We start from the raw sequence: 52612 nt of genomic DNA on the forward strand, positions 1-52612 counted from the left end.
ACGGTGGCGGCCAACGGTCGTCCATCATCACGTATCTTGCTGATCAAGGATTTCGACCAGCGCGGCTTTACCTGGTTTACCAATTACGACAGCCGTAAGGGGCAGGAACTGGCGCAGAATCCGCATGCCGCTTTGCTATTCCACTGGATTCCATTGGAGCGCGAAGTACGGATTGAAGGCCGGGTAGAGCGTGTCAGTAGTGCCGAGAGTGAGCAGTATTTCCAGAGCCGGCCGGTCAAGAGCCGTTTAAGCGCGCTGGCTTCGGCGCAGAGCCAGCCGGTGGCGGACCGCGCCGTATTGGAAGCGCAATATGCAAAAGTCGAAGCGCAGTATGGCGAGCATCCGCCACGCCCTGAACATTGGGGCGGTTATCGCCTGAAGCCGGATTACATCGAGTTTTGGCAAGGTCGTGCTTCGCGCCTGCATGACCGCATCGTTTATTCGTTGGATAAAGACGGGAAGTGGCAACGGCATCGTTTGCAACCGTAAATCAGTCTGCCATCGTCAATAAAAAAGCCGCTGTCCTGAGGAAGCGGCTTTTTGTTTGTGACAGATGCGGATTTTATTTCGCGTCTTTAATATCCTTGCAGCCGGCTTGCGGCGGGATGATGCCCCATTCCACTACCACCATCGGGCCACCGGCTTTCTTGGTCCATGGAATTTCCAGCGTGCCGTGTTCGGTGCTTTGGGCCATCAGTGCAATCACATCGATACCGATTTCATCAGGATTGACCTCACTGCGATTGATCGCCACCAGCATCCCGCATTTCTCGGCTTTCTCTTGATTGACCCATGGCGCCTTGTGGAAGTCACCATCGATGAATACCTGGACCTGAGGCCCGATATGGGTTGCGATATTGCCACCCAGCCAGGTATCCGACGCGACCAGCGTCAGCGGTGTCTGCATATGGGCTTGCCATTGTGCATGTACCTGGCGGGATACTTCGGCACCCGGGAAGGTGGCACGGCTGGCACGGCCGGATTTGTCAGCCAGCGGCCCGCGTGCCAGGCCATATCCTGCTGCGCCCAGCACCTGGAAAATGATGACGACAATAATGGTCTTGCGCAGCAGTGCCGCATCATTGCCGGCGCGGAAAAACCAGAAAGAGAAGAAGCCGAACAGGACGAAGAAGGTGGTGGCCCAGTGCGCCGCCAGCGGAATCTTGAAGGCGCCGGCGATCAGCAAGGTCAGCCCCAGCGGAGCCAGGCCGATGAAGAGCAGGAAAAAGCGATCCGAAGCCGCCAGTTCGCTTGCAATCTTTGCCGGGCGGGCTGATTTGGGCGTCAGTTTGTATTGGCGACCTGCCCAGATTGCGATGATGACGACGGCGAGGATCAAGAGGGCGATACGTCCCAGATTGGTCAGCAGGAAGCTGAACAAGTCTTGTATTTCAAGCCAGTAGGTCGCTTGCTGTTCCATTTCACTGCTGGCGTAGGCAATCGGACCGGCCGCCTGTTGCTTGAGCCACAGCAAATGCGGCGTTACCATGGCCAGCAAGATGATGGTCGCTAACACAATGCCTTGCCAGGTTTTGGCGCGCAACAGGCGGCCGGTCAGCAGCAGGTACAGGAAGAAGGCCGCGAACTGGATCAGAGCGCTGTATTTGGTCAGGAAGGCGCAGGCGCAGAAGAAGCCGAGTGCGGCCCAGGCGCGCATGCTGTCATAGCGGGTAGCACGGTAGAACATCCAGATGGCACCGGCGACCGACCACAATTGCATCGTATTGTGATTGTTCATGACACCGCGTACGGTGAAGTAGGCGACGACGGAAACCAGCAAAGTGGCGACCAGTGCGCGGCTTTGCGTTGTCATTTCGCAACCGAGCTTCCAGACCAGCCACAGGGTAAGGATGACGCTGAGTTGGCCGGTGAAGAAGGTGAGCCATACCGGGCGGCCGAAAATCGAGACGAGGCCATACAAAATCCACGAGGGCATGGGTGGATGCTTGTAATAACCCCATTCCAGTCCGCTCGCCCAGACCAGCTCTTCCATATTGTCCCAGTCGGGCGCACGGTGGCTGATACCGGTGAAAATGCTCCATAAAGCGAGGTGGAGCAATAAAAGCACGATGACCAGGGGCACCAGATTGGACGAATTCAGCGAAAACAGCCCGCTGTTTTTATTGGACGAGGAAACTGCTTGAGTTGGCATCATCGGTAAGCTGGAAAAGGTATATACATGTTAGACGCGGAAACAGTTCTAGTTTAGCAATCGCATACAGTGGCGGTGAATTATAATCGTTGCTCAGAAGCGACTTACAGACTTTTTTCCCCGCAACCATGCATATATCCTTGATTTTCGCAGAATTGGAAGTGGTCCTGCAATTGTATCCAGAAAGGTTTTTCACATGGTGACAGTGCCAGCGCTACCGAAAAATCGCCCGGCCGATGCCCTGATTTCCTGCGTAATCCCGGCGTATAACGAAGCCGCCCATCTGGCCGACTTCCTGCGCGACTTGCGTAAAACGCTGGCCGGCTTTGCGGCGCGCTATGAAATTATCGTGGTGAATGATGGCAGCAGCGACAACACCGATGAAGTGATGGCACCCTTGTTGGCCGAAAGCGGGCTGCGCTATATCAGCTTCTCACGCAATTTCGGCAAGGAAGCTGCTTTGTCGGCAGGTATAGATGCAGCCCAGGGGGATGCCGTGATCCTGATCGATAGTGATTACCAACATCCGCTGGAACTATTGCCGGAAATGACACGATTGTGGCAAAGCGGCATCGATATGGTGTACGGCGTGATCAGTGACCGCAGTAATGAATCGCGCCTGAAACGCTGGGGCACCGGCATGTTTTACCATTTGATGGAGTCCGGTTCGCCGATTACGATTCCGCGCAATGCCGGTGATTTCCGCCTGATGGATAAGCAGGTCGTGAACGCCTTGCGCCAGTTGCCGGAGCGGAACCGCTTCATGAAGGGTTTGTATGCGTGGGTCGGCTTCAGCAGTATAGCCTTGCCCTTTGTGCCCGCCGATCGCGCGACCGGTGTTTCCAGTTTCAACTATCGCAGCCTGAGTCGCCTGGCCTTGGCCGGCGTGACAGCCTTCACCACTTTGCCGCTGCGTATCTGGAGCGGCGTTGGCGTGGTGATTTCCATCGTTGCGCTGATGTATGCATTCTGGATTGCCGGGGAATCGCTGCTGTTTGGCAATGATGTGCCGGGTTGGTCTACGCTGGCGGCGGGCCTGATGTTTTTTTCCGGTATCCAGCTGATTTCTATCGGTGTCCTCGGTGAATACCTGGGGCGCGTGTATGACGAGGTCAAGAAGCGCCCCTTGTATGTGGTCGCCCACGATATCAATAACGGTCCTTTAAATAGTACGTCGAACAATGCGTTGACATCAGTGGACAAAGACCAGTCGCCATGCGCCTGATGGAATTGTTCCGGGTAATGCGTTTTGGCATCGTCGGCCTGACGGCGGCTGCAGTGCATTATTGGGTGGTGATCGGACTGGTGGAGTTGCTGCACATTGCGCCTTTACAGGCGAATGTGGGAGGTTTTGTCGTTGCCTTCTGGGTCAGTTATTTCGGCCACCGGCACTGGACTTTTTCCGATGCGGTGGCGAGCCATGCGCAGGGTGCGCAACAGTCGTTTTTGCGTTTCCTGGCGGTGGCGGTGCTGGGCTTCTGCATGAATGAATTTTTGTTTTATATATTGCTGCGCTATGCCGGTTTGCCCTACTACGTGGCGCTGGCGATCGTGGTATTCACGGTGGCAGTCATGACTTACATCCTGAGCCGCCTGTGGGCTTTCCGCCATGCGGCTCAACCATAGGAAGCGCAAAACAAGATGACACCGATAGCTGTTTGCTCCGATGACTACGCACAGAATCCCGGTATCGATGCCGGCATCCTGGAGTTACTGGCGTTTGGCCGGCTCAGTGCGGTCAGTTGCTTCAGTACCGCGCCTGCATGGAAAACCGGTGCAGCCGCCGCCCTGCGCGAGCATAAGGGGCAGGCGGATATCGGTTTGCATTTCAATCTGACTGAAGGCTTTGGCCGGGAAAAAATGCCGAGCTTGCATGCGGTGATATTGCGCAGCTTGCTCAAGGGGATGAATGCAGATCGCCTGCAGCAGGAATTGGAGCGGCAACTGGATGCGTTTGAAGCTGGCTACGGCCAGCCACCGGACTTCATCGACGGGCACCAGCATGTGCATCAATTGCCGGGCGTGCGACAAATCGTGCTGCAAGTAATCAAACGTCGCTATGCAGGCCATCCGGTCTGGGTCCGCAATACGGTCCCGGCAAATCCGGCCTGGAGTGGCAAACCGCAAATCCTGAAATACCTGGGTGGGCAGGCATTGGCGGCCGGTTTAAAAATATCCGGAATCAAAAGCAACCACGGTTTTGCCGGCGTCTATGGTTTTGATCGGGAAGATTATGCGGCATGCTTCCAGGAGTGGCTGGCGGCAGCACAGCCGGGCATGCTGATCATGTGCCATCCGGCGACCGAGGTCTATCCGGATGATGTCATTGCCCGGCAGAGGGTGGTGGAATACGGCTTCTTCCGTTCACAACAGTACCTGGATATGCTGGCAGCCGCGCAACTTAAACTGGCACGGCTATCCAGCATAGGGTAATGCCGGTCGGCGTTTAAAACGTATCCAGGCGATAGCCTATGGTGTAGACCGTCGTCAGGCGCACATTGTTGTCGAGTTTGAGTTGCAGCTTGGTCCGGACTTGCGACATATGCGTATCCAGCGTACGCGAAGTCATCATCAGTTCACGTCCCCACACTTCTTCCATGATGCGCTCACGCGAAATCAATTGCCCGATGTTTTGGAAAAAGAGTGCTGCAATATCAAATTCCTTCGGTTTCAGTTCGACCGGTTCGCCGCGGATGGTGGCGGTTTTGCGCAACAGGTCAAAATTGAAAATGCCGACTTCGACTGCCGTAGCTTGCGGCGCGACAATTGCGGCATCGCTTTCCGACACATGGCGTATGCGCTTGGATAAGGCATGGATACGGGCTGACAGTTCCGCCTCGCGTATCGGTTTGGTCATGTAGTCATCCGCGCCGGCCATCAGGCCTGCGACTATGTTTTCTTCCAGTACCCGATTGGTGAGGAACATCACGATGATGTTCTCGCCTATGCTGCCACGCACCCATTCGATGACATCTTTCCCCGTCATGTCAGGCACATGCCAATCCAGTACCAGGATGTCGAAGCGCTGGGTTTGCAGTGCGGTGATCAGCGATTTTCCGTCCGCGAAAGAAGTGCATTCGTGGCCGGCATCGGTAATGACCTGATGGATAAGTTGCGATTCAATCGGATCATCTTCCAGTGACGCTATTCTCATGGCTTACTCTCTAACTCCGTTTTTTTAATTAAATTAACCGATCACGCAAGGCAGGGTGATGGTGAACGTACTCCCTTTTCCCACGGTGCTGCTTACTTCTATGGTTCCGTTGTGACGTTCGACGACCATTTTTACAAAAGCCAGTCCCAGTCCGACACCATCACGATCCTGTTCATCTGCACGCAGGAAGGGTGAAAAAATCGCCGCCAGGTCGGTCTCGGAAATGCCTTTTCCGTGATCACTGATATTGCAAATGACACTGCTTCCCGTATTGGTATGCACGGGGCGGGCACTGCAAACAATTTCAGAGCCCTTGGGACTGAATTTGATTGCATTTGATAAAAGGTTGCCGAGTGCCCGGATAAGTAATGAGCGATCGACATTCAGCCAGCAGTTCCCTACTTCATGTGCGTCGACCACGATGGTGATGGATTTGCCGTGTGCAAAAGCCCACATGTCGTCTGCGGCCTCTGCCAGCAACGACGAGAAATCAGTGTCTTGTAGTTGATAAGACTGTGATTCGGCTTTAGCCAGATGCACGAAGTCATCGGCCAGGTTCAGCGTGGTTTCTACAGATTTTTCAATGCGATTGAGGAATTCCGGAATCGCAAACGCGGTACTTGGATTCCTTTGTAACTGGATCAGGGCCAGGATCGAAGACTGCGGTACACGCATATCATGCGAGATAAAGTTCAGGCTTTCTTCGCGGCGTCGCTCTGCAGCGCGCAAGCTGGTTACATCGATCAGTGAGACGATCCAGCCCAACATGGAGCCGTCTGTCATACGCGAAGGGGCGGATTTAATCAGGAATTCGCCCTTATTAATATCGCGTGTTTCAATTTCAACGGCCGTGTTGCCCGGTGTTGAATGTAATAGGGCTTCGCGCCAGTCGCTACGTGTGGTGCCGACATCTGGTGGCATGTCGAACTTGGAAAAAATTGCTTCCAGGGTCGGGGTTTGCGCCTTGTCCAAACCGAGGGTGCCGAAGTATTCCCGTGCAATGCGGTTGTACATCAGTAGTTCGCCCGTCTGCGACAAGACCAGCGTGGCGTCGGGCATACTGTTCAGATTGTCGATAACAAACTGATGCATATCGCGGGAGCGATTGGCAGCAATGCGTATGGCAGCGATTTGACGATCCAGGTAGTCCGAGTTCTTGATACGGGTGGTTTCATTGGCATGACGCAAGACCATCGGCGTGGTTTGATTCAGGCGGGCAAATTCTTCGCTCAGGTAGGCCAGTGCCGCTTCGAGGCGGCGCCAGCTCCACAACGGGTAAACGATGACCACCATTAATACGGCCGCGCTCGGCGGTATCCATAATTCTTCGAGGAAGGCGCCGTAAGTCAGTGCGCTGATGAGGCTGGCCAGGAAGAGTGTCAAGCCGAGTGCGCCAAAAGGCGAGAAATAGCGACAGGCGAGCAGTGCCAGCGAGGTGGAAAGTAGCGTGAATAAAATGGTTTGCCATCTGGCTGCGGTACTGATATTCCGATCCTCTATCAATCCGGTCAGGATATTGGCATTGATTTCGACCCCGGACATTGCTTCGTGGTCGGTCGTCACCGGCGTTGCAAATGTGGATGCAATGCCGGATGCGGTCGCTCCCACCAAGACATATTTATCCGTGAAGAAGCTGGCCGGAATTTTCCCTGACAAGACATCGATATAAGAGATGGTCTTGAAGTGGCCTGGCCCACCGGCATAGGGAATACGCGCCAGATGGTCGCCTTGCAAAATATCAGTGAGGCCCGCGTTCGCATTATCTGCGGCGGCAGTGCTATCGACGTTCGCGTTTCGCTCATCGTTGCTGTGAGCGGCATTAAAAACCGCCAATGCAAACTGTGGCCACGAAATGCCATGCAAATTTTCCTGCAGGTAGATACCGCGGACTACACCGTCGGCCTCAAACGTAAAGTGGATATGGCCGAGGCCATTGGCGGCCTGGCGAAAGGCCGGCAGCGGCAACGTGGGTTGCAGGCCGGCAGGGGTGCGTTCAATCAATACCGGTAAAACGGTGCGTTTGTTGTTGGCCAGCGCAGTTGCCAGCAAGGCGTCGTCATCGGATACGTACTGCGGCTCGGCGAAAATGATATCCATGCCGACCGCCTTGGCTTTGGCTGCGGTCAGGATATCGAGTAATTGCGCATGGGTACGTCGTTGCCATGGCCAGCGGCCGAGTGACGCAATACTGAATTCATCGATGGCAACAATAACAACATCAGACGGCGCCTGGCGTTGTGTCGCTTTGACCAGGTTATCGTAAATGAAGCGATCAGCCTGGCCCAGGCCGTTTTCGTATCCTAGGCCGACGGCCAGCAAGAGCATGAGCAATAGAAAGATGCGCCATTCCTTCCTTAGCGGAGAGCGAACGGTTCGCAAATTTGGCGTCATGTATCGGGTAAGCACTCCGCGCAACTAACTAAAAGCTGGTACCCAGAGGCTGTCCCTGTGATTCGAGCGGGACGTCGTATTCGGTTCTCCATTGCATTGGTACGGAGAATTTTTGTGCCGGTGAGAACGCGCCGACGAAACCGTCATCGTCGGTACTACGTACGCGAGCGTAATAAATGCCGGCTTCCGGACGCGGAATGGCGACTTCGGCAGTCGACGTCTCTATATTGTTGATGAGTGTGGTGAATTCAGGTGTGGCTGCGACCTGGAAGGTAAAGCGTTGTCCCGGTGCTGCACTCCACGAAAAATGGATTTCTTTCTGGCCGATATTGGCGGCAGGTGCAGCCAATCCTGCCAATACGGCCAATGGCTTCGCATCACCGAACGGTCCTTGCTTGGATGTACCGGCAGCTTGGATGATCGAAGCGACACGCCAGTAATAGTTGCCATTTGCCAGCAACGCCACCAATTGATCGGCGCCGGTTTCAGTCACCTGATCCAGTACGATGGTTTTGAATGCAGCATCGCTTGCCACTTGCAGGCGGTAATTGCTGATGCCTTCGGTGAGCGCCCACTTCATGGTGACGGGAATACGGCCGTCTTGTACTGCACCCTGGAATTTGGCACCCGGTTGCAACAGGAATGGTGGGAATGGACGGGCGTCAACGCGGAAGGCTTGTATGGTGGATACACCTTCGAGTCCGACTGCATCCAGCGCGCTGGTACGGACAAAGTAAGCGCCGTCTTCCAGGTTTTCCAGTTTCGCTACGCCTTGCCCATTGTTACTGCGGGCACTGGTCTCAGCAATATTATTTTTCCCGGCCGCGTCTGTCGAAATGATCACGCGGAACGAGGTGGCACCCGGGTGCGAGAGGGTGAACTGAATCGGCAAACGCAACTGCTGCTGGTAGCCATCGAGTAGCGCAGGTGCGGTCAGCAGTGCGACTGGTTTATTCACGCGTCCGTTTTCTACCACCGTGCCATAACCGGCCGCGACCAGCTGCTTGCTGGGTTTGTTGACGGCAGTGTTTTGCGCGACAGCGACTTTTCCTTCGATGACTTCATTCAAGACACGCTGCTCGTCGAGGTTCACGCGGAAGTTGGTGCCACGTACGCCGGAGACGGCCAGCGGGCTGATGACTTCATATTTGCTTTCAGGTTTGGTGAAAGGCGTGACCTGCGATTCAATCCGGCCTTTTTGCAGATACAGCTGGGTGCGCGGGGTTTCGACATAGGGCGTTGCACGCAGCAGGCGCAGGCTGACTACGCTATTCGGCGGCAGCGTGAATTGTGTACCATCGTCCAGCATCAGCGAGATGAAGCTATTGGCCATCGTGGTCAGCGTATCGCCTTCCTTTAACATGGCATCGATCTTGGCTTCTATGCTGCTGCCATCGCGGCCGCGGATAACAACGTCGCCAAAGAAAGTCTTGATCCGGGCAAACGCGGAGACCGGCGTCAATAAGCGCGTAGGAATCAGGACTTTACGACCGATAGGAATAGCCCGGTCGTTTTCGATCTGGTTGGTTTGTCCGATCGTGCGCCAGTGTTTGATATTGCCGGTAAATTTTTGCGAAATACTGGACAAGGTTTCGTGTTGCGAAACTGAATAGATGACGCCGTCCCGTGTGACGCTGATATTTTCGGCGGTATAGGCGGATGAGCTGACTGCTATTAACAGTAATGCGCTGGCTATGGTTTTCAACACTGCTTGCCTCGTAAAGTACTTCGCGAAACGCTTAAATATATGGTGTTTTATTGATTTCGGGAATTATAGGTGGATCAGGAAAGACGAACGCTGGTGAAACGTTAACATTTGCAAACATCGCCCCCGTATGTCCTTGTTTTTGTTAGGGCTGGCCTCGTTTTCCATAATACCGAGGAGATGAGGATTAAATCTGGTACATGCGTGCACATTTATTTCCACATGGAAATACTTTGCTGTGGCTTTTTTGCAAAAAACAATAAGTTGTGCGCCAGCGAACAAGTTTACCCAAGCGCGGCGGCCTAGTATTTGCGGAATTCTATAGCCATACCGTACCACAGGATTTGCTGGGCAATGTTGCGTACGGGTAAGTTGATTGGCATTCTTTTTTCAAGTCCGGTCCACCGCGTAGGAGCTGTCGTAATATTGCAGTGAAACAGGACTAATGCTGTCGTCAGACAGGCACTTCGGATGTGAAGACTTGGGTAAAGCATGCTTGATAACTTAAATCGTTTTTCGACGGACGCCTTTCCCGGCGAATTGCGGGCTGCGGCATGGTTGCAGACCCTGGGCCGGATCGGATTGACTTGTGATCTGCCGTCATCAGAACGCAATCCTTTGCACGGCCGGGCCTCGGTCAGTATTTCGTCCCATGCGTCGGTGTTCGCCAAACTGCACGGCTCGCCACAGATTTTGCATTCGCCGCAGGATGCGGTCGGCAAGCGCAACGATGTCGTCCTGATCCTGGCATTGCTGGAAGGGCAGGGACAGTTGAGTGTCGGACCGGAATCCGCACACATGAATGCCGGCGATATCTTCCTGGTTAATCCACAGCAGGACTGGCGTCTCGAATTGCAGACCGCATTCACGGCGATTCTGATTGAGTTGAAGGAAGCCGGCTTCCTGGCGCGCCTGATGCGTACCGGCGCGAGCGACCTGAATCGGGTCGTGACGAATCAAGGCACCGGCGGCATCAGCGCTGATTTCCTGTATTCAATCGGTGAGCATTTTGATGGACTGAGCCCGGAAGACCTGGGGCAGATGGAGGCGAGCCTGACCAGTTTGCTGATCGCCGGCATGGCCAGGAATGGTGATGCGGCAGAGTCGGGTGATGCGGATGCCGAGCATTCCACCTCCGTGCAACTCGGACACTTGCGCCGGGTTTGCCGCAGTATTGAAAACCGCCTGACGGATCCAGAGGTTTCCATCAGTGAAATCGCCCGCATCGAAAACCTGTCCGCACGTTATATACAAAAGCTCTTTGCCGGTGGTGACACTACTTTTGGCGAATACGTAAAGAAGCGCCGGCTGGATCGTTGTCGTAATGATTTGGCCAATAGCGCATTGAAACACCTGACGATATGCGAACTATGTTTTCGCTGGGGGTTCAACGATGCGGCGAACTTCAGTCGCGCCTTCAACCTGGAATTTGGCATCAGCCCGAAAACCTATCGGGCCTCTGCCGGCAAGCAAGTGACTTTGCATTTGCAGAGGGGGCGTCCGACACCCAGCGCAGCACTGACGTCTGAAAAGCGACGTAACAGCCGCAAGGTGGCAGGGGCAGTCAGCGCCCTCCACGTCGCTGATGAGCCGGATGGTTTGCGCCACCAGTTCGCCAGTATCCTGAATGAAATTGCCGACTACGAGGTGGGCGCATTACCTTTGCCTGAGCATGGGCAGGTCCCGGCGAATGATGAGGTCTCGCCCAGGCACGCGGTGCACAGCAAGCATCACTACATCCCGGTATCGGACAAGACCGTGCACTGGGGCTATTTCTGTAAAACGATTAAACCTGTGGTTACCGTGAACTCGGGTGATTGCGTCACGATAGAAACGTTGACACAACATGCTTACGATGATTACGAACGCATGATCAAAGGTGATCCCGGTGCGGAAAGTGTGTTCCATTGGGATGCTAATGGTAAATCGGTGGATCGGCGTGGTTCCGGGCCTATCGATAGTTCGATTTATGGGCGCGGTGCCGGGGAAGGATTCGGCGTCCACATCTGTACCGGTCCGGTCTACGTACAGGATGCGGAGCCGGGTGATGTGCTGGAGATACGTATCCTTGATATCCAGACGCGACCGGCGGCGGCGGAAGAGCATGTAGGCAAATCATTCGGCAGTAATGCCGCGTCTTGGTGGGGTTTCCACTACCACGACTTGCTGACCGAACCGAAGCCGCGCGAAGTCGTGACTATTTATGAGATCGAGCATGCCGCGCATGACTGTTGTGCAAAGGCGGTCTACAACTTCCGCTGGACACCGCAAACCGATCCTTTTGGCGTGCGACACGACACGATCGATTATCCCGGTATCCCGGTTGATCACAGCAGCATAGTGAAGAATTATGGCGTCTTGAAAAACGCACGGATCCCGATCCGTCCGCACTTTGGCGTGATGGCTGTTGCACCATTGCTGGATGATGAAGTGGACTCGGTCCCGCCTGGTTCCTTTGGCGGTAACCTGGATAACTGGCGTGCCGCGAAAGGTTCGACTTTATTCCTGCCGGTAGGTGTGCCCGGAGCCTTGTTTTCGGTCGGCGATCCGCATGCATCGCAAGGTGATTCCGAATTGTGTGGAACGGCGATTGAATGTTCGCTGACCGGCGAGTTCCAGTTAGTCCTGCACAAGAAAAAAGATATCGCCGGAAAATTTCTTGATGAACTCGATCATCCTTTCCTCGAGAGTGAGACCGAGTGGGTCATCCAGGGTTTGAGCTATGCCAATCATTTGGTGGAGTTGGGGGCAAATGCGCAGGCTGATATCTATAAGAAGGCGTCCCTCGATATGGCGATGCGCGATGCTTTCCGCAAGACGCGGCGCTATTTGATGACGGCCCATGGCTTGAACGAAGATGAGGCGATTTCCCTGATATCGGTGGCGGTAGATTTTGGCATTACACAAGTCGTCAACGGTAACTGGGGTGTACATGCCGTTATCAAGAAATCCATACTATGCCGGGATGAATAGCGCTTTTCCGGCTATTCGCAGCCCGCATTCAATCGTCCTTAGAGCCCCATTTTGCCGTGTGGCCAATTGCGCAACGCATGTTTGCGCACATCAATAAGAATCATTCCCGATGTGATGATCAGTATTTGCAAAGGCCGTCGATGATGAATCGATGTGATTTGCGATATTGTCGGTTTACTATCGACGGTAATCGGGATGCAAAAATCAGATTTTTCTCTCAGTAAAACGTTAAAAAACGTACCAAATATACAAGCGTTTTCCGCGATTTAACCAAATGTCACAGATCATTTGGAATATCTTTGCGACAGCCTCGTTTCTAGCTAAAGATTCCTTCTGGAATGACGTAATCAGGATTAAGTTGAAGGGGGAAATTTTCCCGTTTCGACTACCAATATTTTTACGCTAAAAAGCTTGACCCACAGCGCAAAAAAACAATCCTTCTTATAAACAGGCCATCCATGCAAAACAAGCAACAATCTCTCGGAGGAACCGAGGTATTGGCGTTTACGCTAGGCAGCGAAGAGTACGGCATCGATATTCTGAAAGTCCAGGAAATTCGTGGTTACGACGCTGTTACGAAAATCGCTAATGCACCTGAGTTCATCAAAGGCGTCATCAATCTGCGCGGCATCATTGTGCCGATTGTCGATATGCGCATCATGTTCAAACTGGGGGCACCCACTTATGACCAATTCACCGTCGTCATTATTTTAAATATTGGTAATCGTGTAGTCGGAATTGTGGTCGACAGCGTTTCGGACGTCATCACACTCAATAGCGAGCAAATCAAACCGGCCCCGGAAATGGGAACCTCCATGAATGCTGACTTTTTGATCGGGCTGGGGACGATAGAAGAGCGCATGTTGATCTTGCTGGATATAGACAAGCTGATGTCGTCATCCGAAATGGGACTGATAGAAAAACTAGCGGCCTGATACAAAAAATAGAGCTGCTTTCACAATAATGGTCTGAGAGGGAAAAATGTTTAATAACTTATCAATCAAGATGCGCTTGATAGGCACGATGGCTTTCATGGGCATCATGCTGATCGTCGGTGGTGCGATGGGTGTATTTGGCTTGCAAAGCACGAACGATTCATTGAAGGATGTATACGGTAACCAGCTTGCGTCTTCGCAGGCCATCAATACCGCCATGACACGCTTGTTCCAGGCACGTTCAACTATCGATCGTGTGTTAATCAAGTCGAATGGCGCGAATAATGCAGCAATGTTTGAGCGCGCTGATACCTTGCGTAAGGAATCGGATGCCGCATGGAAGGCTTACTATGCGTTGCCGATGAATGCGGATGAAAAAAAACTGGCCGATGTCGTGACTGCCAACCGTGATGCATACCTGAGTGAAGGTGCTTTGCCCCTGGTGAAAGCGATACAAAGCGGGCTGTTTGAAGAAGCAGAACTCTTGATGTTTGAAAAGGCCACACCTTTATTCATCAAGATGACCGAGAGTGCGGAAAAGCTGCAAGAGTTCCAGATGAAGGCAGCCGCAGGCAGCTATGAATCCAGCCAGTCGATGTTTGCCCTGTTCCGTATTGCTGCGATCGGCGGCGTACTGTTTGGCTTGTTGGTTGTTGCGATTGCAGCTTTCTTCCTGATCCGCGCCATCATGCAGCCTTTGGGCGAAATGCTGGGTCATTTCAGCGCGATTTCTGCCGGTGACCTGACCAGCCGTATCGAAGTCAAATCGCGCAATGAAATGGGTAGATTGATGGGCGGCTTGCAGGTCATGCAAAAAAGCCTGATCGAAACCGTTTTCAATGTACGCCAGGGCAGTACTGCAATCGGCGTCGCAACCCAGCAAATCGCTGCCGGTAACCTGGACTTGTCCAGCCGTACCGAACAGCAAGCCAGCTCGCTGGAAGAAACCGCATCGTCGATGGAAGAGTTGACCTCTACTGTTAAACAGAATGCCGACAACGCACGCCAGGCCAACCAGTTGGCGGCATCGGCTTCCACCGTAGCGGAAAAAGGTGGCGTCGTCGTGTCGCAAGTGGTCGACACCATGGAAGAGATCAATACGTCGGCGAAGAAAATCGTCGACATCATCGGCGTGATCGATGGCATCGCATTCCAGACCAATATCCTCGCTTTGAATGCGGCAGTGGAAGCAGCACGCGCCGGTGAGCAAGGTCGCGGTTTTGCAGTGGTCGCAAGCGAAGTGCGCAATCTGGCGCAACGTTCCGCTGCCGCCGCCAAGGAAATCAAAACCCTGATCGGTGATTCTGTTGATAAGGTCGAGATCGGCAGCAAGCTGGTGGCTGAAGCGGGTGTGACGATGAAGGAAGTTGTGCAAGGTGTACAGCAAGTAACCGACATCATGTCCGAAATCACGGCGGCAAGCCAGGAACAAAGTGCCGGTATTGAACAAGTCAATCAGGCGATCAGCCAGATGGACCAGGTCACCCAGCAAAATGCTGCGTTGGTAGAAGAAGCAGCAGCTGCGGCGGAGTCACTGAATGAGCAAGCCGGGAAACTGGCTGAAGCTGTCAGTGTCTTCAAGCTCGACGGCGTAGCAGCAGCGACACCAGTCACAAAGACGGCCAACAAAATTGCAGTAGTGGCAAGCAGCCCGGCACCAGCCAAGCGTGCAATCACTGCTCCTGCCCCAGTGCGTCAAAAAGTAGCGAATGGCGCAGCCACTGGTGGCGATGATTGGGAAGAATTTTAAATAGAGATTACTTACCCGAAAGTCGTGAGCAATAACGGGACTTGGTATCAGTCCCGGATGGATCTGGACAGTACGAAGACATCAAGTTCGCCGGCTAAGCTGGCAACTTGATGTTTTTTCGTGTGCATCTTGCAGCATCACCTTTTCCCACTTTGAGTTAAAAAAATGAAAATAAGCAATTTGAAAATTGGCGCACGCCTGGGCTTGGCTTTCGCTGTAATACTGGTGTTGATGGCATCCATGATTGCAATCGGCGTCTGGCGTTTACAGGAAGTGGCACAAGCGACCGTGCATATGGAGGAGGCATCAGCCAAGGAGCGGCTCACGCATCAATGGTATCTGGGCAATATTGCAAATGCTGTCCGTACATCGGCTCGCGTAAGAAGTAATGATGCTGAAGTACAGAAACAGTTCCAGACCGAGATGGAAGCGCAAAGCCTGGAAATCACCAAACTGCAAAATCAAATCGTTGAGTTGATCAGCAGCGCGGAAGGCAAGCAACTGATGAGCGTAGTCGGTGAACGCCGCACGACCTACATGGACGTTCGCAAGGAAGTATTCAAACTCAAGGGCGAGGGTAATGCTGCCGCCGAAGCTGCTGCGAAAAAACTGATCGAGGCCAAAATGGATCCGGCGCTGCTTGCCTACAATCAGTCTGTGCAGGCCGTTGTCGAATACCAGCAAACCATATTTCAAAAGGCCAAAGCCAAAGTGGATGACCTGTATGCGTCCGGTCGTACGGTCTTGATTACCCTGGGAACCATCGCATTAATATTGAGTGCAGTACTGGCGTGGCTGCTGTCGCGCAGCATCACGCGTCCGCTCGATTACGCGGTTGCCGTTGCACGTACTGTCGCATCGGGCGACTTGCGCAACAAAATCCAGTCCAGCTCGAATGATGAGACTGGTCAGTTGTTGCATGCACTGCGCGATATGAATGACGGCCTGGTGCAAAGCGTAAGCCAGGTACGTACCGGTATCGAAACGATCGCTACCGCTTCCAGCCAGATTGCTGCCGGCAACCTTGATTTGTCCAGCCGGACCGAAGAGCAGGCCAGCTCGCTGGAAGAAACTGCATCATCGATGGAAGAACTGACTTCTACCGTCAAGCAAAATGCCGATAATGCGCGCCAGGCGAATCAACTGGCAGTTTCCGCTTCCGGTGTTGCTGAAAAAGGCGGCGAAGTAGTAGCGCGCGTGGTGGATACGATGGAAGAGATCAATGCATCGGCCAAGAAAATTGTCGACATCATCGGCGTCATTGATGGCATTGCATTCCAGACCAACATCCTGGCCTTGAATGCTGCAGTTGAAGCGGCGCGTGCCGGTGAACAGGGACGTGGCTTTGCAGTGGTGGCAAGTGAAGTGCGTAACCTGGCGCAGCGCTCAGCCGCTGCGGCGAAAGAAATCAAGACCCTCATCGGTGATTCCGTCGATAAGGTGGAGTTGGGCAGCAAGCTGGTAGGTGAAGCCGGCGTCACAATGGATGAAGTGGTGCAAAGCGTCAAGCACGTGACAGATATCATGGCTGAGATCATGGCTGCGAGCCAGGAGCAAAGCGCAGGTATCGAACAAGTGAACCAGGCGATTGGCCAGATGGATCAGGTCACCCAGCAAAATGCCGCATTGGTAGAAGAGGCGGCGGCAGCGGCAGAATCGCTGAATGAACAGGCGGCGAAACTGGCTGAAGCGGTCAGCGTGTTCAAACTGGATCGCATTGCGGCTGTGGCACCGTCGAAGAAAGTAAATGTGAGCGCCAGGGTGGCGTCACATGGTGCACCGGCAAATCGTGCAATTGCAGCGCCATCTACCAAAAAAATTGAGAATGGTGCTGCCACGGGCGGGGATGATTGGGAAGAGTTTTGATTCCACTGTTGTAGAAATGAGCCGGGTTATCGCCCGGCTTTTTTTTCGTTTACGTTTTTTACAAATGTGAACTTGAAGATATACATGCGTTGTTTTTTCAAACGATGCGCATAAATCACACACGCATACACGTGGTGTTTGCAAATGTTAACTCATTAAAAAATCCATCATTTTATTTCCACATGGAAATATTAATTGCGTGCGTGTTTGATGTGCGCGCTCGTCCAACGGAAGCTAACTTCTTGTTTTATATGTGAGAAGTTTTTCTTTGCGGAAAAGTTTTTGCACGCCTTCGATTCCCTCAATCACATCCACACCAACTTCCTTTACGTCAGTACGTATCAGGATTTGTCAGCATTTCCATCGCGAAAATAATTAACCTCGCGCAGCAATTATTTCTCGCTTGCTGCGTTCAATCCCGCGAATTCATTAGGTTTCCAACGAGGCGTGTTTACAAACGTTGACGAACGTTTACATGCAGTTTCGTTGTTGCAACTTTATATTCCGTTCAGAAATTTATTGCGCTGGATCAATTTTTTGCGCAGCCCATCGTTGCGATTCGAATTTAAAAATTAATTAAAAGTAGATAGGCCCGTCATGTTGCGTTCCACATTTTTTGCCAAATCATCTTTTGCATCTTTGCTTCGAGCTATGCCATTGGCCTTGATGCTGGGTGTGTTGCCCATGTCTGCGTTTGCTGCGCTGACTGCGTCGGTGACGACGACGGACCCATCTTCTTTTTATCCCGGTGAGGTTCGTATTCTGCGGATTACCTTGTCTAATAATTCGGCAACCGCGATCGGAAATACAGCGTTTGACAACCTCCTGCCGGGAACCTTGCCGAATGGATTGAAAATTGCCGGTGCTGTAAATGCGTCAGTTTGTGGTGGAACGCTTACCGCAGTAAACGGTACGCAGCAAATCAAACTGGTTGGAGCTACGGTTCCTCCGGCAGTTACTAATCCTGTGCCTCCTGCGGTAGCTGCCGATGGCGTTTGTATCATAGACATTCCTGTAACTGCCGGCACCTCCGATGGGACTGCCGTCAGTTATGCCTATGACCTGGCGAGTGGCGCAGTGACGGGCACCGAAGGCGTGACACCTGTTAGCAATAGTGGTCTCGTCAGCCAGACATTTGGTGTTCGTGGGTTGGCTCAGCCTAAAATTGAAAAATCATTTGGGAACTCCACTCTGGTATTGGGTGGTGCAGCCACCACCTTGACGGTAACCGTCAGGAATCCAAATCCGGTTGCAATCGACAACTTCAACATTGCCGATGCCTTCCCTCAACTCGGTGGCAACGCGATTATCAAGGTCGCAGCAATACCGAATGCAACAGCCGTGTGTAGTAGCGGTGCTGCGCCGGTCTTCAATCCAGTGCCTGCAAGTGGTGATACCACCGTAAGAGGTAGCGGCAGTCTCCCGCTCAACGGGTTTTGTACTTTCACGATCAATGTGGAGGCGAATCAAACCAATGGCGCTTATACGACCGGTATTCAACAAAACCGTATTAATCGCTCCTCGGATTTTTCTACTGGTTTAGGTATTCCAGCCGAAACAGATGCGACTGCGAATCTCACAGTAATTTCTCCATTGAAGGTCTCAAAGGCCTTTTCCAATAGCGCATTGTCGAGTGGAGAAAACGGTAGTTTTACCATCACGCTGACGAATGAGGGAGATACGCCGCTCAATATCACCAGCTTTACCGACTCACCGATTGACGGTGTAGGTGGTGCAAATGCGACCAAAGGATTGCTGGTTACAAACGCCATCAGCACTTGCGGTGCAAATCCGACGTTTAACAATGTCGGATTTACGCTGACGGGTGGCAGCATTCCTGCGAAAAGTGGCGCAACACCGGGTTCTTGTACTGTGACCGTGAATTTCACCGGTCGTGTGCAGGACCTTGGCGTCCCTGTCTCGTACACCAATGAGGTGGGCGAAGGGGCGGTGATCGTCAGCAATCCGGCAATTCGTAGTCAGAAGGCATCAGCCACTATTTTGGTGGCTGATGATTTGCGCATCGTGAAGGGCGTAACACCTACCGTAGTAGCTCCAGGTAATCCGATTCGTTACGACATTCGGGTGGAAAACTATGGTGCGGGTGCCATTAACAATGTGACGGTTTCCGATACTTTCACGAATGGCCAAACCTTCCTTACCGGCACGATCAATGGTGTCAACTACACCCCTACTGTGACAGGTGCAGGTTGTGGTGCCGTGAGCTCCAGCAGTCCTCTCGGTACAACCGCACCTACAGCTGTTGTGGTTGGATTAACGACGGTACCGGGGCGTGCCAGTGTCAACGTGCCAGGTTCTTGCACGATCAGTATTTGGGCGATGACTTCGCTTACGGAAAATACATCGACATCCAACGTCATCAACGCCGGTGGTGTCTGCTACAACAATGGCGGTGGCCAGGTTTGTAATGGCAGTGGCTCCGTTCCAACCGACCCGAACAACACTGTTCCTGTCCTTGCTGTAAAAAAGGCATTTGCGGAATCCACTCCCGGCGTCAGCACGTTTGCCGAAGGCACGATTGTTCGTATGGCTATTACGCTGTCCAACAAATCGGTTAATCCGCTGACCAACGTAACGATCTCCGACACATTGCAACTGGCAAATGCTGGTGGTGGTCAGTTGCGGATTGCATCCCCATCGAATGCCGCCAGCACTTGCGGCACCCCGACCATAGACGCGGTGGCTGGTTCAACTTCTATTGCCATGAACGGCGCAACTGTTCCGGCGCGTGCCAATAACGGTAGCGGTGCAGATGGAACTTGCGTGTTGCAGGTAGACGTCGTGGGTCCTGCAGGCGTATATCCGAATATTGCGACAGTAGGCGGTAATCAAACGCTGGCGAATGGCACCGTGCGTGCCCTCACACCTTTGCAGACCAATTCGGCGACGTTGACTTACAACCCCGCTTTAACTGCGAACAAAAGCTTCAATCCTGCGAGCGTAACGTCTGGCGGTAAATCAACTGTCACCGTGCAACTGCTGAATTCGAGTTCGTTGCCATTGACCAATGTCTCGGTGAAAGATCCTTTGCCTGCCGATATGGTGCTGGCCGATCCGACCAACGCTTATTCGACTTGTGCAGGAACACCAGTGATTACCGGTGCGGCTGGCGCGAACGAGATTTTGCTTACGGGAGCCAGCATCAATGGCGGCGGCACATGCTCGTTGCTGTTCGATGTGATTGCGACCGGTAATGCGAACTGGCTTAATAGGATTCCGCCCAATAACATAACGGCAGACGGTGGTGTGCGCAATGTGCTGCCGGTTGATGCGACCCTGATTCACAATGCAGCAACCAGCCTGACCATACTGAAATCTACCAATCCGTCCACTTTGACCTTCCCCGGGCAGGTCAGTCAGCTAACGATTGATATCAATAGCGGCACCCAAGGCGTTACTAACATGGGTGTGACGGATTACTTCACGACCGATGGTACTGCCGGTGCGCCTGAAAATGGCTGGATCATCACGGCTAATCCGATGGCAAGCACGACCTGCCCAGGCGGAAATGTGGTCGCGGTGCCTGGGTCCAGGTCGGTGAGTCTGAGTATTGCTTCGCTGGCTGCGAATACCACTTGTTCGGTCAAGGTCAACGTTACTTCGACCGTGGCAGCTGGTGTGACCAACATCATTCCAGCTCGTGCTTTGCACACTGATCAAGGGCTGACTAATAGCGCTCCGGCGTCGACCAGCCTGGCGACCAGCAGCAACGTGGGTATCGTTAAGAAATTCACTCCGAATGTAGTCAAACCGGGCCAGCGTTCACGCTTGCGCCTTACTTTTTATAACCCGACTTCGCAGGTTGGTACGAATTTGTCGGTTACCGATATCATGCCGACCGGCGTGATTATCCCGGCTGATGGCGGTAATCCGACAACTACATGTACCGGAGGAGTAGTAACTGCTACGGGTGGGAATACCCTGACAGTCAGCGGCGGCACCATTGCTGCAGCAAACGGCCTGGTTCCTGGTAGTTGTCAGGCGGAGATCGATGTAGAGGTGGCGGCTGCAGGCAGCTATGTCAACGATATTCCTGCGAATGCCTTGTCTATTACGATAGGCGGAACTGTCGTTACAAATCCTGCCCCAACCAGCGATACCTTGCTTGCAAAAGCACCGCTGTCGATACACAAGGCTTTTAGCCAACTCACTCTGGATGCGGGTAATCCGGCCGGGTTTACCACCGGTATTGATAACAAGGCTCCCGGCGCAGTTGCTGTGCTGACCCTGCGTCTGGAAAATACCAACGCGGCTGCTGTTCCTCCACTCGTTGATGTCTTGACCGGCGTCGGTGTGACGGATATCTTGCCAGCCGGTTTGGTCGTTGCACCTGTACCCGCAGCAAGTACCACCTGTGCAGGCGGCCTCGTTGTCGCGGATCCTTCAGCGACCAGCATACGCTTGAGCGGTGCGACGATTGCGGCAGGCAGTGCCTGTACGGTGACAGTCAATGTCCTGAGCAATATCTCAGGCACTTATACCAATCAGATTCCTGCGGGCGCTGTCACGACCAATGAAGGTGTAGTCAACGAAGAACCGACTCGCGCCGAGTTGATCATATCGACACCGCCAACTGTCAGCAAACAGTTTTCCCCAGCGGTGATTCCGCCAAATGGCATATCGCGCCTGAGCATCGTCATCACCAATGACAATGCAGCGACAATGACCTTGACGTCCAACTTCGACGACGTGCTGCCGATTGCGCCAGGTCAGATCCGTGTGGCGGCTACACCTGCGATGTCGACTACTTGTGGCGGTGCAGTCGATGCTACGGCGAATGCAACTTTTGTGCGTTTGCGCAGTGGCGGGACCATCCCTCCAGGCGGCTGTACCATCGATGTCAACGTGACCGGATTTGCTGCGGGTGTGCACGTCAACAATATCCCGGCTGGTGCATTACAAACCAATCTGGGTAACAACCAGCAACCTGCGAATGCGCCGTTGACCATCAGCACACGCGGCTATATTTCGGGCAAGGTATTCAAGGACAACAAGCTGCTGCCTAACGGTATCTTTACCAGCGGCACCGACACCCCGATTGCCAACACGCAAATTGAATTGCGCAGCGGCCCGACTTGCAGTGGACCATTGCTGGCGACCGCGACTACGGATGCATTGGGTAACTACATATTTGCCGATCTGGGTGCGGCCGCCTATTCGGTGTGCCAGCCTACACAACCCGCAGGAACCTTGAATGGCACGACTACCGCCGGCACGATAGTGAATGTTGCTGGCAGCACAGGTACACCAGGTACTGCATCGAATCCGACTACGAGCAGCAGCCAGATTGCGAATGTCGTACTGGGCGATAACGGCGCGGGTGAAATTTCGGGTTCGATCAATAACAACTTTGCCGAGATCGCTGCATCTACGATTTCCGGCAAGGTATTCAAGGACAACAATCCGGTACCGAATGGTACGTTTGAAAGTGGTGTAGATACACCGCTGCCAGGTGTCACTATCCAGTTGCTGAATGCGGCGAACGTTGTCGTTGCGACGACGGTGACAGATGCGGACGGTAACTACAGTTTCAGTGGATTGTTGCCAGGGACATACTCGGTCCTGCAACCTACCCAGCCGTCTGGTACCAGCAACGGCATTACGACGGCAGGACCTGTGCCGAACGGAGGTACGGCCGGTACGGCTACGCCGCAGGCGGTGACGCCTAGCCGCATTAGTAATATCGTCTTGCCGCCGAATACATCGACGCTGAACAATAACTTTGCAGAAGAAGGACACGGTGGTGCGACCGGTGTGGTGTATGACGCGATTACGCGTCAACCGGTTTCCGGTGCGGTAGTTACCATCCAGGGACCTGCAGGCTTTAATCCGGCATTGCATGTGATTGGTGGTGTTGGTGCTTCGACTACCGGTACCGATGGCTTGTATCAATTCCTGTTGAACTCGAACGCGCCACCAGGAATGTATACCCTGGTTGTGACCACATATCCTGCTGGCTATGTGCCATCGCCATCGACGATGTTGCCGACATGTACCAATACATTGTTGGTTTCGCCGACGCCAGATCCGGCATTGGTACAAAGCAACGTCGGTGCTCCAGCACTGGCAGTAATCAAACAAAATCCAGGTACTTGCCCGGCCACTACCAGCAATCTGGGTTCTGGTTCGACGCAGTTCTACACAACCTTCAACCTGTCGAATACGCCAGGCCCGACCAGGTCGGCCAACGTCGGGAATAACCATATTCCGCTGGATCCGGTATTGGGTGGTGCGATCGTGATGACGAAGAGCACACCATTGGTCAACGTGGTACGTGGTGACCTGGTGCCTTACACCATCACTGCCACCAACACATTGGCGGCAACCCTGACGGGTATCAATGTCGTTGACGTGATACCGGCCGGTTTCCGTTATCGCACCGGTTCCGCCTCGTTGAACGGTGTACCGACCGAACCGCTGGTCAATGGTCGCAGCTTGACTTGGCCGAACCAGAATTTCACACCGGGTGAACGTAAAACACTGCGCATGATGCTGGTGGTTGGTACCGGTGTCGCTGAAGGTGAATTTGTTAATCGGGTCTCTTCGATCAACAACATAACCAATACGCAAGTCTCGAACACCGCGACCGCCACTGTACGTGTGGTGCCGGATCCGACCTTTGACTGTTCCGACATCATCGGCAAAGTCTTTGATGACAAGAACGCCAACGGTTATCAGGACCAGGGTGAGCCGGGTATCGCCAACGTGCGTATCGCAACGGCCCGCGGTTTGCTGGTGACCAGCGATCAGGAAGGACGTTTCCACGTCGCCTGTGCCGCAATTCCGAATGCGGACCGTGGCTCCAACTTTGTCATGAAAGTGGATGAGCGCACCTTGCCGTCCGGTTATCGCCTGACAACAGAGAACCCACGTGATGTTCGTGTGACACGCGGCAAGATGGTCAAACTCAATTTCGGTGCAAGCGTACATCGCGTAGTGCGACTGGAACTCTCCGGTGCGGCATTCGTCGGTGATGGCACAGAGCTGCAAGCACCTTATATCTCGGAGCTGGATAAATTGCCTGAGCAACTGCAAACACGCCCTACGGTTTTGCGTATCGCATACCGCCAGGGCAAGGAATCGAAGGATATTGCCAAGAAACGTATTGCTGCCGTCAGTGAACGAGTACAGCGAATGTGGAAGGAGAAGCGGAAGAAAGGTCATGAGGAAAGCGAACCACTTGTGCCGCTGATGATTGAAACAGAGCTGGAGGGCGCGCAATGATGTTCCGACCACACACCATCGCATTGGCGATCAGCATGTTGTTTGCCGGCCCATCCACATGGGCGGATACAGAAGTAGATGGCAAGCGTATCGATAACGGTCGCATCGATTTGTATTCGGTGCCGCCGCCGACGGAAGTCCAGCCGGCAATTGCCTATCCTATGCCGTCCGGCGTGACGCGCGCAGAGGCGATCGAAATGCGTAATCGCGCGGCGCAGGTTCCGGCCGCGCAAGCCGATATGAGCAAGTCATTGCAGGAAGCGAAAGGGCTGAGCCTCTTCGTTTCCGGTAAAGCGGATCTCACGCCATCGGCAAAAGAATCACTTGATGCGCTGGTAGCAGAAATACGCGCAAGAAAAGGCGTGATTGCCGGTATGCGGATTGCGATTGTTGGCCATACCGACAATCAGCGTCTTTCGCCAAACGCCAAACGTATCTTTACTGATAACCAGGGTTTGTCGGAAGCGCGTGCACTGACGGTTGCGGCATACCTGAAGCAGGCTTTGAACAATCCTGCCATCACCTATTCGATAGAAGGCAAGGGTGAAAACCAGCCGCTGGCGTCGAACGCCACGCCGGAAGGCATGTCGCGTAATCGTCGGGTTGCCTTGCAAGTCTGGTTTGATGTGGCTGCACCTGTGGTCGCCTTGCCCAAGCCTGCACCATGTTCGCCACAAGCGGCATCGCAGATAGATGCGCCATTCCGTATCACGATCGATGGAGAACCATTCCACGGGAATGAAGCGAACGAAGCAGACGGTCAGCGTTGTACCGACGTTGCGCTGGAGCGCGCAGATATCCAGGTGCGTTACGACAGCCTGGCAATTGCGCCGACCATGAATATCTGGGCGACGCCGAATGCGGCGGTAAAAGGCCAGCCCGTCGAATTCCGTGCCTGGTCCAACTATATTCCGTGGCTGAAGAAGGCTGAATTGCGTTTATTCCGTGCCGGTCAAAAGACCCAGGAAAAACCAATCGAGGTTTTACCGGTTTCGTGGAATGGCGTGACCAACTGGACTTCGCCGGCCAATACGGCGGACGACCAAATCTTCTATCTGTTGCGCGTATACGACGAACAAGGGCGCTTCGATGAAACCAGCCTGAAGTCGCTGAATCTGTTGAACCGTGCGATGCCGGCGAATGAAGACCAGGACAAGATAGAACGCGAACGCCTGACCGGCTATGGTGAAAACAGCCTGGCATTGCGCAATATCCCCGTGACCGGCGGCACGATTACCGTCAACGGCACCCATATGCAGGCAGGCCAGCGCGTTGCAGCGCTCGGACTCGATTTGCCGGTGGATGCGAATGGCAAGTTTGCGATGAAGCAAATCATGCCGGCGGGGCCACAGTCTGTTGAAGTCACAGTGACTGAAGCCGATGGCCGTGCGAATAGCTTCCGCCGCAACCTGAATATCGCCGCCGACGACTGGTTCTACCTGGCACTCGGTGATTTGACGGTCGGCAAGAACAAGGTATCAGGCCCGATCAAACTGGTGACAGGTGACAACGGCGATCATTACGATAACAAAGTCTATGTCGATGGCCGTGCCGCTTTCTACCTGAAAGGCAAGATCAAGGGCGAATACCTGTTGACCGCTTCGGCTGATACACGCGAAGGACCGTTCAAGGATTTGTTCTCGAACTTCTCCAGCAAGGATCCGAAGTACCTCTTGCGCAGCATCGATCCCAACCTGTATTACCCGGTGTATGGCGACGACAGTACGACCGTGGACGATGCACCGACGCAGGGCAAGTTCTTCGTGAAGTTGCAAAAAGGCGATTCGCATGTCCTGTGGGGTAATTTCAAAACCACCTGGTCGGGTACCGAATTGATGCAGTATTCGCGTGGCTTGTATGGCGCGCAGTTGCGTCATCGTTCGGAAGATGCGACCACCTACGGTGAGAAGCAAACGCAGATCGATGCTTTCCTGGCAGATCCGGGTACCTTGTCTTCGCGTGAAGAGTTCCGTGGCACCGGTGGCTCCTTGTACTACCTGCGCCACCTGGATATTACCCAGGGGTCGGAACGGGTATGGGTCGAGGTACGCGACAAGGATTCGGGCATGGTGATAGAACGCCGTGAACTCGCTCCGGCGCAAGACTATGAAATCAATTACCTGCAAGGCCGTATTCTGTTGCAATCACCCTTGTCATCAACCGGTGGCAGTGCCAGCCTGATCATGACGTCGGCAGTCAGTGGTAATCCGGTTTACCTGGTGACCACCTATGAATATGCGCCGGGTGTAACGGCCATTAACAATCTGTCGACCGGTTTCCGTGGCAGCCAATGGCTGAATGACCATGTGCAGCTGGGTATCAGCAGTTATCACCAGGGTGAAGACGGCACCAGCCAGACCTTGAAAGGGGTGGACGGTACATTCCGCTACAAGCCGGGTACCTGGGTCAAGTTCGAAGTGGCGCAATCGAAGGGACCGGGCAGTGGTTCGCAAACTTCGCTGGACGGCGGTTTTGGTTTCAATAGCCTCAATACCAACACCAACCAGACTGCCGGTGCACAGCGGGTGGAAGCTGCCGTCGACCTGGCTGAAGTGACCGACAATATGAAAGGCAAGTTTTCGACCTACGCACAAAACCGCGAACGTGGTTACTCTGCGCCCGGACAGATCGGTGTCAGTGGCGAAGCGATCAAGCAGCATGGTGTCAATGCGGATGTCGAAGTAGTCGAAGGTACCCGCCTTTTGGTCAAGGCCGACCAGCGCAATGGAGACCTGCAAGACAGCAAGAACCTTGAAGTCGCAGTGCGTCAAACGATTAATCCGGAATGGGATGTGGCCGTCGGTGCACGGATGGATGACCGCAGCAATGTGGTCGCGAATGCGAGTCCCCTATTGTCGCAAACCGGTGCTCGTACCGATGCGCAGGTACGCGTAGGCTATAAACCGGATCGCAAGGATGGCAAGCCGGGCCAGAAAGACGACTGGGAAGCCTATGGTTTCGTACAGGCGACAGTGGAACATGATGCCAGCCGTGATGCGAATAATCGGGTCGGTGTCGGCGGCTCCCTGCAAGTCAGTGAACGCGTCAAGCTGCTGGCCGAAGTATCGGATGGCAGCATGGGCATAGGTGGCAAGGTCGGTGCCGATTATCGTGTATCGGATCGCAGCAATGCCTACCTGACTTATGCGATGGAAACCGAGAGTCCTGATATCGCGTGGCGCGGTCGCCAGGGCACCCTGGTTTCCGGTGCCAGCACCCGGGTATCGGATCAATTGCGCGTGTTCGGCGAAGGCCGTGCGTCGAATGGTGCGGGTCCGCAAAGCCTGACACAGGCTTTCGGTATGGACTGGGCCCCGAATGATCGCTGGAACTGGGGTGCCAAGGCCGAGTACGGTACGGTTTCCGATCCGTTGGCAGGCGACCTGGAGCGACGTGCACTGGGCGGTTCGGTTGGCTATAAGAAGGATGGCCTGAAGTATGGCGGTAGCCTTGAATGGCGCAACGATGATGGCAACGTTTCCGGCGAGCGTACTACCTGGCTGATGCGTAATACCCTGGGTTATCAGGTCGACCCGGCATGGCGCATTCTGAGCAAATTCAATGTCTCGCGTTCCAGAAATAACCAGGGCGCGTTCGTTGACGGCAATTACCGTGAGTTCGTCTTGGCGAGTGCGTATCGTCCGATCGATAACGACCGCTGGAATACCTTGTTCAAGTACACCAATCTGAACAACGTTCCTACCAATGGTCAATTGACACCATCCGGCCTGAATGCAGATTACGCACAGCGTAGCCAGGTGTTTGCCGTCGATACGATTTACGATTTGCTGCCGTGGTTATCGGTAGGCGGCAAGTATGCCTTCCGTATCGGTGAATTGAAGACACCGGTGGCTGGTGGTGAATGGTTCTCCAGCCGTGCCGATCTGTGGGTGCTGCGCGCCGATGTGCATTTCGTCAAAGAGTGGGATGCGCTGATCGAGTTCCGTAATCTGCGGGCGACGGAAGCGAAAGATGCGAAAGCCGGTGCATTGCTGGGTCTGTATCGTCACTTCGATAAAGGCATCAAGGCCGGTGTTGGCTATAACTTCACCAACTACTCGGATGACCTGACTGACTTGTCTTATCGCGCCCGTGGCTTCTTTGTGAACGTATTGGCGACGTATTAATTGTAAATTGCAACGGGAAGGCGGTTTTTACCTTCCCGGTTTTGACGAAAACTGTTTCTGTATAATGCGCGGCCTATAAGGTCGGCAGGGCAGTGCTTTGCCGTTTCCCGTCGTACAGGGTCACGCATTCCGTTTTCGTCAGAAGTGTAATGTCCATTAAACCGCTCGTTTTTGCAGTGTTATCAGTCGTTTCCGCCGTTTCGTTTGCAGATGAAAATGGTGCCGGGAAATTCTATTTAGGCCTTGATGCAGGTAGCGGCAAGGTTAAGAAAAAAGCTCCGTTAATGCCGAGTTATCGGACTACTTCCGAAACGGATAGGGTGGATGGCGGCCGACTTTACATCGGTTACCAGATCACGCCGAAGCTGAGCGTAGAGTTGGGGGCGGTACGTCCCAGCGACTATAAGCAAAGCGCGACGAATGGCGTCATTTCCTACAATGCGCGGGTCGAGACCAAAAATCATGACCTGACTTTGTTCTATAAATTACCTGAAGTACTGCCAGGCTTGTTTGTGCTGGGTGGGGCGACGTATTCGACTATCACCACTTCTGTCGAGGTACCTTTGCTCCGCAGGTCTGGCTCGATCAGGAAAACGGATACTGACTTCACCTGGGGCGGCGGTTATGAAGTCCGGCTGTTCGATAACGTGGACGGACGCATCATGTATGCGCGATATGCAGGCGCGGACCTCGTTACGGTCGGCCTCAAATATCGTTTCTAACTGGGTGGGATAAGGCACGGATGCCTCGTTAACGATTGTTCAAAATACTTCTATGTCGGCACAGAAGCTGTAGCCTTTACCGTGTTCAGTCCGGAATGGGAGTTCTTCCGGACAGTTTTCCCGCCAGCGGCGGCGCAATCGACTGACGATTTGTTCCAGCCTGCGTTCATCGTAATCCAGCCAGTCGGCCCCAAAGGCGTTAGCGATGGTACGGCGGCTGACAGCCTGGCCGGATTGCGCGGCCAGCAGTTCAAATAATTTCAATTCGTGTTCAGACAAGATTTCTGCATGCCCATTCGGCGCATACAGCTTGCGTTCGATGGTGTCGAGCCGCCAGCCACCCAGGCCCATGCGTCGTTCCAGTGCCTTGATATGCGCCAGCAATTCGTCATAGCGTACCGGCTTGACTAGGTAATGATCGGCGCCACCACGCAGGCTGGCAATTTTGTGGTTTATCCCGCCCTGTGCGGTCAGCATGATAATGCCGCATTTGTTGCGGTGTTTACGTAGCAGGGCTGCGACCTCGAAACCGTCGGCATCGGGCAAGCCGACGTCAATCAGCGCAATGTCCATCACATCCATCAAAGGGGTGAATTCGGCCGCGCTGCCCGCTTCCAGAACCTGGTGTCCTTCACTTTTCAGGAAGTCAGCAATTTCCTGCCGATAGTCGACTTCGTCTTCCAGTAACAACAGCTTTGCCATATCTGTACATACCCGTTATTTGAGGGCCGAATAATCCCCTGTCGCTACAGCCCGTAGGGCGCATATTGCCACACATTTTTTAAAGCATGGTACGGGCGGCAGGAGTGAGCATATTTTTTTCAATGTGAAAAATACATTTGTCGATAAAGACTGTTTGCCGTACTTGGCGAGATAAGCTTCAGCTATCAGGCCATCAGGGCAAACGATTGGACTCCCTCCCTAATGCGTAGCAAGCTCCTTATCCAGAGGAAGTACGCCATGCGCGGGTTTTGAATCAAGTGGAGTCGATATGAAGTACTGTCTGGAGTGCGGGAGAAAACTCGTACTCAAAGTATGTGGTGAAGAGGGTGAAGTGCCATTTTGTGACGAATGCCAGGTATTCCGTTTTCCTGTATTCAGCACGGCAATCAGCACTGCCATCCTTAACCGGGAAAAAAACAAAATCCTGCTGCTGCAGCAAAGTAATCGCAATGATTACACGCTGCTGGCCGGTTATGTGACCAAAGGCGAAGACGCGGAAAACACACTGGTACGCGAAGTGAAGGAAGAGGTTGGCCTGAATATCGTTTCTTACGAATTCATGCGCAGCCGCTATTTCGCTCGTACCAATACCCTGATGCTCAATTATCTGAGTATCGCGGATTCCGAAATCGTCCCGGGTTTAAATGCGGAAGTCGAAAAAGCCGTCTGGTTCAGTTTTGACGATGCCTTAAAGAACATCAAGGAAAAGAGCCTGGCCAAGATATTCCTTTCGGCGATTATCGACAGGGTCAGCATGCGACGTGAAAGCCTGCGCTTCCCGGAAAAATAAAACGCAGCCTACTCCCCGTATGACCATGATCGCCTGGGCCAGCGGCGATCAATGCTAACAGGTACTCTTCATGTCATCGTCACGTCTCTTGCTGCGCTTGCCGGCCAAGCCTGAGCAGCTAATAAGCCTGCCTTACATTCACCATCTTCCGGCGGCGGTGGGTCGTACCTTGCGTAATGGTACGACCATTGTCACGGACGAGGCTTTTCCTTCGTTCTTTTACAAATTTGTTCCCTGGCCGCGTTCATCCCTGGCTGCCAACGAGATCGAAACATATGCAAAATTGAATGGGCTGGATGATGTTTCAGGTATTGCCCAATTATTGGGTGTGGCCGGAACAAAAAATCATTTGGTGCAAAAGATGGAGCGTTCCCACCATGGATCGCTGGACAGATTCCTGTTCAGTGAGGCGAGAGGGGATGGGCAGCAGATTCGGATTGAGCTGATCCGGTCGGTTCTCGCCCAGATCGCTGAAACGATGATGAAGATCCATGCATTGGATTTAATTCATCGGGATCTTAAAGCAGAAAACGTTTTGGTTTTCGATGAAAAGGCGGATGCCAAACATTGGGCAACCGTGCGGGCAAAGGTATCTGACTATGATCGTACTACGGAGTTGGCGCGCGGCGAGTATTTGGAAGAACCGGTCGGTTCATTATTTCACATGGCACCGGAGTTATTGGCTTGGGAAAAATACGACAGGAAAGTCGATATTTATGCTTTTGGAATACTGATGTTTGAGGTGGCACACGGTGGAAACACGCCTTATACAAACGTTGGTACAGGTATGCCAGGCTCGATACCACGGGATGACTTTGCCAAAAAGGTTGTTGCTGAAGGTTTCAGGCCAACATGGCTGCATGATGATGCGTTATTAAAGAATATGGCCGCCAGATGTTGGTCAAATAATCCTCATGACAGGCCGGAGTTTGCCGAAATATTTGAATTGTTAGGGACCGAATCACCCTGGCATACCGCATTGAACACAACCATGCCGGTCCAATGTAGTGAACTGCCACGCAGCGACGTTGCCGGTGTTGGCATGGCGGCACATGTAGGGAAGAAACGCAGCAAGATGGAAGATGCCATTTGCGCCTTGCAAGTGCCAGATACGCTGGTCGCAAGCGTCTTCGACGGTTTGCGCGATGCACGTACCAGCGAATTTTCTGCACGGCGCTTTGCCATGGGCTTGCTCAATGAATTGGATGCCAACGCCGGTGAAGTAAAAACCTCAATGGTGAATACCTTCAAATTGGTGGATGACAACCTGAAGGAAATGGATCCACCGATTGAATCCGGTAGTACGGCGGTAGTTGCCCTGTTGCGCAAAAATGATTTGTCGGTGGCGTGGCTGGGAGATTCCTTAGCCTATTTATTCCGCAAGGGGAGCGGCGATGCCGGTTTCGAATGCCTCAGCCTGGTCGATAAACACCATCCGGATCGCACAGACGAAACGGTTCGTATCGCGGCGCACGGTGGCATGGTCGGTCGTGAGCAAAGATGGCTGGATAACGGAGAAGCAGTGCCGAGCGGTCCCGCGCGCGCGTTTGTACCTGCTGTAAATGAAAACACCGGCATTGCGCTCTCGCGTGCTTTCGGACTGTTTGCGTTCAAACCTGTGATAGGTGATGAGCCTGAAATAGTACAAATCCAACGACAGGCCGACGATCTTTTCCTGGTGCTGGGATCGGATGGTGTGTTTGATTTACTGCACGTGGAAACGGTCTATGGAATCCTTGCAGCGGCAGATTCCGTCCAGCAAGCAGCTGATGCCATCATTGCTGCAGTACTGAAATTGGGTGCTCCCGATAATGCCAGTGTGGTCGTGGTGGATATGCGAAAGTCAGCAAACTAGGGTGGCGAAAATTATGCCGCCAATGCGGATCCTGGGACATATACTATGCGTCGATATACATATTTTCTCGAGCGAAGCAGGTAGCTGACGATTGCTGCCGTATAAAACAGTTAGGAGTAACTCCGTTTATGCAAGTCGAAGAACGCATCCATATCGCAGTCCCACCAACAATCATCGACGACATTTGGAGTGAGGTCGACCGATGGCACCTTTGGGACCCGGATACCAAGCAGGCCAAGCTCAATGGGCCATTCGCAGTTGGAACAAAAGGGAAAATAGTCCCGAGTAAAGGCATGGGCGTTCCTATGGTGGTCACAGAGCGCTCACAAGGCCGGTCATTCACCGTAGAGGGCTATATCCCCCTGTTTCGCATGCACTTTGAGCATACTGTTTCCCCGGTAAATGGCGGCTCGGAAGTTGTGCACCGCGTGTGGTTCACCGGCGCCCTTGCTTTTCTGTTCGGGCCAGGCGTAGCCAAACAGCTTAAAAACGGACTCCCTCGAACCATGCTGTCGCTTAAGGCATATGCAGAGAAACGGCAGGAACTCCCTGGCGGTGATGCCTAGGCAAGCAGTACGAGACGCGTATTATGCAATCCTGATTTCACCTCGCATTTCGCGGCATCGATCTCGTTGGTGTCGATGCCATCATCGTGGCGGTATTGAAACTGGGTGTACCTGCTAATGCCATTCTGATGAATGGCATTTTTTGTAATGGTAGTGGAGTGGACGGCAGAAATTGAATTGCCAATCACTAGTCTTAAATTTCAATAAATTAGTCGATTAGTCATATGGACTGCACAGTGTGGAAATTGGGTTTCCGAATGTGTGCAGTCTAATCATACAGAACGCTTATCAACGGTAAATGTGAATTCTTGGTTCCAAATCCAGGGAAAAGTATTCGCAATTGTTGACTGGCGATGCCGTCAAAGTTAATTTTTGGTTTGGCTTTCTTTCTTTATAGGGAAATTTACAGCGATAGAAATTTTCTTTCCCGAAGTCAGATCAAGCAACGACCTTTTTGTTTTCAAGTCTCCCCCTTTATTGAAAGCATCGAGTATTGCAACGTTACTTGACGATATATTTCGCACTTCAGTGCCATTGACTATGATGGACAGACTGTCAGGATTGAGTTGGAAATTTAACTTTAGCTTCCCGGCTCTGGGAACATTTGCCAAAATTTGCCGATCGAGGGCAGTACACAATACTCTGCCGTATTCATCGAACTTTTCTTTTGTTAGGTGAGTATGTACTTCAGGAATAAATCGACTATCCCCCATGGATCCGGTTGAGACGCAAATCTGACCATTTGTAACGACAATTTGTGAAACTCTTTGTCCCCATGCATCTGGAAATAGTCCATATTCTCTCGGCAGTTCCTCTTCAATTGCGGACATATGCGAAAGTCGCAATGATGCCAGTTCACTATCAGAATCAAAAGAACCTTTCCAAAAATTATCTAATTGAATCTGAGCTTCTTTTATATAAGGAGTTTTTTGCGTAGTGCGTTTTGGGTGAGAAAAGACGCGAGATGTTGATCGAGTATTGCGAAGCTCATCTATTGCGATAACCTCACCCCAGGGATACATTCCACCAAACAAAAAACCATAAGACGATGCGAGAGATTGAAGTTCTCTGTAATGCACATACTTTGTTTGTTTCAAAGCTGGATTCGGTATGATTTCATTTTCCGAATTCACGGAAAGGGTCTCTGAACTTACCTTCGTATAATCATTTTTTCTTGCAGGGAATAATGTTTGATCTAATTGTACTGAGCCATCTGAATCTACAATTGCAACGTCGCCGGACGGGTACGTTCCAATTAAAAGTTTATCTTGGTGAACGAGGTAAGAATAGTATTCACTGATGTTGGGGCCGTATTCATCCAGGTCTTCCGTTTCATGGGCCGAATCATTTTCGGGGATTTTGTATAAAGGAGCAGGGGAATGGCTTCCTCCAATGAAGTAGCTGTTTAGGTAAGGGAAGCCGCCATATACCCAATCCCCATTGTGATTAATTTCTTCTGTCTGCAACATCTTGCAATGAGAGAAGGACTCCAATTTGGCACTTTTGTATAGTCCGCCAGAATTGTTGAGATAAAGTTCGTCGTTAAATAATCCTGCATAGGAATCAAATGCAACGCTTCCATAGTAGACATTGTTTTCGTCGACCAGAGAGGTATGCGGACATTCCTCATCATCGAGTTCATACCCATCTGTAAATTTGATATACGTACCATTTTTCATTCTGGCGAAAAAACGCACCGACCCGTTGTTAAATTCCGGGAGACTATGTAGTGGAGACATTTTGCCATTCACATCTACAAAAGATTTTTGCGTCAGGTCAACCAGCATTCCTTTGTAAAGGGCGATATCACTTTTGCTGCTATCGGCATTAAATTTTTTGATGGCCCTGGAAAAATTAAGATGAATAGCTTGCTCAAGATCACGACAATAGAATTCAATTTCGTTGTTGTTCGTTGACTGCCGAGAATTGACGGATTTGATAAACCGGGCTTCGCAGTGGTATCTGGAGTCTTTGGAATTCACTGAGAAAATTTCACCAAGATCGACATCGAGCCTATCTACATCGACCTCGGCTTCTATAGATAAATTTTCATTATTATTGTTTTGGCTCGGGTATTTGACCTGTGCATGATTTAGTGCCGCCATATCTTTGGCTTGCAAATTGTTTTTATAAGAAATTGCTGAGGCGGCAACTCCAAAAAAAAATATGAAACATAGAAAATATTTTTTAGATCTTACTTTTAAAAATTTACGCATACTTTTAATTGACTCCCTGGCTTTCTAACATCTGCTAACCGGGATTTTCAAAAACATTAAATATATTTTGGATAGTTCAGCGCATTCTTAAAACTGGCGCAAAAAATGGGGCGTTAAAAAAACATACCTGCGGTCACCTGAGTTCTTGTTCTCAAACTATAGGTATGTTTTTTTATAGAGATTTGTAGGGTTGGCAGGAGCCCTAATCAGGCAATGGTTAGTGTCCACACGGAGTTCGACTTCTATAGTTTTTTTGCATTCGTTTTCGATAGTGTCACTTCTACAGAACGAAAAAACTTAAAACCGTAATTTACTGATTGTAAAAAATAATAGCTATATTCTGATGGCGGAAAGAAGCGGGCTTGCTGTTCATGATTTTTTAATAATCAATGGCTTATGGCGGCTATCTTGTTTCCTGTGTTGCATTGTTGTGTAACACTTTGAGCGGCAAGTATAGAGAAACTAGTAATGTCCTGTCCATTACTGACGGTACTGATAATGAAAAAATTTCCAAAAGATATGCTGAGCATCCAAAGTACTGTTCGAAGCAGTACTTCTCCTCTATGGTCGCTCATCTTAATATCCTGACTCTCTCTTCTAGACCTGTGGGTTCTACATCGTTAACAGTTGATATTTATCAAACACTGTTGAGGCCATTTAGTAAGTGTGACGCTTCGACCTGTCCTTTCGCTTAGCTTCTGCCTGGGCCTGGTCCTTGTCATGTAACTTCTTTTTATTGTGACTTAGGATCCCGCTTGCAGGCGTAAACCGCTCAGGTAGCACAGACATGCGTTGCGTAACCCTGGCTTCGCCGCGCGTGCCGCGGCTTCGATTTCCTCTGCGTCGATACAAATAAAAAAAGCCACCCTAGCGGATGGCCTTTTTGTATTGGTGGTGGAGGCGGCGGGAATCTCCCGGATGTGCGCTTGCAAGCGCACATCGCTCAGCCAGCGTAACGCATGCGTTACGCAACCCTGGCTTCGCCGCGCGTGCCGCGGCTTCGATTTCCTCTGCGTCGATACAAATAAAAAAGGCCATCCTGACGGATGACCTTTTGTATTTGTGGTGGAGGCGGCGTCCCTCACATTCAGTCAAATAGGCAATATAGATAAAGGTTTTTTTTGATACGAATTTTTTTCATACCCCCAAAAATACCCCCGCAAATAGGGCGCTTGTTGATTTGCATCGAAAACTGTCCCACGTTTAGAACACAATCCTACTTACCAAAGTGAGTAGGAGATATGGAGTGATCGACGTGGTTTTACTTGGAATAATTCGACGCTGGCACCTTCGTGACCATGTGTCTTTAAGGGTGATATCTAAACGATTGTGCATCTCTCGAAACACCGTTCGGCGATATCTACACGCTGAAACTGTCGAGCTAGCCTATGCTGATCGACGTTCCCCGACTTCTCTCGGCAAACACGCTTTCAACCTGGTTAAAGACTGAGGCGACGAAGTCACGCAAGCAACGACGGACTTTGAAACAGAGGCACATCGACTTGTGTGCATCGAGATCTGAAGGGTCGTGTCGCAGCCTTCGCTAGACAACGGAAGGTAACTCAGTTAGAGCGGGCCAACTCTGCGAGCAAATCAACAACAACTAGACAAAGAGGAGAAAACTACTCGATTAATCTCAACCTAACCTCAAATTACATTAATAGGGTGGGTCAAAATTCGATGCAAATACGGGTCAAGTTTCGGCACAATTCAATAAAGGTTTGGTCTGATTTCATTGTTTGCCCAACTTCGCAGCTCCTATCTTTCGGGGTGTATAGCATTTCATGATGTCGCGTTCTTCATTCCCTTCAGTGAGACAACCAGAAGGCAAAATATAGTACATATAGTGGCAGCGGTAACCGTTTGCCTTGAAGTCGGAAAAACAATGAATGTAAACCCGTGTCCCTTTACTATGGCTGAGAAGCTTGATACGCAAAACGGCATGAAGAAAAAACGGAAAATTTGCCACTGGCTTAGGTTGGTTGGTGTAAAAGGAAAACCGGTGGTGCTAAAAAGTAGGCCGAAGCCCATCATTGTACCAATGCCGAGTGAGGTTAGCCAAAGCGTGGGAGACGGGTCGAAATACCAGAAGATGGTAAGGCTGTACCAGATGAAATAGCACCAGAGAACAGCACGACCTAATGATAATCGCGATAGATAATCAATCATGGAAGCGGGGCAACAAAGCCGGAAAGGTCTAAGATTGGCAGTTATGGCATGCCGCCAACCTTGCGGCGACGACATGCCAACCGGACGAAAGGTCAAGCTGCGCCCAGAGCGACTTGCTGTTCCAGTAACATGTCAGTCATAGTTTCAAGATTTGGCGCTGTGTATGTGGGCCGTACGCCCATTTCCTCGAATACCGAATTGCGTCGATTTACCCAACATACTGGGAAACCAAAATGTGCGGCTGCCGTTGCGTCCCAAGCATTGGAGGAAACGAACAGCACATTTTCTCGTGGCAGCCCCATACGCGTCTCAGCCAATGCATAGACGCTCGAGTGTGGCTTGAATACTTGCACTGATTCGACACTGATTAAGTCGTCGAAGGCCCAGCCCAATTTCGAGTTCTCTACCACTTGTGAAATGGTCGCAATCGAACCGTTAGAAATGATCCCTAACGGGAAACCCGCGTCACGCAGTCGTTGTAACGCGGCAGGCGTATCTCGGTGTGGCTGAAGGTGCAAGTAGGCATCACTGAGACGGCGGTGTAATGTTTCATCGAGTTTGAGTTCGAAATGAGCGCAGGTGTAGCGGAGCGCATCTTCGGTTGTCTTTTCGAAATTCACATAGCGATCCATCAGGCTTCGTAACCAGGTGTACTCCAGTTGTTTTTGACGCCACAATATTGCGATGGCATCGCCCATCGTGGGATAAACCTCTTCACATAGTTTGCTTACAGACTGAACATCGTACAAGGTTCCATAAAGATCGAAGACGATACTTTTGATATTTTTCATTTACTGCTCTCCTTTGATGTTACGGCTTCCTCGCCGTAAGTTAAATAAATGGATGATTAATGAACTTCAACACCGGTCTGTGCACGGTATAGAACCTCTTCAAAGCGTTCTTCATTGGCTAGGTCCCTACCGCCGAGGAAAGTACCCGCGATCGCCCCTAGAAAGCCGAGGGGCAGGCTGAGAACGGTTGGATTCACGATTGGGAAAATCGCTGTCTTACCCATGAATGCTGGACCGATAAAAGCCAGACCAGCAGCCGATACCAGACCGACCGTGATGCCGCCAATAACACCCGCAGTATTGAAGCGTCTCCAGAACAGCGACAGCACTATGACCGGGAAATTTGCCGACGCCGCGATAGAAATGGCAAGGATTACTAGCACTGCGACATTCACACCTTCAGCTAGTAACCCGAGCGCTGTTGCAATTACGCCGATAGCCAGGGTCGAGAGTTTTGCTACGCGGACTTGATCTGCTTCACTGACTTTGCCGTGGCGGATTACATTCACATACAAGTCGTGTGCTACGGTGCCGGATGTGGCTAGGGTGAGGCCCGCGACTACCGCGAGGATGGTTGCAAAGGCTACCGCGCAGACTACCGCGAGGAATATCTCTCCTCCGATTGAGCCGGCGCCACCCCCTAAGGCTTGTGCCAACAGAGGCAGGGCAAGATTGCCGCCTTTGTCGACGGCGCGAATTGCATCCTGACCAACGAAGATCGCGGCGGCAAAGCCAATGAGGGTCGTGGCAAGGAAGAACGAACCCGCCAGGAACATCAGCCAGATGACTGATTTCCGTGCAGTCTTTGCGTCAGGCACGGTGAAGAATCTCGTCATGATGTGTGGAAGGCCAGCAGTACCGACGATCAGACTGAGTGACAGCGAAAATGCGTCCAGTGGATGTTTCAGATAATTGCCGGGCGCGAGCATCTGCAGACCGTATTTGTCTTCCGCAGTGGAAAATAACTTAAGCGGGTTAAAGCCAACTTTCGCCAACAGCCAAGTCACCAGTACGGTAGCAGTGGCCAACAATAGTACAGCCTTGATGATCTGCACCCAGGTAGTGGCGATCATGCCTCCGAAGCGTACGTACACTACCATGCCGATGCCAACGAAGATAACCGCGGTGGAATAGGGCACACCGAGCAGCAATTTCATCAGTGCACCGGCTCCCGCAAGTTGCGGAATCATGTAAGCCACATTGACGATAGCCGTGCCGACTACTGCAGCGAGACGCGCTTGCGGGCGTTGCATTCGGTAGGCGATGACATCACCCAATGTGAAACGTCCTGTGTTACGGATCGGCTCTGCTACGACCATCAAGATCAGCAGAAAGGCTGCCAGCGCCGAGACGGCGTAAAGCGATCCGTCCATGCCGTATAAGGCAGTCAAACCGGTAAAGCCGAGAAAGGCTGCAGCGCTCATCCAGTCGCCGGCGAGGGCAAAGCCATTTTCTTTGGCCGACAGGTTGCCGCCAGCCGCATAGAATTCGCTGGTGGTATTGGTACGCCGCGCAGCCCAGTAAGTTACTACTAGCGTGAGTGACAGGATCAACACAAAAATGCCAAGTGTGAGGAGCTTCATGATTGGTTGCTCCTTGCGTGCTTGGCGCCAACCATGGCGTTGACCTTTCTATCAAAGATATTGTTGGCGGCCCGTACATACAACACGGCCGCCGCCCAGCAGACTAGGTAGGCCAGCAGGATCAGGAAGAATCCAATATTGAGCGCCCCTACGAGCTTGGTTGACATCAGCGGCCTGGCGAATCCCGCTAGCAGCGTGAGACAAAAAAAGAAACCGAGGCTGACCACTAGCAAGGGACCTACGATGCGTTTTTTTGCCTGCATCAAATCGCGAAATCCTGGTGAACTGCAGGATTGTAAATATTGCGTGTGAGGTGGGGCGGTGAGCGGTTCGTGCTCGGTGAGTAATAAATTTGCAGCCATTTCCGTGTCTCCTGATGTGAAGTTATGCCTCTCGTGCCTCTAACGGGCAATTGACGGCATCACTCCTTTAGCAGTCTTCGTGCCAAATGCATAAGTCATTGATTTGTAAGAAAAAGAAGATGGATGTGGAAAATTTTATTGAGAAAAATAGAAAAATATGAGTCAAAGTAGAATCAATGTGAGTCATAGAAGAATCACATTGAATAAATTAGATTATTTCTGGTTTTAACCTAATTTATTTAGAGTAAAGAAGGAGTTCCCATACTTTTACAAATTGATTCATAATTGAATCAGCGGCAAATTTGCATTTGTAGAAAGTTCGTTTCTAACCCTGGAGGTTTCATGTCGCCATCACCTCAAGCCCTTGCTGCCCTGTTGTCGCGGCTGCCCATCGGTATCATTACGCGGCAACGAGACGGGTCTGTCTGGTTTAATGATTTCTTCGGCACCCATCATCCAAAATTTGCATCGATTGATGTTCCTGCCCTTGATCAATGGCTTAGCGGTGGCATAGCACCGATAGGTATGGTCGAAGTTGAGGGGGAGCAATATCAGGCTGAATGTGAGGTGCTTGAAGAAAGTGAAGCGCTGTTATTGTGGCCGACCGCCACCGCAGTGAAGTTCGCGCCGCAGATGCAGCAGCTTGAACAGATGTACCAGGATTTCCGAGAGATTTATCGCAATTCATTTGACGGCATTTTTATCGCAGATGGCATGGGTAACACCTTAATGGTTAATGAGGGGTGTGAGCGCAATTACGGAGTGTCAGCCAGTGAAATGATTGGTCGACACGTGTCGGAATTTCAGCGTAGTGGCCTGATCAGTCCTGTCATCGCCATGCGCGTGATTGAGAGTCGTCAGCGTATCAGTGCCGTACAGGAAACGAGCATCGGTAAGACCATTATGGTTACGGGCATTCCCTTGTTAGACGATCAAGGTGCGGTACGCAAGGTCATTATTAATTCACGCGATACGACTGAACTTATTCAATTGCAGGAGGAGTTGGCGCGAGCTCGGGAAAAACTACATCGCTTCGAAATGGAGGTAAGCCAGCTACGTATGGGTAATCCCGCTATCGCTGGCCTTATTACACGCAGTCCTGCCATGCAGCAAATTACCGCACTTGCTCAAAAGGTTGCGAAGGTGAATGCGACTGTATTGATTACGGGGGAATCCGGTGCTGGCAAGGAGGTGCTGACTCGCCTGATTCACAAGGAAAGTGCGCATCACAAGGGGCCCTTTGTGAAAATCAACTGTGGCGCCATTCCGCGAGACCTGCTGGAGTCTGAACTGTTTGGTTACGAAGCGGGTGCCTTCACTGGAGCACAACGTCAGGGCAAGGTTGGCATGATCGAAGTGGCCGACAAAGGTACACTGTTCCTTGATGAGATTGGTGAATTACCATTAGATTTGCAAGTCAAACTCCTGCAGGTCTTGCAAGATCGCACGTTGACACGCTTGGGCGGAACGCGGCCGATCCATGTCGATGTCAGAGTAGTAGCGGCAACTAATCGTGATTTACAGGTGATGGTAGATGCACGCCAGTTCCGCAGTGATCTCTTTTATCGACTTAATGTGGTGCCGCTCCACGTGCCACCGTTGCGTGAGCGGCGTGAAGACATATTGCCATTGATCCAGCATTTTCTGGATGAACTCAATGCGCAATACGACTTTGATAAAAGACTTTCGGAGCAGGCTTTGGCGGCACTACTTGACTACGACTGGCCAGGAAACGTACGTGAGTTGCGTAACATGGTTGAACGACTAGTTGTGACGGCACCGGAATCGTTGATTCGGTCGGACAGTTTGCCGACGCTGCTGCGTCCAACTGAACTCGAAGGCGATATGGCAAATCTCGATATCAAGGCACGCTCTGCACATTTTGAACGTAAAATCGTGCAGGAGGCAGTAGAGCGCTATGGCAGCACGCGTGCGGCTGCTAAACATCTGCAGATAAGCCAATCAACCGTAGTTCGGCGGCTTAAGATGGATTGATGTTGGCGCAGTTATGGGCGCTCGTTCCTGCGGCGCGCGCTCTTTAAGGCTCCGAGACATACCAACACAATACATGTGGCTCGATCAATCGGCCAAATAAGGTTGCAATTGATAGTCCGAGCAAGTACCAGAAGCTAACAAAGGGCGTGGCTGTTTCTAGGCAATGTATTCTGACAATTTTTTGCATCATGGCCTTTGAATATTGGATTGCGGACCTTGGAAAGACGCCTGAAGGAGGGAAATCGATGCCGCTAACAGTACAAGATCCTTAAGAAGGAATTGGCCAGGCATAGCTCCAATAGCTGGAAAGCCACCAGCCGTTACCTCTGCTACACCGGGTGTGCTAAAGAAAAAAGTGAACGTGATTAGATAGGTCGCAGCTGACATGGCCGCGCCCAATGCTGAGAAGATGGGTTGGAAAGCTCCCAAAATCAGGGCAGCTGCAGTGGATAATTCAAGTACACCGATAACGTAACTTGTTCCTTGAATTCCAAATAGAGAATGCAACCAACTCATAACAGGACTGTTGGCGATGAATGGAGCGATGGCATTCGCTTCGTAAGAAGTAAATTTCATTCCACCAAACCAAAGAAAGACGATGATCAATGCCCATCTGAGCAAGGCCAGAGACGAGAGCGATCCGACACTTTTTTCGGCGATTTGTAGACGTGTTTGATTTGTGCAGATGTTCATTTTTTGGTTTCCCTTTTAGTTGTTGATTGGATGGTTAGAAGCCTCTACTTTAGGTCACTCTGATACCTGTTTCGAGACTGCATTTGCTCAATAAAATTCCGAAAAGGATCAAGTAACGAATCAATCCATTCAACATCGGTACGGCACCGATGGCCGATATCATTAAGTAAGATGAAGGGGAGTCTAGTTCACGGTGGCGATGAATCTTTCGTGACCGATGCCTTTGTCAACTTGCGGGCGCGTGCAATGTCACCGGAGATAGCGGTGCGCTGTGGGTCTCCCTCAGGTAGGGTGGCTACCAAACGTTCCCAGTAGTTGACTGCCTCGGCGTAGTGACCCGCCTGTAACGCTGCCATGCCTCGCAGTTTCAGACTGGCTGCTTCTTGCGGGTTGCTAGCCAGAGCTTCATCGGTCAGTGCCTGTAGTTGGGGCGTCCATTGCTTATCGCCTGCGAAATACAATGCCTGGGCCCAACGTCCCAACAGTTCGGACGGTCGCCCCGCCAAAGTGGCGGCACGTTCGAACGCTCGGGCTGCATCGACCATGCGTTCTTCCTTCATGTAGGCGCGCCCCAGCAATGACCAACCTTCGGCCGACTCGGGCGATGTGGCTAACAATGTTTCCAGACTCGCAGTTATTTTTTCGATATCTGGATTCGAACTTCCCGTGTGTTGGCGCGCCTGTACAAGTTGATCCAGTGAGCCCCAGTGTAGGTACAGTACTAGCGCAAGTAACGGGGTCGACAGTGCCGCAATCAGCGGAATGGCTCGACCCAGGGAAGTGCCGGCGGCATGCTCAGGATCCTGCGCATCGTCCAGCAGATTGCGGACTGCCTCGACCCGTCGCGCTTCGAATTGCATCGCGTCGAGGGTGTCAGTGCCATGCTGTGTTTCTAATTCGCGCAGACGTTCGCGGTAAAGTCCAACATTCAAATGGGTGCGATTAACGTCGACACGCCTGCGAGGAAGGCGCAGTTGTGGCACCAAAATAAAAGCTAGAGCTGCTGCGAACAGTAGTCCCGCGTAGAGCCAAAAAATGGTCATGAATCTTGCTCGATAGGTGGATTCGTCTTTTGCAGCAGATCGGCCAGGCGACGCTGTTCGGTATTGGACAATGCGTTTCCGGCTACCCGACGTCGGCGCCGGCTTGCGACGATGGCAGCTATGGCCGCGCCTCCAATGAGCAATAACGTAGCCGGACCTAACCACAGCAGCGCTGTCCGGGAGGATAGTGGGGGGTCGTATAGTACGAAATCGCCGTAGCGCGAGACCATGAAGTCAATGATCTGTTCGTCGCTTTGACCTGCACCCAGCATGCGATAGATCTCGCCGCGTAAATCGCTGGCGATGGGCGAACTTGATTCCGCAATGTTTTGGTTCTGACACTTGGGACAGCGCAGTATCGAAGTCAGATCGTGATAGCGCTGGCGTTGGCTGTCGTTGGCAAATTCACGCGTGTCGATGGCGGCTTGGCTACTACCTAGTAGCCCAAGGCCGAGAACAATCGCTATGATCAAGCGCTTCATGGCGCAACTTCCTGCAGCAACTTGTTGTAAATGGGGGCCAGTTCTTCGTCCCAAACATGCTGATCAATGATGCCAACGTACTTGTCACGAATAATGCCTTGGGCGTCGATGAAAAAAGTCTCGGGCGCGCCATATACGCCAAGGTCCAAACCCAATGTGCCGGCCGCATCCTCTATATTTAGCCGGTACGGGTTGTGCAAGGTACGCAACCAATGTTGTGCCGCATCCCGGTCGTCCTTGTAGTTAACACCGTAGATCGCAACACCCTGATTGGCCAGTTTGGTCAACAGGGGGTGTTCCTGACGGCAGGATGTACACCATGTCGCCCAGACGTTGACCAATGCCGGTTTTCCCTTGAGGTCGTCGCGTGTCAACATGTGCGATGTGTCGTCGAGAGACGGCAGCGCGAAGCTGGGGAAGGGCTTGCCGACTAGTGCGGAGGGCAACCGGGTTGGATCGAGGAACAGGCCGCGATAGAGCAGTACCACGATGGATAGGAATAAGGCCAGCGGCAACAGCAGCATCAATCGCTTCATGGCTGTACTCCAGTCATGTGCGTGTCCGAATCCAGTTGGCGTTTTCCGGTGCGATAGCGTCGGTCAGTGGCTGCTAGCATGCCGCCCAAAGCCATCAGCAACGCGCCGAGCCAGATCCAGCGCACGAACGGCTTAATCTGTATTCGAACTGCCCAGGCGCCGTCAGCTAGCGGTTCACCCAGAGCCACGAACAGGTCACGGGTGACGCCGGCCTGAATTCCTGCCTCGGTCATGGTGGCCTGTTGGACTTGGTAAATACGTTTTTCGGGATACATCACGGCGACCTCACGGCTGTCACGAAAGACGCGTACGCTGCCACGATCAGTGACGTAATTGGGGCCTTGGAGCCGAGTCGTGCCTTCGAATAAAAAGTAATAGCCGCCCAGGTCGATGGCTGTGCCCGGCGCCATGCGCAGTTCTCTCTCGAGACTGCCGACGGTGGCTAGTACAGCGGCCAACGCACATACAGCGAAGCCCAAGTGGGCCAGTTGCATGCCCCAATAGCTACGACCCAATGTCGGCAGACCTTTGAGTAGTCCCTTGTGACGCGTTTTGTCGAAGATGTCGCGTAGGCCTGCCAACACGACCCAAGCAGCCAGCAAGCAGCTTCCCGCCACTACCCAACTCGATCGGTCCTGCAGCGTCGCAATGGTCAGTGCAATCAACAGACTGACTACCAATATTGGGAAGAGCATGCGCGCCAGCCAGCGCACCGGCGTGTCTTTCCAGCGTGTGAACATGCCGATGGCAACTGCGACCATCACCAGTGCCATTAGTGGAACGAACATGGCATTGAAGTAGGGTGGGCCGACAGACAGTTTGGCACCGGTTAGCGCATCGAGAATTAGAGGGTAGAGTGTGCCTAGAAGGATCATGGCCGCTGCTACTGATAGCAGGAGGTTGTTCACCAATAATAGTGTCTCGCGCGACAAGATTCCGAAGCCGGCCTGACTCTTGACGACCGGTGCTCGCAACGCAAATAACGTAAGCGAACCGCCTACTACCACCAGTAGAAATACCAGCACGAATACGCCGCGTGCAGGATCGGTAGCAAAGGCATGAACGGAGGTCAACACGCCTGAACGAACTAGGAAAGTGCCCAACAAACTCAGTGAGAATGCAGCGATCGCAAGTAGTACGGTCCAACTCTTGAACACGCCGCGTTTTTCAGTTGCCGCAAGAGAGTGAATCAGTGCTGCTCCCACTAGCCACGGCATGAATGAGGCGTTCTCGACTGGATCCCAGAACCACCAACTACCCCAGCCAAGCTCTGCATAAGCCCACCATGATCCAAGAGCGATACCCACACCTAGAAATGCCCAAGCCACGGTTGTCCAAGGGCGAGACCAGCGTGCCCAAGCGGCGTCGAGTTTACCTTCGATCAGGGCCGCGATAGCAAATGCGAACGCCACCGAGAAACCGACGTAGCCCATGTAGAGTATGGGTGGATGGACGATTAAGCCGATGTCTTGTAGCAGGGGATTAAGGTCACGACCATCAATGGGGACATTGGGCAATAGGCGGATGAAAGGATTGGAGGTGTCGATCAGGAACAGCAGAAAGCCAGAGCTGATCATACCCATCACGGCCAAAACTCGTGCCAGCATCGCCGCGGGTAATTGGCGGGCACCGATTGACACCGCAAATGTCCAACAGGCCTGTATCAAAACCCATAACAGGAGCGAACCTTCGTGTGCGGCCCAAATCGCGCTGAGCTTGTAGTACCAGGGTAGCCTACTGTTGGAGTTTTGTGCTACATACGCGACCGAGAAGTCGTCGGTCAGGAAAGTATGAGCCAGACAAGCGAATGAAAACACTAGGAACGCAAGTTGACCCCAAGCAGCCGGTCTTGCCAGCGCCATCCAGCACCAATCATCGCGCCACGCGCCGACCAGTGGAATGGTGGCTTGAACTAGAGCGAAGCATAGTGCCAAGATCAGGGCTAATAGCCCGAGTTCAGGGATCATCGAGCGGACTCCGGGTTGTCGCGCGGCAGATGGCCATTTGCCCCAGCTTGTTTGAGCGCATGCATGGCTTCGGGCGGCATGTAGTTCTCGTCGTGCTTGGCCAGTACCTCATCGGCTTGCAAAACACCGTCGGGGTCGAGTTTTCCCAACGCGACAATGCCCTGACCCTCGCGGAACAAGTCAGGTAGGATGCCTTGGTAGCGCACGATGATGCTACGGCTGCCGTCGGTGACGCTGAATCGCAGTGTCAACGAGTCTTGGCTGCGCTTTAGTGATCCTGTCTCTACGAGGCCGCCTGCGCGAATGCGAGCACCCTGCGGCGCCTCACCAGCTGCGATCTGACTCGGGGTGTAAAACAAGTTGATGTTTTCTCGCAGAGCGGCGAGTGCTAAAGCCGCGGCAGCACTGACACCACAGACCAAGGCCAGTATCCAGTACAGACGTTTTTTTCGAACAGGTGTCATGGCAGCCTTTCCCGATGTTGGCGACGCGCCAGTTCGTTTAAATAGCGGCGGCGAGCCAACAGTGGCAAAACCACGTTCAATGCCAACAGTGCCATGCACAAGCCGTAGGCGCTCCAGACGTAGCCGCCATGGTTGCCCATGATGAGAAAATCAGAGAACGATGTAAACCTAGTCATGTCCGGTCCTTGAGTAGTCGGGCGATTTCGTCGGTAGCCCAGCGGCTACCGGCTTCGCGCCGCAGCACTTCTAGGCGCATTCGTACAAACAGCACAGCCGCGAAGAAACAATAGAAACCCAGCACGCTCAACAGTAGTGGCAGCCACATCTGTACAGGCATGGCTGGCTTCTCTGATAACGAAAAACTGGCGGATTGGTGCAGAGTGTTCCACCATTCGACCGAATATTTGATGATGGGAATGTTGACGACACCAACCACGGCGAGCAGCGCACAAGCTCGAGCGGCACTGTCGCGATTGGTGATTGCTTGGCCCAACGCAATAACGCCCAGATATAGAAATAGCAAAATGAGCATGGAGGTCAGGCGCGCGTCCCATACCCAATAGGCACCCCACGTGGGTTTGCCCCAAATAGCTCCCGAGATTAGCGCGATGGCCGTCATCCAGGCACCGACGGGGGCGGCCTGTCGTAGGGCCACATCCGCCAGCTTTATTTTCCAAATCAAGCCGATGATGCCGGCCGCCGCCAGCATGACGTAAATGGATTGGGCCAGCAGTGCCGTCGGCACATGGATATAGATAATTCGGAAACTATTACCCTGTTGGTAGTCAGGAGGAGCAAATACCAGCCCCCATGTCAGGGCAACGGTGAGTAGCAATGTGCTGGCGATGATTAGCCACGGCATGCATTTGCCGCTCATGTCGTAGAACCATTTGGGCGAGCCCCATTTGTGTAACCAGATCCAGTTCATTTGAGTTGTTCGCGCCTCATTCTGCAATACTGATGGACAGTCCTGCGGCTATAGCAAATGGTGCCAGGGTGATTGTCAGTATGGCGAGACAAGCTAGCCAAAGTAGATGTCCCGCGATGGGGAGATTCTGTAAGGTAGCTTGCAGAACACCACTGCCCAAAATCAGTACCGGGATATACAGCGGCAGGATCAACAAGGCCAGCAATAGTCCCCCGCGTCGCAAGCCAACCGTGAGAGCGGCACCGATTGCACCGAGCAAGCTGAGCACAGGCGTGCCTAGGAACAGCGACAGCATTAGTGCAGGGAGAGAATGGGTCGGCAAGCCGAGCATTAGGGCCAAGAGCGGGGCAAGCACCACCAGTGCAAGACCGCTGCAAAGCCAATGTGCGGATACTTTGGCCAGCACCAGCACCACCAGTGAGTGCGACGAAAGCATCCATTGTTCCAACGAGCCGTCTTCGAAATCGGCGTGGAACAAGCCGTCTAGGGACAACAATACGGCCAGCAGTGCTGCAACCCACAATAATCCCGGTGCAGCGCTTTGCAAAAACTGCGATTGTGGTCCCAGTGCCAGTGGAAATAGGGAAACCACAACGGAGAAAAACACTAACGGGTTCGCAAGGTCTGAGGGCTGGCGGCATAAGAGGCGTAGCTCACTATTGAATAAGGTGATAAAGGTCTTGCTCACGCGGCGTACTGCCCCAAATCGAGATCTTTATAGGCGTATGCTTGCTGGCTGAGTTCGTGGTGTGTAGTTAAGACCACTGTGCCACCGCGGTCACAATGTCTGGCCAAGTGCGCTTCCAATTGCTTCGTACCCGCCTTATCTAGCGCAGTGAAGGGTTCATCTAACAACCACAAAGTTGGCAGATCGGGTAAGTACAGGCGTGCTAACGCGATACGACGTTGCTGTCCAGCGGATAACGCATGACAACGCGTGTCCTCGAAGCCGCGCAATCCGACAGCGAATAGGGCCTGTTCGATTGATGCGTTCGCCCCGTGCATGTGTAAAGCTCCTAGCCAAGCCAAGTTTTCCTCTGCCGTCAAAAGCGCTTTTACGCCGGCAGCATGGCCTATCCAAAGCAATTTGGAAGCGAGGGTACCCCGTTGTCGGACTAGCGCTTGACCGAACAGGTCGACATGTCCGGACACCGGCTGGGTCATGCCACATAGCAATCGCAGCAAGCTGCTTTTGCCGCTACCGTTGGGGCCGCGAATACGCAACATGTCCCCGGTCTGCAATTGGAAAGAAAGTCCTGTGAATAGCCGGCGCTGGTCCCGTTCGCAACTGAGGGTAATTGCCTCAAGCACGGGGCGGGTGGCGTCGAGTTTGATATTCTGAAAGTCGCCAAGGTTTTGCACAGTGTGCTGCATTTATAAGGGAGCGTTTAGGCTGATATTGAATTCGTTGTCACTTTCCCGCTTGCGAAGGATCCAGTTGGGGCGAGGGAAGTGACAGGTGTATCCCTCAGGCCGATTTTCAAGATAATCCTGGTGCACGGACTCGGCTTCCCAGAAGTCTCCGACAGGTTTAACTTCAGTGACTACCTTACCCGGCCATAGGCCTGACGCATTCACGTCAGCGATCGTTTCCTCTGCCACATTTTTCTGGTCGTCGTCTGTATAGAAGATAGCCGAACGGTAGCTTGTACCTACATCGTTACCTTGACGGTCCCAAGTCGTGGGATCGTGAATTTGAAAGAAGTATTCGAGCAGTACCCGATAACTTGTCTGCGTTGTATCGAAAACGATTTCGATAGCCTCTGCGTGACTGCCGTGGTTGCGATAGGTCGCATTCGGCGTGTTACCGCCGGTATAGCCGACACGAGTCGAGATAATGCCGGGAAGCTTACGGATCAAATCCTGCATTCCCCAGAAGCATCCGCCAGCAAGTACAGCACGTTGATGCATGTTAAATTCCTTCTATTTGATCGAGATATTCGCCGTAGCCTTCGCGTTCCATATCATCGCGGTGGATGAAGCGAAGTGACGCGGAATTGATGCAATAACGCAGGCCACCGCGATCAGGAGGGCCATCCGGGAAGACGTGGCCGAGATGGCTATCCCCATGTGATGACCTAACCTCGGTTCTGGTCATCCCATGGGATGTGTCGCGCAGCGCTGTAACATTTGCTGGAACGATAGGCTTGGTGAAACTGGGCCATCCACAACCTGACTCAAATTTGTCCGACGACGCGAAGAGAGGTTCACCCGAGACAACATCCACGTAGATGCCAGGTTCTGTGTGATCGTTGTACTCTCCAGAAAATGCGCGCTCGGTTCCGGATTCTTGAGTGACACGGCGTTGTTCCGCGGTCAGTTGATGTATTGCCTTCTCAGACTTTTTGTACTTCACGATCAACCTCCAATATCTTGCTTGAGTGCCTAGGTGTTACTGTCAGCGCACATGCATCGTCACCAGCTATCGCTGCGCAAATCGGAATCCCGCCTTGTGTGGTCAATGTCGCTTCGATGATGACGTAGACATTGCTTCAACAATCCTTACTATCACCATCGATAATGTTTTAAATACCTTTGCAATGTTTAGGAATATTTACGATGTGGGCAGTGGAAAAGTTCCGAGCGCTCACAGAGCACGAATGATTGTCTTCCCTTTGTGGCGTTCAGTACTATTGAAGACAGCCACAGCATTATCAAGGTTTGAGACGGTACCGATGTTTGTTCGCAATCGGCCCTCTCGCACCCGTTGGACTATTTCATTCAATTGAGTACGGTCTGCTTCAACTACAAAGTCGATTGCTAGCCCATTGTCAGGCCGTACTTCTGGCAACCCGACAAGGGATACTAGTGTTCCACCGGCACGAATCAGGCGCGCCGATCGTTTTCCGATATCACCGCCAATGACATCGAATACCAAATCTACTCCACCGATGTCTTCAAGCGTGTCATGTTCGAGGTCGATAAACTCTTGTGCACCAAAGTCGAGTGCCGTCTGACGATCTGCGGCGCGTCCAGTACCGATGACATAGGCTCCGGCTTCTCGGGCGAGTTGCGTTACCATCGCCCCGACTGCGCCTGCCGCACCATGCGCGAGGATGGACTGACCGGCTTGAACGCGCCCGTGCTGAAACAGTCCTTGCCATGCGGCCAGGCCTGAAATCGGCAGGCTCGCACCGACGGTAAAGTCAACATCACCTGGTAGCGGTGCAAGATTACGTGCCTCGATTGCCACATACTCGGCCAAGGTACCGTCACGATGCCAGTCTGCGAGGCCAAACACCCGTTGCCCCACTGATAGTCCTGTCGTACCGTAACCGAGAGCCGTGACTACTCCGGCCAGTTCGTGTCCAGGAATCGACAGTGTTCGGTTCTGTCCACGGCGATCGACCCAAGTCGAAGGCCATTCCATTTCAGTCGAAACGAATCCCGATGCGTAGATCTGGACAACAACGTCGTTTATCGATGCCTGTGGCTCGGGCCACTCCATCAGTTTCATTCCCGCTATTCCTGCAGTTTTGTCCGTAACTACGATTGCCTTCATCGTTTTCTCCTCTGTACTAATTCGTCGGATGCATGTCACTCCACGCGAAATGCTGAATGGACATATCACTTTAGGTGTAAGAAAAGTTGCTGTTCAATCATTTTTTCATTTGCTGGAAATTCTCCAGAGATAGAAGCCCTGTTCAACTTGGTACGTTACCGCTGGCCGACATGACTTCGTTTCTGAATTGTCTGATACAGAACAACGTCTCGATTTTTAATGACATGTCATCGACGCTATACCTCGTTATCGCTTCAGAGGTGGGTAGCCGTAGCTGTAGATCCAATCTGAAGCTTGTGCCGGCACGTGGCAGGACAAGCAATCCTTCTTGTAATCCGTGGATGTGGTCTTTTTAGGATCAGCTGCATTGAACCAGGACCAACCCCATCCGTCTCCCCAAAGTGTGTTTTTTGGAAAACGACCGACGTCATCTTTCACCATAACGAACCAGCCAACGAGAGTGTCAGCACTGCTTACGGTTCCAGTTGTCATAGGTTTAGTGGTGGTTTTGTATACTTCCTTTACAAGAACCGAGCCATCAGGATAGCGTCCCGTCTTGCGATATGCGGCGATCACTCCAGGAGATGCATAAACCACATGCATCTCCTTTGAGCCAGCGCCCTTTTTTTCCGCTATAGCCCATGTACCTAGCATCTGATAACTGGTTTGATAGTCAGCAGGGACATGCATATTTCCCTGATCATCTACAACTGCTGCTGTTGTCGCGTCAAACTGTGAATGCGGAGCGGTTTGTCCGTAGGCATTGCCGTCGAACATCATGAACATTCCTATTACAGCGACACCCAATGCACCTATGATTTTCATGGCTGATTCCTTATGTTGATGAGCCTATACGTTTAATGCTATTTCAGTCATCCAGGAGTGGGTAGAACTGAGTCCAGACGTCGTCTTTCTTGGCACTCGCAA

The 52612-nt window shown here is 52.3% G+C and carries 39 protein-coding genes (1 of these 39 running past the window's edge); 15 read left to right on the forward strand and 24 right to left on the reverse strand.

What is annotated here, in order from left to right; genetic code table 11:
- A protein-coding gene (gene pdxH, locus ACFQPC_RS16410) for a pyridoxamine 5'-phosphate oxidase (protein WP_382272908.1) crosses the window boundary here: on the forward strand, positions 1-489 show its 3' portion. It extends 147 nt beyond the left edge of the window; the window shows 489 of its 636 coding nt (coding positions 148-636); its start codon lies beyond the left edge, outside the window; its stop codon occupies positions 487-489.
- Positions 490-562: 73 nt separating this feature from the next.
- On the opposite strand, the gene ACFQPC_RS16415 is transcribed toward pdxH, so the two are convergent.
- Positions 563-2155: a glycosyltransferase family 39 protein gene (locus ACFQPC_RS16415; RefSeq protein WP_382272909.1), complete on the reverse strand. Its 1593-nt coding sequence runs from the start codon at positions 2153-2155 to the stop codon at positions 563-565.
- 193 nt (positions 2156-2348) lie between these two features.
- Between ACFQPC_RS16415 and ACFQPC_RS16420 the strand changes: the two genes are divergently transcribed.
- Genes ACFQPC_RS16420 through ACFQPC_RS16430 form a run of 3 tightly spaced genes read left to right on the forward strand, consistent with a single transcriptional unit; the run spans position 2349 to position 4585 of the window.
- On the forward strand, positions 2349-3377 hold the full coding sequence (locus ACFQPC_RS16420; protein ID WP_382272910.1) for a glycosyltransferase family 2 protein: 1029 nt from the start codon (positions 2349-2351) through the stop codon (positions 3375-3377).
- Complete coding sequence (locus ACFQPC_RS16425) at positions 3368-3778, forward strand: GtrA family protein (protein WP_382272911.1); 411 nt, start codon at positions 3368-3370, stop codon at positions 3776-3778. The genes ACFQPC_RS16420 and ACFQPC_RS16425 overlap by 10 nt, the downstream gene beginning before the upstream one ends.
- A gap of 15 nt (positions 3779-3793) precedes the next feature.
- Positions 3794-4585, forward strand: a complete 792-nt coding sequence (locus ACFQPC_RS16430; RefSeq protein ID WP_382272912.1) for a ChbG/HpnK family deacetylase — start codon at positions 3794-3796, stop codon at positions 4583-4585.
- Positions 4586-4598: 13 nt separating this feature from the next.
- On the opposite strand, the gene ACFQPC_RS16435 is transcribed toward ACFQPC_RS16430, so the two are convergent.
- From ACFQPC_RS16435 to ACFQPC_RS16445, 3 genes are all read right to left on the reverse strand, one after another.
- Positions 4599-5306 carry a response regulator transcription factor gene (locus tag ACFQPC_RS16435; protein ID WP_382272913.1) on the reverse strand — a complete coding sequence of 236 codons (708 nt, stop codon included), beginning with the start codon at positions 5304-5306 and terminating at the stop codon, positions 4599-4601.
- A 33-nt stretch (positions 5307-5339) separates the two neighbouring features.
- The gene (locus tag ACFQPC_RS16440; RefSeq protein WP_382272964.1) at positions 5340-7631 is read right to left on the reverse strand and encodes a CHASE2 domain-containing protein; all 2292 of its coding nucleotides are present in this window, start codon (positions 7629-7631) and stop codon (positions 5340-5342) included.
- Between the two features lie 94 nt (positions 7632-7725).
- Complete coding sequence (locus ACFQPC_RS16445) at positions 7726-9405, reverse strand: FecR family protein (protein WP_382272914.1); 1680 nt, start codon at positions 9403-9405, stop codon at positions 7726-7728.
- A 489-nt stretch (positions 9406-9894) separates the two neighbouring features.
- Between ACFQPC_RS16445 and ACFQPC_RS16450 the strand changes: the two genes are divergently transcribed.
- The 7 genes from ACFQPC_RS16450 (at position 9895) to ACFQPC_RS16480 (ending at position 29020) form a co-directional block, all read left to right on the forward strand.
- Positions 9895-12375: an acetamidase/formamidase family protein gene (locus ACFQPC_RS16450; protein WP_382272915.1), complete on the forward strand. Its 2481-nt coding sequence runs from the start codon at positions 9895-9897 to the stop codon at positions 12373-12375.
- A gap of 458 nt (positions 12376-12833) precedes the next feature.
- Positions 12834-13310 carry a chemotaxis protein CheW gene (locus ACFQPC_RS16455; protein WP_175625099.1) on the forward strand — a complete coding sequence of 159 codons (477 nt, stop codon included), beginning with the start codon at positions 12834-12836 and terminating at the stop codon, positions 13308-13310.
- A gap of 46 nt (positions 13311-13356) precedes the next feature.
- Entirely contained in the window at positions 13357-15060 is a 1704-nt protein-coding gene (locus ACFQPC_RS16460; protein ID WP_382272916.1) for a methyl-accepting chemotaxis protein, read from the forward strand.
- A gap of 165 nt (positions 15061-15225) precedes the next feature.
- Complete coding sequence (locus ACFQPC_RS16465) at positions 15226-16926, forward strand: methyl-accepting chemotaxis protein (RefSeq protein WP_382272917.1); 1701 nt, start codon at positions 15226-15228, stop codon at positions 16924-16926.
- Positions 16927-17610: 684 nt separating this feature from the next.
- Positions 17611-24171 (forward strand): DUF7933 domain-containing protein, encoded by a 6561-nt coding sequence (locus tag ACFQPC_RS16470; protein ID WP_382272918.1) that lies wholly within the window; start codon positions 17611-17613, stop codon positions 24169-24171.
- On the forward strand, positions 24168-28298 hold the full coding sequence (locus tag ACFQPC_RS16475; RefSeq protein ID WP_382272919.1) for an OmpA family protein: 4131 nt from the start codon (positions 24168-24170) through the stop codon (positions 28296-28298). The genes ACFQPC_RS16470 and ACFQPC_RS16475 overlap by 4 nt, the downstream gene beginning before the upstream one ends.
- 149 nt (positions 28299-28447) lie before the next feature.
- Positions 28448-29020, forward strand: a complete 573-nt coding sequence (locus ACFQPC_RS16480; protein ID WP_382272920.1) for an outer membrane beta-barrel protein — start codon at positions 28448-28450, stop codon at positions 29018-29020.
- A 39-nt stretch (positions 29021-29059) separates the two neighbouring features.
- On the opposite strand, the gene ACFQPC_RS16485 is transcribed toward ACFQPC_RS16480, so the two are convergent.
- Positions 29060-29722, reverse strand: coding sequence for a response regulator transcription factor (locus tag ACFQPC_RS16485; RefSeq protein WP_382272921.1), 663 nt, complete (start codon positions 29720-29722; stop codon positions 29060-29062).
- A 289-nt stretch (positions 29723-30011) separates the two neighbouring features.
- Here ACFQPC_RS16485 and ACFQPC_RS16490 point away from each other — a divergent pair, with 289 nt between their 5' ends.
- The 3 genes from ACFQPC_RS16490 (at position 30012) to ACFQPC_RS16500 (ending at position 32954) form a co-directional block, all read left to right on the forward strand.
- Positions 30012-30533 carry an NAD(+) diphosphatase gene (locus ACFQPC_RS16490; protein ID WP_382272922.1) on the forward strand — a complete coding sequence of 174 codons (522 nt, stop codon included), beginning with the start codon at positions 30012-30014 and terminating at the stop codon, positions 30531-30533.
- A gap of 70 nt (positions 30534-30603) precedes the next feature.
- The gene (locus ACFQPC_RS16495; RefSeq protein ID WP_382272923.1) at positions 30604-32388 is read left to right on the forward strand and encodes a bifunctional serine/threonine-protein kinase/phosphatase; all 1785 of its coding nucleotides are present in this window, start codon (positions 30604-30606) and stop codon (positions 32386-32388) included.
- Positions 32389-32516: 128 nt separating this feature from the next.
- Positions 32517-32954, forward strand: a complete 438-nt coding sequence (locus ACFQPC_RS16500) for an SRPBCC family protein (RefSeq protein WP_382272924.1) — start codon at positions 32517-32519, stop codon at positions 32952-32954.
- 365 nt (positions 32955-33319) lie between these two features.
- On the opposite strand, the gene ACFQPC_RS16505 is transcribed toward ACFQPC_RS16500, so the two are convergent.
- The 4 genes from ACFQPC_RS16505 to ACFQPC_RS16520 form a co-directional block, all read right to left on the reverse strand.
- On the reverse strand, positions 33320-35170 hold the full coding sequence (locus tag ACFQPC_RS16505) for a hypothetical protein (RefSeq protein WP_382272925.1): 1851 nt from the start codon (positions 35168-35170) through the stop codon (positions 33320-33322).
- Between the two features lie 2261 nt (positions 35171-37431).
- Positions 37432-38130 (reverse strand): haloacid dehalogenase type II, encoded by a 699-nt coding sequence (locus tag ACFQPC_RS16510; RefSeq protein ID WP_124572317.1) that lies wholly within the window; start codon positions 38128-38130, stop codon positions 37432-37434.
- A gap of 56 nt (positions 38131-38186) precedes the next feature.
- On the reverse strand, positions 38187-39713 hold the full coding sequence (locus tag ACFQPC_RS16515; protein WP_124572318.1) for a solute symporter family protein: 1527 nt from the start codon (positions 39711-39713) through the stop codon (positions 38187-38189).
- Positions 39710-40075, reverse strand: a complete 366-nt coding sequence (locus ACFQPC_RS16520) for a DUF485 domain-containing protein (RefSeq protein ID WP_124572319.1) — start codon at positions 40073-40075, stop codon at positions 39710-39712. Before ACFQPC_RS16520 ends, ACFQPC_RS16515 begins: the two co-directional genes overlap by 4 nt.
- Positions 40076-40417: 342 nt before the next feature.
- Here ACFQPC_RS16520 and ACFQPC_RS16525 point away from each other — a divergent pair, with 342 nt between their 5' ends.
- On the forward strand, positions 40418-42070 hold the full coding sequence (locus ACFQPC_RS16525; RefSeq protein WP_124572320.1) for a sigma-54 interaction domain-containing protein: 1653 nt from the start codon (positions 40418-40420) through the stop codon (positions 42068-42070).
- 43 nt (positions 42071-42113) lie between these two features.
- On the opposite strand, the gene ACFQPC_RS16530 is transcribed toward ACFQPC_RS16525, so the two are convergent.
- From ACFQPC_RS16530 to ACFQPC_RS16600, 15 genes are all read right to left on the reverse strand, one after another.
- Entirely contained in the window at positions 42114-42260 is a 147-nt protein-coding gene (locus ACFQPC_RS16530) for an NrsF family protein (RefSeq protein ID WP_124572321.1), read from the reverse strand.
- A complete protein-coding gene (locus tag ACFQPC_RS16535; protein ID WP_124572322.1) occupies positions 42257-42763 on the reverse strand; it encodes a YkgB family protein in 507 nt (168 codons plus the stop codon). Before ACFQPC_RS16535 ends, ACFQPC_RS16530 begins: the two co-directional genes overlap by 4 nt.
- A gap of 188 nt (positions 42764-42951) precedes the next feature.
- Positions 42952-43806 carry a c-type cytochrome biogenesis protein CcmI gene (ccmI, locus tag ACFQPC_RS16540; RefSeq protein ID WP_124572323.1) on the reverse strand — a complete coding sequence of 285 codons (855 nt, stop codon included), beginning with the start codon at positions 43804-43806 and terminating at the stop codon, positions 42952-42954.
- Complete coding sequence (locus ACFQPC_RS16545) at positions 43803-44288, reverse strand: cytochrome c-type biogenesis protein (protein ID WP_124572324.1); 486 nt, start codon at positions 44286-44288, stop codon at positions 43803-43805. Before ACFQPC_RS16545 ends, ccmI begins: the two co-directional genes overlap by 4 nt.
- Positions 44285-44824, reverse strand: coding sequence for a DsbE family thiol:disulfide interchange protein (locus tag ACFQPC_RS16550; protein ID WP_124572325.1), 540 nt, complete (start codon positions 44822-44824; stop codon positions 44285-44287). The genes ACFQPC_RS16545 and ACFQPC_RS16550 overlap by 4 nt, the downstream gene beginning before the upstream one ends.
- The gene (locus ACFQPC_RS16555) at positions 44821-46791 is read right to left on the reverse strand and encodes a heme lyase CcmF/NrfE family subunit (RefSeq protein WP_124572326.1); all 1971 of its coding nucleotides are present in this window, start codon (positions 46789-46791) and stop codon (positions 44821-44823) included. The genes ACFQPC_RS16550 and ACFQPC_RS16555 overlap by 4 nt, the downstream gene beginning before the upstream one ends.
- Positions 46788-47255 (reverse strand): cytochrome c maturation protein CcmE, encoded by a 468-nt coding sequence (gene ccmE, locus ACFQPC_RS16560; RefSeq protein WP_124572327.1) that lies wholly within the window; start codon positions 47253-47255, stop codon positions 46788-46790. Before ccmE ends, ACFQPC_RS16555 begins: the two co-directional genes overlap by 4 nt.
- Entirely contained in the window at positions 47252-47431 is a 180-nt protein-coding gene (ccmD, locus tag ACFQPC_RS16565) for a heme exporter protein CcmD (RefSeq protein ID WP_124572328.1), read from the reverse strand. The genes ccmE and ccmD overlap by 4 nt, the downstream gene beginning before the upstream one ends.
- A complete protein-coding gene (locus tag ACFQPC_RS16570) occupies positions 47428-48183 on the reverse strand; it encodes a heme ABC transporter permease (protein WP_124572329.1) in 756 nt (251 codons plus the stop codon). The genes ccmD and ACFQPC_RS16570 overlap by 4 nt, the downstream gene beginning before the upstream one ends.
- A 16-nt stretch (positions 48184-48199) precedes the next feature.
- A complete protein-coding gene (ccmB, locus tag ACFQPC_RS16575) occupies positions 48200-48871 on the reverse strand; it encodes a heme exporter protein CcmB (protein WP_124572330.1) in 672 nt (223 codons plus the stop codon).
- Positions 48868-49545 carry a cytochrome c biogenesis heme-transporting ATPase CcmA gene (gene ccmA, locus ACFQPC_RS16580; RefSeq protein WP_233588228.1) on the reverse strand — a complete coding sequence of 226 codons (678 nt, stop codon included), beginning with the start codon at positions 49543-49545 and terminating at the stop codon, positions 48868-48870. Before ccmA ends, ccmB begins: the two co-directional genes overlap by 4 nt.
- A gap of 12 nt (positions 49546-49557) precedes the next feature.
- Positions 49558-50094 carry a peptide-methionine (S)-S-oxide reductase MsrA gene (gene msrA / locus ACFQPC_RS16585; protein WP_124572332.1) on the reverse strand — a complete coding sequence of 179 codons (537 nt, stop codon included), beginning with the start codon at positions 50092-50094 and terminating at the stop codon, positions 49558-49560.
- A gap of 1 nt (position 50095) precedes the next feature.
- On the reverse strand, positions 50096-50539 hold the full coding sequence (gene msrB, locus ACFQPC_RS16590) for a peptide-methionine (R)-S-oxide reductase MsrB (protein WP_124572333.1): 444 nt from the start codon (positions 50537-50539) through the stop codon (positions 50096-50098).
- 231 nt (positions 50540-50770) lie between these two features.
- Complete coding sequence (locus ACFQPC_RS16595; RefSeq protein WP_124572334.1) at positions 50771-51685, reverse strand: NADP-dependent oxidoreductase; 915 nt, start codon at positions 51683-51685, stop codon at positions 50771-50773.
- A 246-nt stretch (positions 51686-51931) separates the two neighbouring features.
- Positions 51932-52510, reverse strand: coding sequence for a cytochrome P460 family protein (locus ACFQPC_RS16600; protein ID WP_124572335.1), 579 nt, complete (start codon positions 52508-52510; stop codon positions 51932-51934).
- Positions 52511-52612 lie beyond the last annotated feature (102 nt).

It is taken from the genome of Herminiimonas glaciei, from assembly GCF_042664955.1.
GTDB classification, from domain to species: Bacteria; Pseudomonadota; Gammaproteobacteria; order Burkholderiales; family Burkholderiaceae_D; genus Oxalicibacterium; species Oxalicibacterium glaciei.

Bases quoted from the DNA above. Each gene is read 5' to 3' on its own strand.
- ccmI (WP_124572323.1), bottom strand. From the start codon at position 43,806: ATGACCATTTTTTGGCTCTACGCGGGACTACTGTTCGCAGCAGCTCTA.
- ACFQPC_RS16530 (WP_124572321.1), bottom strand. From the start codon at position 42,260: ATGATGCAAAAAATTGTCAGAATACATTGCCTAGAAACAGCCACGCCC.
- ACFQPC_RS16555 (WP_124572326.1), bottom strand. From the start codon at position 46,791: ATGATCCCTGAACTCGGGCTATTAGCCCTGATCTTGGCACTATGCTTC.
- ACFQPC_RS16465 (WP_382272917.1), top strand. From the start codon at position 15,226: ATGAAAATAAGCAATTTGAAAATTGGCGCACGCCTGGGCTTGGCTTTC.
- ACFQPC_RS16490 (WP_382272922.1), top strand. From the start codon at position 30,012: ATGAAGTACTGTCTGGAGTGCGGGAGAAAACTCGTACTCAAAGTATGT.
- ACFQPC_RS16510 (WP_124572317.1), bottom strand. From the start codon at position 38,130: ATGAAAAATATCAAAAGTATCGTCTTCGATCTTTATGGAACCTTGTAC.
- ACFQPC_RS16420 (WP_382272910.1), top strand. From the start codon at position 2,349: ATGGTGACAGTGCCAGCGCTACCGAAAAATCGCCCGGCCGATGCCCTG.
- ACFQPC_RS16435 (WP_382272913.1), bottom strand. From the start codon at position 5,306: ATGAGAATAGCGTCACTGGAAGATGATCCGATTGAATCGCAACTTATC.
- ACFQPC_RS16425 (WP_382272911.1), top strand. From the start codon at position 3,368: ATGCGCCTGATGGAATTGTTCCGGGTAATGCGTTTTGGCATCGTCGGC.
- ccmD (WP_124572328.1), bottom strand. From the start codon at position 47,431: ATGACTAGGTTTACATCGTTCTCTGATTTTCTCATCATGGGCAACCAT.
- ACFQPC_RS16475 (WP_382272919.1), top strand. From the start codon at position 24,168: ATGATGTTCCGACCACACACCATCGCATTGGCGATCAGCATGTTGTTT.
- ACFQPC_RS16480 (WP_382272920.1), top strand. From the start codon at position 28,448: ATGTCCATTAAACCGCTCGTTTTTGCAGTGTTATCAGTCGTTTCCGCC.
- ACFQPC_RS16415 (WP_382272909.1), bottom strand. From the start codon at position 2,155: ATGATGCCAACTCAAGCAGTTTCCTCGTCCAATAAAAACAGCGGGCTG.
- ACFQPC_RS16455 (WP_175625099.1), top strand. From the start codon at position 12,834: ATGCAAAACAAGCAACAATCTCTCGGAGGAACCGAGGTATTGGCGTTT.
- msrA (WP_124572332.1), bottom strand. From the start codon at position 50,094: ATGCATCAACGTGCTGTACTTGCTGGCGGATGCTTCTGGGGAATGCAG.
- ACFQPC_RS16570 (WP_124572329.1), bottom strand. From the start codon at position 48,183: ATGAACTGGATCTGGTTACACAAATGGGGCTCGCCCAAATGGTTCTAC.
- ACFQPC_RS16500 (WP_382272924.1), top strand. From the start codon at position 32,517: ATGCAAGTCGAAGAACGCATCCATATCGCAGTCCCACCAACAATCATC.
- ACFQPC_RS16595 (WP_124572334.1), bottom strand. From the start codon at position 51,685: ATGAAGGCAATCGTAGTTACGGACAAAACTGCAGGAATAGCGGGAATG.
- ACFQPC_RS16600 (WP_124572335.1), bottom strand. From the start codon at position 52,510: ATGAAAATCATAGGTGCATTGGGTGTCGCTGTAATAGGAATGTTCATG.
- ACFQPC_RS16450 (WP_382272915.1), top strand. From the start codon at position 9,895: ATGCTTGATAACTTAAATCGTTTTTCGACGGACGCCTTTCCCGGCGAA.
- ACFQPC_RS16515 (WP_124572318.1), bottom strand. From the start codon at position 39,713: ATGAAGCTCCTCACACTTGGCATTTTTGTGTTGATCCTGTCACTCACG.
- ACFQPC_RS16495 (WP_382272923.1), top strand. From the start codon at position 30,604: ATGTCATCGTCACGTCTCTTGCTGCGCTTGCCGGCCAAGCCTGAGCAG.
- ACFQPC_RS16525 (WP_124572320.1), top strand. From the start codon at position 40,418: ATGTCGCCATCACCTCAAGCCCTTGCTGCCCTGTTGTCGCGGCTGCCC.
- ACFQPC_RS16550 (WP_124572325.1), bottom strand. From the start codon at position 44,824: ATGAAGCGATTGATGCTGCTGTTGCCGCTGGCCTTATTCCTATCCATC.
- ACFQPC_RS16485 (WP_382272921.1), bottom strand. From the start codon at position 29,722: ATGGCAAAGCTGTTGTTACTGGAAGACGAAGTCGACTATCGGCAGGAA.
- ccmE (WP_124572327.1), bottom strand. From the start codon at position 47,255: ATGACACCTGTTCGAAAAAAACGTCTGTACTGGATACTGGCCTTGGTC.
- ACFQPC_RS16470 (WP_382272918.1), top strand. From the start codon at position 17,611: ATGTCTGCGTTTGCTGCGCTGACTGCGTCGGTGACGACGACGGACCCA.
- ACFQPC_RS16535 (WP_124572322.1), bottom strand. From the start codon at position 42,763: ATGAACATCTGCACAAATCAAACACGTCTACAAATCGCCGAAAAAAGT.
- ACFQPC_RS16440 (WP_382272964.1), bottom strand. From the start codon at position 7,631: ATGCTCTTGCTGGCCGTCGGCCTAGGATACGAAAACGGCCTGGGCCAG.
- ACFQPC_RS16430 (WP_382272912.1), top strand. From the start codon at position 3,794: ATGACACCGATAGCTGTTTGCTCCGATGACTACGCACAGAATCCCGGT.
- ACFQPC_RS16505 (WP_382272925.1), bottom strand. From the start codon at position 35,170: ATGCGTAAATTTTTAAAAGTAAGATCTAAAAAATATTTTCTATGTTTC.
- ACFQPC_RS16460 (WP_382272916.1), top strand. From the start codon at position 13,357: ATGTTTAATAACTTATCAATCAAGATGCGCTTGATAGGCACGATGGCT.
- ACFQPC_RS16545 (WP_124572324.1), bottom strand. From the start codon at position 44,288: ATGAAGCGCTTGATCATAGCGATTGTTCTCGGCCTTGGGCTACTAGGT.
- ACFQPC_RS16520 (WP_124572319.1), bottom strand. From the start codon at position 40,075: ATGGCTGCAAATTTATTACTCACCGAGCACGAACCGCTCACCGCCCCA.